Annotated in this window: 52 protein-coding genes (2 of these 52 only partly in view); 35 read left to right on the top strand and 17 right to left on the bottom strand. The window is 64.3% G+C overall.

The genetic code is table 11. From position 1 onward, the window contains the following. The 14 genes in view from BMI88_RS05240 to BMI88_RS05305 are tightly spaced (at most 53 nt apart) and all read left to right on the top strand, a layout consistent with a single transcriptional unit that may run on beyond the window. A protein-coding gene (locus tag BMI88_RS05240) for a hypothetical protein (protein WP_146673475.1) crosses the window boundary here: on the top strand, positions 1-27 show its end. It extends 279 nt beyond the left edge of the window; 27 of the gene's 306 nt are visible here — the last part of the coding sequence; the start codon falls outside the window, past its left edge; it ends in the stop codon at positions 25-27. A gap of 53 nt (positions 28-80) precedes the next feature. After that, positions 81-2114: an NADH-quinone oxidoreductase subunit NuoG gene (nuoG, locus tag BMI88_RS05245; RefSeq protein WP_078546620.1), complete on the top strand. Its 2034-nt coding sequence runs from the start codon at positions 81-83 to the stop codon at positions 2112-2114. A gap of 14 nt (positions 2115-2128) precedes the next feature. Next, the gene (locus BMI88_RS05250; RefSeq protein WP_210402014.1) at positions 2129-2539 is read left to right on the top strand and encodes a hypothetical protein; all 411 of its coding nucleotides are present in this window, start codon (positions 2129-2131) and stop codon (positions 2537-2539) included. Positions 2540-2554: 15 nt separating this feature from the next. Beyond that, a complete protein-coding gene (nuoH, locus tag BMI88_RS05255) occupies positions 2555-3592 on the top strand; it encodes an NADH-quinone oxidoreductase subunit NuoH (protein WP_078546622.1) in 1038 nt (345 codons plus the stop codon). Between the two features lie 3 nt (positions 3593-3595). Continuing rightward, a complete protein-coding gene (gene nuoI / locus BMI88_RS05260; RefSeq protein WP_075774482.1) occupies positions 3596-4087 on the top strand; it encodes an NADH-quinone oxidoreductase subunit NuoI in 492 nt (163 codons plus the stop codon). Next, positions 4084-4494 carry a carboxymuconolactone decarboxylase family protein gene (locus BMI88_RS05265; RefSeq protein WP_078546624.1) on the top strand — a complete coding sequence of 137 codons (411 nt, stop codon included), beginning with the start codon at positions 4084-4086 and terminating at the stop codon, positions 4492-4494. The genes nuoI and BMI88_RS05265 overlap by 4 nt, the downstream gene beginning before the upstream one ends. Beyond that, positions 4491-5099, top strand: a complete 609-nt coding sequence (locus tag BMI88_RS05270) for an NADH-quinone oxidoreductase subunit J (protein ID WP_078519419.1) — start codon at positions 4491-4493, stop codon at positions 5097-5099. The genes BMI88_RS05265 and BMI88_RS05270 overlap by 4 nt, the downstream gene beginning before the upstream one ends. Before the next feature lie 49 nt (positions 5100-5148). Further along, complete coding sequence (gene nuoK / locus BMI88_RS05275) at positions 5149-5454, top strand: NADH-quinone oxidoreductase subunit NuoK (RefSeq protein WP_075774485.1); 306 nt, start codon at positions 5149-5151, stop codon at positions 5452-5454. 6 nt (positions 5455-5460) lie between these two features. Next, positions 5461-7650 carry an NADH-quinone oxidoreductase subunit L gene (gene nuoL / locus BMI88_RS05280; protein ID WP_078546626.1) on the top strand — a complete coding sequence of 730 codons (2190 nt, stop codon included), beginning with the start codon at positions 5461-5463 and terminating at the stop codon, positions 7648-7650. After that, positions 7650-9188 (top strand): NADH-quinone oxidoreductase subunit M, encoded by a 1539-nt coding sequence (locus tag BMI88_RS05285; protein WP_078546628.1) that lies wholly within the window; start codon positions 7650-7652, stop codon positions 9186-9188. The genes nuoL and BMI88_RS05285 overlap by 1 nt, the downstream gene beginning before the upstream one ends. An 11-nt stretch (positions 9189-9199) precedes the next feature. Continuing rightward, on the top strand, positions 9200-10639 hold the full coding sequence (nuoN, locus tag BMI88_RS05290) for an NADH-quinone oxidoreductase subunit NuoN (protein ID WP_078546630.1): 1440 nt from the start codon (positions 9200-9202) through the stop codon (positions 10637-10639). Next, positions 10629-11381 carry a biotin--[acetyl-CoA-carboxylase] ligase gene (locus BMI88_RS05295; protein WP_281480145.1) on the top strand — a complete coding sequence of 251 codons (753 nt, stop codon included), beginning with the start codon at positions 10629-10631 and terminating at the stop codon, positions 11379-11381. The genes nuoN and BMI88_RS05295 overlap by 11 nt, the downstream gene beginning before the upstream one ends. A 16-nt stretch (positions 11382-11397) precedes the next feature. Next, a complete protein-coding gene (locus BMI88_RS05300; protein ID WP_078539517.1) occupies positions 11398-12174 on the top strand; it encodes a type III pantothenate kinase in 777 nt (258 codons plus the stop codon). 47 nt (positions 12175-12221) lie between these two features. Further along, a complete protein-coding gene (locus BMI88_RS05305) occupies positions 12222-13844 on the top strand; it encodes a ribonuclease J (protein WP_078547290.1) in 1623 nt (540 codons plus the stop codon). Between the two features lie 134 nt (positions 13845-13978). Here the strand turns inward: BMI88_RS05305 and BMI88_RS05310 are convergent, their stop codons facing one another. Continuing rightward, complete coding sequence (locus tag BMI88_RS05310) at positions 13979-15559, bottom strand: DEAD/DEAH box helicase (protein ID WP_078546634.1); 1581 nt, start codon at positions 15557-15559, stop codon at positions 13979-13981. 284 nt (positions 15560-15843) lie between these two features. Here BMI88_RS05310 and BMI88_RS05315 point away from each other — a divergent pair, with 284 nt between their 5' ends. Then, positions 15844-17724, top strand: coding sequence for a sodium:proton antiporter (locus tag BMI88_RS05315; RefSeq protein WP_078546636.1), 1881 nt, complete (start codon positions 15844-15846; stop codon positions 17722-17724). A gap of 3 nt (positions 17725-17727) precedes the next feature. Here BMI88_RS05315 and BMI88_RS05320 read toward each other — a convergent pair whose 3' ends face one another. From BMI88_RS05320 to BMI88_RS19470, 3 genes are all read right to left on the bottom strand, one after another. Next, positions 17728-18612 (bottom strand): M23 family metallopeptidase, encoded by an 885-nt coding sequence (locus BMI88_RS05320; protein ID WP_168173943.1) that lies wholly within the window; start codon positions 18610-18612, stop codon positions 17728-17730. A 95-nt stretch (positions 18613-18707) separates the two neighbouring features. Beyond that, positions 18708-21026 carry an ATP-dependent Clp protease ATP-binding subunit ClpA gene (gene clpA, locus BMI88_RS05325; protein WP_078546640.1) on the bottom strand — a complete coding sequence of 773 codons (2319 nt, stop codon included), beginning with the start codon at positions 21024-21026 and terminating at the stop codon, positions 18708-18710. 261 nt (positions 21027-21287) lie between these two features. Then, positions 21288-22673 carry an HPP family protein gene (locus tag BMI88_RS19470; protein ID WP_168173944.1) on the bottom strand — a complete coding sequence of 462 codons (1386 nt, stop codon included), beginning with the start codon at positions 22671-22673 and terminating at the stop codon, positions 21288-21290. A 207-nt stretch (positions 22674-22880) separates the two neighbouring features. On the opposite strand from BMI88_RS19470, the gene BMI88_RS05340 reads away from it, so the two are divergent. From BMI88_RS05340 to BMI88_RS05350, 3 genes are all read left to right on the top strand, one after another. After that, on the top strand, positions 22881-24677 hold the full coding sequence (locus tag BMI88_RS05340; protein WP_168173945.1) for a tetratricopeptide repeat-containing sulfotransferase family protein: 1797 nt from the start codon (positions 22881-22883) through the stop codon (positions 24675-24677). A 133-nt stretch (positions 24678-24810) separates the two neighbouring features. Continuing rightward, complete coding sequence (locus BMI88_RS05345) at positions 24811-26610, top strand: tetratricopeptide repeat-containing sulfotransferase family protein (protein WP_078546644.1); 1800 nt, start codon at positions 24811-24813, stop codon at positions 26608-26610. A 62-nt stretch (positions 26611-26672) separates the two neighbouring features. Further along, positions 26673-27305 (top strand): LysE family translocator, encoded by a 633-nt coding sequence (locus BMI88_RS05350; protein ID WP_078546646.1) that lies wholly within the window; start codon positions 26673-26675, stop codon positions 27303-27305. A gap of 3 nt (positions 27306-27308) precedes the next feature. Here BMI88_RS05350 and gloB read toward each other — a convergent pair whose 3' ends face one another. Beyond that, complete coding sequence (gene gloB / locus BMI88_RS05355) at positions 27309-28079, bottom strand: hydroxyacylglutathione hydrolase (protein ID WP_078546648.1); 771 nt, start codon at positions 28077-28079, stop codon at positions 27309-27311. A gap of 62 nt (positions 28080-28141) precedes the next feature. Here gloB and BMI88_RS05360 point away from each other — a divergent pair, with 62 nt between their 5' ends. The 7 genes from BMI88_RS05360 (at position 28142) to BMI88_RS05390 (ending at position 34600) form a co-directional block, all read left to right on the top strand. Further along, positions 28142-28900 carry a methyltransferase domain-containing protein gene (locus tag BMI88_RS05360; RefSeq protein ID WP_078519404.1) on the top strand — a complete coding sequence of 253 codons (759 nt, stop codon included), beginning with the start codon at positions 28142-28144 and terminating at the stop codon, positions 28898-28900. Positions 28901-29301: 401 nt separating this feature from the next. After that, positions 29302-29862, top strand: a complete 561-nt coding sequence (locus BMI88_RS05365; RefSeq protein WP_078546650.1) for a F0F1 ATP synthase subunit delta — start codon at positions 29302-29304, stop codon at positions 29860-29862. After that, positions 29863-31392: a F0F1 ATP synthase subunit alpha gene (atpA, locus tag BMI88_RS05370; protein ID WP_078539506.1), complete on the top strand. Its 1530-nt coding sequence runs from the start codon at positions 29863-29865 to the stop codon at positions 31390-31392. 21 nt (positions 31393-31413) lie between these two features. After that, positions 31414-32292, top strand: coding sequence for a F0F1 ATP synthase subunit gamma (locus BMI88_RS05375; protein ID WP_078546652.1), 879 nt, complete (start codon positions 31414-31416; stop codon positions 32290-32292). Positions 32293-32313: 21 nt separating this feature from the next. Next, a complete protein-coding gene (gene atpD, locus BMI88_RS05380; protein ID WP_078546654.1) occupies positions 32314-33732 on the top strand; it encodes a F0F1 ATP synthase subunit beta in 1419 nt (472 codons plus the stop codon). Between the two features lie 9 nt (positions 33733-33741). Next, entirely contained in the window at positions 33742-34143 is a 402-nt protein-coding gene (locus tag BMI88_RS05385; protein WP_078519400.1) for a F0F1 ATP synthase subunit epsilon, read from the top strand. 106 nt (positions 34144-34249) lie between these two features. Further along, positions 34250-34600 (top strand): H-type lectin domain-containing protein, encoded by a 351-nt coding sequence (locus tag BMI88_RS05390; RefSeq protein ID WP_078546656.1) that lies wholly within the window; start codon positions 34250-34252, stop codon positions 34598-34600. A gap of 96 nt (positions 34601-34696) precedes the next feature. On the opposite strand, the gene BMI88_RS05395 is transcribed toward BMI88_RS05390, so the two are convergent. Then, complete coding sequence (locus BMI88_RS05395) at positions 34697-36199, bottom strand: CoA-acylating methylmalonate-semialdehyde dehydrogenase (RefSeq protein ID WP_078546658.1); 1503 nt, start codon at positions 36197-36199, stop codon at positions 34697-34699. A gap of 115 nt (positions 36200-36314) precedes the next feature. Between BMI88_RS05395 and BMI88_RS05400 the strand changes: the two genes are divergently transcribed. From BMI88_RS05400 to coaD, 3 genes are all read left to right on the top strand, one after another. Next, positions 36315-37214: a LysR family transcriptional regulator gene (locus tag BMI88_RS05400; RefSeq protein WP_078519397.1), complete on the top strand. Its 900-nt coding sequence runs from the start codon at positions 36315-36317 to the stop codon at positions 37212-37214. Positions 37215-37304: 90 nt separating this feature from the next. Further along, positions 37305-37739 (top strand): CBS domain-containing protein, encoded by a 435-nt coding sequence (locus tag BMI88_RS05405; protein ID WP_078539502.1) that lies wholly within the window; start codon positions 37305-37307, stop codon positions 37737-37739. A gap of 90 nt (positions 37740-37829) precedes the next feature. Next, positions 37830-38327, top strand: coding sequence for a pantetheine-phosphate adenylyltransferase (coaD, locus tag BMI88_RS05410; RefSeq protein ID WP_078519395.1), 498 nt, complete (start codon positions 37830-37832; stop codon positions 38325-38327). Here coaD and BMI88_RS05415 read toward each other — a convergent pair whose 3' ends face one another. The 7 genes from BMI88_RS05415 to purB all read right to left on the bottom strand — a co-directional run bounded on the left by BMI88_RS05415 (position 38328) and on the right by purB (position 44566). Further along, positions 38328-39128, bottom strand: a complete 801-nt coding sequence (locus BMI88_RS05415) for a YfdX family protein (RefSeq protein WP_168173946.1) — start codon at positions 39126-39128, stop codon at positions 38328-38330. It lies immediately after the preceding gene. Positions 39129-39371: 243 nt separating this feature from the next. Then, on the bottom strand, positions 39372-40373 hold the full coding sequence (gene gap / locus BMI88_RS05420; protein WP_078546662.1) for a type I glyceraldehyde-3-phosphate dehydrogenase: 1002 nt from the start codon (positions 40371-40373) through the stop codon (positions 39372-39374). Positions 40374-40480: 107 nt separating this feature from the next. Next, positions 40481-40624, bottom strand: a complete 144-nt coding sequence (locus tag BMI88_RS05425) for a glyceraldehyde-3-phosphate dehydrogenase (protein WP_078546665.1) — start codon at positions 40622-40624, stop codon at positions 40481-40483. A gap of 31 nt (positions 40625-40655) precedes the next feature. Beyond that, a complete protein-coding gene (gap, locus tag BMI88_RS05430) occupies positions 40656-41657 on the bottom strand; it encodes a type I glyceraldehyde-3-phosphate dehydrogenase (RefSeq protein WP_078547294.1) in 1002 nt (333 codons plus the stop codon). 178 nt (positions 41658-41835) lie between these two features. Then, the gene (locus BMI88_RS05435; RefSeq protein ID WP_146673511.1) at positions 41836-42888 is read right to left on the bottom strand and encodes a FliG C-terminal domain-containing protein; all 1053 of its coding nucleotides are present in this window, start codon (positions 42886-42888) and stop codon (positions 41836-41838) included. A gap of 120 nt (positions 42889-43008) precedes the next feature. Then, positions 43009-43161, bottom strand: a complete 153-nt coding sequence (locus BMI88_RS19475; protein WP_146673477.1) for a chitin binding peritrophin-A domain-containing protein — start codon at positions 43159-43161, stop codon at positions 43009-43011. 100 nt (positions 43162-43261) lie between these two features. Continuing rightward, on the bottom strand, positions 43262-44566 hold the full coding sequence (gene purB, locus BMI88_RS05440; RefSeq protein WP_078546667.1) for an adenylosuccinate lyase: 1305 nt from the start codon (positions 44564-44566) through the stop codon (positions 43262-43264). Between the two features lie 71 nt (positions 44567-44637). Between purB and BMI88_RS05445 the strand changes: the two genes are divergently transcribed. Beyond that, on the top strand, positions 44638-45054 hold the full coding sequence (locus BMI88_RS05445; RefSeq protein WP_078546669.1) for a DUF6314 family protein: 417 nt from the start codon (positions 44638-44640) through the stop codon (positions 45052-45054). Positions 45055-45100: 46 nt separating this feature from the next. Further along, positions 45101-45916: a DUF3445 domain-containing protein gene (locus BMI88_RS05450; protein WP_078546671.1), complete on the top strand. Its 816-nt coding sequence runs from the start codon at positions 45101-45103 to the stop codon at positions 45914-45916. On the opposite strand, the gene BMI88_RS05455 is transcribed toward BMI88_RS05450, so the two are convergent. Continuing rightward, a complete protein-coding gene (locus tag BMI88_RS05455; RefSeq protein WP_075774515.1) occupies positions 45913-46227 on the bottom strand; it encodes a TM2 domain-containing protein in 315 nt (104 codons plus the stop codon). The two genes, BMI88_RS05450 and BMI88_RS05455, sit on opposite strands and share 4 nt — an antisense overlap. A gap of 399 nt (positions 46228-46626) precedes the next feature. On the opposite strand from BMI88_RS05455, the gene BMI88_RS05460 reads away from it, so the two are divergent. After that, positions 46627-47310, top strand: coding sequence for a sugar transferase (locus BMI88_RS05460; RefSeq protein ID WP_246831823.1), 684 nt, complete (start codon positions 46627-46629; stop codon positions 47308-47310). 77 nt (positions 47311-47387) lie between these two features. Here BMI88_RS05460 and BMI88_RS05465 read toward each other — a convergent pair whose 3' ends face one another. Further along, the gene (locus tag BMI88_RS05465; RefSeq protein ID WP_246831824.1) at positions 47388-48077 is read right to left on the bottom strand and encodes a metallophosphoesterase; all 690 of its coding nucleotides are present in this window, start codon (positions 48075-48077) and stop codon (positions 47388-47390) included. Between the two features lie 226 nt (positions 48078-48303). On the opposite strand from BMI88_RS05465, the gene BMI88_RS05470 reads away from it, so the two are divergent. Both BMI88_RS05470 and BMI88_RS05475 read left to right on the top strand, forming a co-directional pair. Continuing rightward, complete coding sequence (locus BMI88_RS05470) at positions 48304-49500, top strand: glycosyltransferase family 4 protein (RefSeq protein ID WP_078546675.1); 1197 nt, start codon at positions 48304-48306, stop codon at positions 49498-49500. A gap of 183 nt (positions 49501-49683) precedes the next feature. Further along, complete coding sequence (locus tag BMI88_RS05475; protein WP_078546678.1) at positions 49684-49953, top strand: hypothetical protein; 270 nt, start codon at positions 49684-49686, stop codon at positions 49951-49953. Between the two features lie 6 nt (positions 49954-49959). On the opposite strand, the gene xrtD is transcribed toward BMI88_RS05475, so the two are convergent. Further along, positions 49960-51540, bottom strand: coding sequence for a VPLPA-CTERM-specific exosortase XrtD (xrtD, locus tag BMI88_RS05480; RefSeq protein WP_078546680.1), 1581 nt, complete (start codon positions 51538-51540; stop codon positions 49960-49962). An 80-nt stretch (positions 51541-51620) separates the two neighbouring features. After that, entirely contained in the window at positions 51621-54137 is a 2517-nt protein-coding gene (locus BMI88_RS05485) for a tetratricopeptide repeat protein (RefSeq protein ID WP_168173947.1), read from the bottom strand. A gap of 249 nt (positions 54138-54386) precedes the next feature. Between BMI88_RS05485 and BMI88_RS05490 the strand changes: the two genes are divergently transcribed. Both BMI88_RS05490 and BMI88_RS05495 read left to right on the top strand, forming a co-directional pair. Next, positions 54387-55307: an AAA family ATPase gene (locus BMI88_RS05490; protein WP_078546684.1), complete on the top strand. Its 921-nt coding sequence runs from the start codon at positions 54387-54389 to the stop codon at positions 55305-55307. Then, on the top strand, positions 55307-56642 hold the 5' portion of the coding sequence (locus BMI88_RS05495) for a hypothetical protein (protein WP_078546686.1). It continues 173 nt past the right edge of the window; 1336 of the gene's 1509 nt are visible here — the first part of the coding sequence; it begins with the start codon at positions 55307-55309; its stop codon lies beyond the right edge, outside the window. The genes BMI88_RS05490 and BMI88_RS05495 overlap by 1 nt, the downstream gene beginning before the upstream one ends.

Raw genomic sequence — 56642 nt, forward strand, 5'->3', positions numbered from 1 at the left:
CCGATGGGCTGCGGATACGCGGCCTGACCTAAAACCCGCGCGGGGGCAACCTCGCGCCCGAAGAGACGAGACGGATAGCCATGGCTGACCTGAGAAAGATCATCATCGACGGGAACGAGGTCGAGGTCGATCCGAACCTCACGCTGATCCAGGCGTGCGAACAGGCGGGGATCGAGATCCCGCGCTTCTGCTACCACGAGCGTCTGTCGATCGCGGGCAACTGCCGGATGTGTCTGGTGGAAGTCGTGGGCGGCCCGCCGAAACCTGCCGCCTCCTGTGCGATGCAGGTGCGCGATATGCGTCCGGGGCCGGAAGGCGCGCCGCCGGTGATCAAGACGAACTCGCCGATGGTCAAGAAGGCCCGCGAGGGGGTGATGGAGTTCCTGCTCATCAACCACCCGCTCGACTGCCCGATCTGCGACCAGGGCGGCGAATGCGATTTGCAAGACCAGGCAATGGCTTACGGGGTGGACTTCAGCCGCTACCGCGAGCCCAAGCGCGCCGCGACCGAGCTGAACCTCGGCCCGCTGGTCGAGACCCATATGACGCGCTGCATCTCCTGCACCCGCTGCGTGCGCTTCACCACCGAAGTCGCGGGCATCACTCAGATGGGCCAGACCGGCCGGGGCGAGGATGCGGAAATCGCGAACTACCTGAACATGACGCTCGCCTCGAACATGCAGGGCAACATCATCGACCTGTGCCCGGTGGGCGCGCTGGTCTCCAAGCCCTACGCGTTCACCGCGCGTCCGTGGGAGCTGACGAAGACCGAGACCGTGGACGTGATGGACGCCGTGGGCTCGAACATCCGCGTCGACACCAAGGGGCGCGAAGTGATGCGCATCCTGCCGCGCAACAATGACGACGTGAACGAGGAGTGGATCTCCGACAAGACCCGCTTCGTCTGGGACGGTCTGCGCCGCCAGCGTCTCGACAAGCCTTACGTCCGCGTAGACGGCAAGCTGAAGCCTGCAAGCTGGGGCGAGGCGCTGAGCGCCGCCGCCGAGGCGATGAAGGGTAAGAAAGTCGCCGGTCTCGTGGGCGATCTGGTCTCGACCGAGGCAGCTTTCTCGCTCAAGCAACTGATCGAAGGTCTGGGCGGCACCGTCGAATGCCGCACCGATGGCGCGCGTCTGCCGATCGGTAACCGCTACGGCTATGTCGGCAACGCGACGATCGCCGATCTGGATAACGCCGAGATGGTGCAGATCATCGGCGCGAACCCGGCGGTGGAAGCGCCTGTTTTGAACGCGCGTATCCGCAAGGCCTGGGCCAAGGGCGCGACTGTCGGTCTCGTCGGCGAAGCCTGCGATCTGACCTATGACTACGTCCATGTCGGCACCGACCGCGCGGCGCTTGCCGAGCTGTCGGGCAAGACGATCTCGGACGCGACCAAGGCGAAGAACACCGTCGTCATCATCGGGCAGGGCGCTTTGAACGAAGCCGATGGCGAGGCGGTTTTGGCCCATGCGATGAAGCTGGCCGAGAACTCCAACGCCAAGTTCATGGTGCTGCACACCGCTGCGGCCCGTGTCGGCGCGATGGATGTGGGCGCTGTGACCGAGGGCGGACTGCTCGCGGCCATCGACGGCGCCGAAGTGATCTACAACATGGGCGCCGACGAGGTGGAGATCACCCCGCGCGCCGAGGGCGGTCCCTTCGTGATCTATCAGGGCAGCCACGGCGACCGCGGGGCCAACCGCGCCGACGTGATCCTGCCGGGCGCGGCCTACACGGAAGAAAACGGCCTCTTCGTGAACACCGAAGGGCGTCCGCAGCTTGCTTTCCGCGCGGCTTTCCCGCCGGGCGAGGCGAAAGAGAACTGGGCGATCCTGCGCGCGCTCTCGGCCGAGCTTGACGCCAAGCAACCTTGGGACACGCTGGCCGGTCTGCGCCGCGCGATGGTGGCAGAGGTGCCGCATCTCGCGCAGGTCGATGAGGTTGTGGAGAACGAAGTGCAGGCGATCGAGCCGCGCGACATGGGCAAGGCGACCTTCCGTCTGCCGATCCACGAATTCTACCTGACCAACCCGATCGCACGGGCCTCCGTCGTGATGGGCGAATGCGCCAGCCTCGCGAAAGCGCGGGCCGAAGCGCCGGTCGCCGCCGAGTGAGGTTGAGACGGATGATGCAGACCCTGCCCAATATCGCACCGCTCGCCCCCGGCCTTCTGGCCGGTCTGGCGGCGTGCACGCCGACTGGCGGGGCGCAGGGGGATAGCGCGGTCAAACCGGACTATCGGGGCACCGAGACACGGCTCCTCGACAGCGATCTGGTGGAGATCCGCGCGCGCGTCTCGGGCGAGGGCGCTGGCGAGAAAGCGGCGACCGATTATGCCCAATGCGCAGCCGCGCAATATGCGCTGGTGCGCGGCTATGGATTTGCGCGCCACGTGCGCACGAATGTGACTGAAGAGGGTGGCATCTGGCGGGCAGATGCGGTCTACACCATCTCGCCCGCCTTGCCGCAGGGACTCAAGACGATCGACGCGGAAGTGACCGTCGCCGATTGCATGGATCGCGGCATTCCGACCGTATGAAGAGAGTGGGACATCATGGCTGAATTCTTCGCGACACCTTTCGGGATCTTCCTGCTGATCGTGCTGCAGAGCTTGGCGGTTATCGCCTTCGTGATGCTTTCGATGATCTGGCTGGTCTATGGCGACCGTAAGATCTGGGCTGCCGTGCAGATGCGTCGCGGGCCGAACGTCGTCGGGCCCTGGGGCCTGATGCAGACCTTCGCGGATGCGCTGAAATATGTGGTCAAGGAAATCGTCGTGCCGGCGGGTGCTGACAAGTTCGTCTATTTCCTCGCCCCGATCCTGAGCTTCGTGCTGGCGATGCTGACCTTCGCGGTGATCCCGTTTGCCGACGGTTGGGTGCTGGCCGATATCAACGTCGCACTGCTGTTCGTCTTCGCGGCCTCCTCGCTCGAGGTGTACGGCGTAATCATGGGCGGCTGGGCTTCGAACTCGAAATACCCGTTCCTCGGCTCGCTCCGCTCGGCCGCACAGATGATCTCCTACGAGGTCTCGATTGGCCTGATCATCATCGGCGTCGTGATCTCGACGGGCTCGCTGAACCTGTCGACGATCGTGCGCGCGCAGGATACCGGCTGGGGCCTGCTGGGCTGGTACTGGCTGCCCCACCTGCCGATGGTGGCGCTGTTCTTCATCTCGGCGCTGGCCGAGACCAACCGCCCGCCCTTCGACCTTCCGGAAGCGGAATCCGAACTCGTTGCGGGCTTCATGGTGGAATACAGCTCGACCCCGTATCTGCTGTTCATGGCCGGCGAATATATCGCGATCTGGCTGATGTGCGCGCTGATGTCGATCCTGTTCTTCGGCGGCTGGCTGTCCCCGATCCCGGGGTTGCCTGACGGGGTACTGTGGATGTTCGCCAAGATGGTGTTCTTCTTCTTCATGTTCGCGATGGTGAAGGCGATCGTGCCGCGCTACCGCTACGACCAGCTCATGCGGATTGGCTGGAAAGTCTTCCTGCCGCTGTCGCTGGCGTGGGTGGTGATCATCGCCTTCCTCGCGAAATTCGAAATCTTCGGGCACTTCTGGGCCCGCTGGGCGATGGGGAGCTGATAGATGGCTTTCGACTATAACCGCGCTGCCAAGTATTTCCTGCTGGTGGACTTCATCAAAGGCTTCGGTCTGGGGATGCGCTATTTCTTCGCGCCGAAACCCACGCTGAATTACCCGCACGAGAAGGGCCCGCTGTCGCCGCGCTTCCGTGGCGAGCACGCCCTGCGCCGCTACCCCAACGGGGAAGAGCGCTGCATCGCGTGCAAACTGTGCGAGGCGATCTGCCCGGCGCAGGCGATCACGATCGACGCGGAACCCCGCGCCGACGGCTCGCGCCGCACGACGCGCTACGACATCGACATGACGAAATGCATCTATTGCGGCTTCTGTCAGGAAGCCTGCCCGGTGGATGCGATCGTCGAAGGTCCGAATTTCGAATTCTCGACCGAGACCCGCGAGGAGCTGTTCTACGACAAGCAGAAACTCCTTGAGAACGGGGCCCGCTGGGAAGCCGAGATTGCCCGCAACCTCGAACTGGATGCGCCTTACAGATGACCGACGATTTTTCGAAACTCTTTAGCAACATGATGGAGCAGTCGGCCGAGATGGCGCGGCTGTTAAATCCGGCGCTGGAAAGTTTCAATCCGGCTGCGATGGAGAAACTCTTCCCCACTATGTCGAAGGACATGATGGAGATGTGGTTCGGCAAGACCTTCAACCGCGAAGGGCTCGACAGCCGGACGCGGCTTCTGGTGACGATCGCCGCGCTCACGGTGCTGGGCGCGCAAGCGGACTCGCAGCTGCGCCTGACGATCCGCCACGCGCTCGAGGCCGGGGCCACGCAACGCGAGATCGCCGAGGTGATCTTTCAGATGAGCATGTTCGGCGGGGTGCCCGCCATGACCCGCGCGCTCGAGATCGCGCAATCGGTCTTCGACGAGAATTCGGGAGAGAACGAATGACGGTGTTTGCTTTCGCCTTCTACCTTTTCGCCATTACGGCGGTGGTCGCGGGCTTCATGGTGGTGATTTCCAAGAACCCGGTCCATTCGGTGCTCTGGCTGATCCTCACCTTCCTCTCGGCTGCGGGGCTTTTCGTGCTGCTGGGCTCGGAATTCGTCGCGATGCTGTTGATCATCGTCTATGTCGGCGCGGTCGCGGTGCTCTTCCTCTTCGTGGTGATGATGCTCGATGTCGACTTCGCCGCGCTGAAAGGGGAGCTGGCGCGCTACATGCCGCTGGGCCTCCTGATCGGGGTTGTGATGCTGGTGCAGCTGGGCATCGCCTTCGGCGCATGGCAGACCTCCGGCATGGCGGAAAGCCTGCGTGCCGATCCGGTGCCCGAGGGCATGACCAACGCGCAGGCGATCGGCCTGCTCGTCTATGACAAATACCTCTACCTCTTCCAGACGGCGGGCCTGATCCTGTTGGTCGCGATGATCGGGGCGATCCTTCTGACGCTGCGCCATCGTACCAACGTCAAGCGCCAGAACGTCATCGCGCAGATGCATCGCGATCCGTCCAAGACGATGGAAATGGTGGACGTCAAACCGGGGCAGGGGCTGTGAGCGAACAAAAGCAAGCGAAAAACGCGAGTTCGGAAACGAGGGTGAACGCATGATCGGATTGGAACATTACCTTGGCGTGGCTGCCGCGCTGTTCGTGATCGGCATTTTCGGGATCTTCGTGAACCGCAAGAACGTGATCGTCATCATGATGTCGATCGAACTCATGCTGTTGGCGGTGAATATCAACCTGGTGGCCTTCGCGGCCTATCTGGATGACCTCGTCGGACAGATCTTCACCCTCTTCGTGCTGACCGTTGCGGCAGCCGAGGCCGCGATCGGCCTTGCGATCCTCGTGGTCTTCTTCCGCAACCGCGGCTCGATCGAGGTCGAAGACGTCAACGTGATGAAGGGATAAGGGACGATGGAAACGATCATTCTCTTTGCGCCGCTGGTCGGTGCGATCCTTGGTGGCTTCGGCTGGCGGGTGATCGGCGAAAAGGGCGCGATGGTCCTGACCACGGGCCTTCTGTTCCTCGCCGCTCTGCTCAGCTGGATCGTCTTTCTCACGCTGGGCGATCAGACGCAGCACATTCACGTCCTGAACTGGATCACCTCGGGGGAGCTGGACGTCTCCTGGGCGATCCGGATGGACCGACTGACCGCGATCATGCTGATCGTGGTGACGACGGTCTCCTCGCTCGTGCATCTCTACTCGTGGGGCTACATGGCCCATGACGAGAATTTCGACGAAGGCAAGGGCGAGAACTACAAGGCGCGCTTCTTCGCCTACCTGTCCTTCTTCACCTTCACCATGTTGATGCTGGTGACCTCGGACAACCTGCTGCAGATGTTCTTCGGCTGGGAAGGCGTCGGTGTCGCCTCCTACCTGCTGATCGGTTTCTACTACAAGAAACCCTCGGCCAACGCGGCGGCGATGAAGGCCTTCATCGTCAACCGTGTCGGCGATTTCGGCTTCCTGCTGGGGATGTTCGGTCTGTTCTACATGACCGGCTCGCTGCAGCTGGACGACGTCTTCTCGGCGGCGCCGGCCTTGTCAGAGACCAATCTCGACTTCCTCTGGGGGTCCTGGAACGCGGTCGAGCTCTGCGCTTTCCTGCTCTTCGTGGGTGCGATGGGTAAATCGGCGCAGCTCTTCCTGCACACATGGTTGCCGGATGCGATGGAAGGCCCGACGCCTGTGTCGGCGCTGATCCACGCCGCGACCATGGTGACCGCGGGCGTGTTCCTCGTCTGCCGCATGTCGCCGGTCTACGAATACGCTCCGCATGCGCAGACCTTCATCGTCGTGATCGGCGCCTCGACCGCCTTCTTCGCCGCGACCGTCGGTCTGGTGCAGAACGACATCAAGCGCGTCATCGCCTATTCGACCTGTTCGCAGCTGGGCTACATGTTCGCCGCGGCCGGTGTCGGCGTCTACTCGGTGGCGATGTTCCACCTGCTGACCCACGCGTTCTTCAAAGCGCTGCTGTTCCTTTCGGCGGGTTCGGTCATCACCGCGATGCACCACGAGCAGGACATGCGGAACTATGGCGGCCTTCGCAAAAAGGTGCCGCTGACCTTCTGGGCGATGATCTTCGGTACGCTGGCGATCACCGGGGTCGGTATCCCCTTCACGCCGATCGGCTTCGCGGGCTTCCTGTCGAAAGACGCAATCATCGAGAGCGTCTGGGGCGGTTCCGGCGCGGGCTATGCCTTCTGGCTTCTGGTCATCGCGGCGGCCTTCACGTCCTTCTACTCGTGGCGCCTGATCTTCATGACCTTCTTCGGCAAGCCGCGCGGCGATCATCATGCGCATGATCACGCGAAGGAAAGCCCCTGGGTCATGACGGTGCCGCTGGTGGTCCTGTCCTTCGGCGCGATCTTCGCCGGGATGATCTGGTACAACGTCTTCTTCGGCGATCACGCGAAGCTGGTGAAGTTCTTCGGGCTTCCGGCCCATGCCGAGCAAACGGCGGATGCGGGTCACGCGACGAATGGCGAGGCTGCGCAGACCGGCGAGGGCACCCATGGCGCAACGCCGCCGGTGCCGGATGCGACCATGTCTGAAGATCAGGCCGAGGCCGAGCTGATGGACGAGGCCAAGACCTCGCCGGATGTCGGCGTCTCGACGGCGGTGATCAAGTATCCGGGCGTCGCACCTCAGGGCGCGATCTACATGGGTCAGGAAAACGAGGTCATCGACAAGGCGCACCACGCGCCGGCCTGGGTCAAGGTTTCGCCCTTCGTGGCGATGCTTGCAGGGCTTCTCGTGGCATGGCTGTTCTACATCAAGGACACCAGCCTGCCGAAGCGGTTCGCCGAGGCGCAGCCGGGCCTTTACCGCTTCCTGCTCAACAAGTGGTATTTCGACGAGCTGTACGAGCGCATCTTCGTGCGCCCGGCGCTCTGGTTCGGCTATCAATTCTGGAAGAAAGGGGACGAGGGCTCGATTGACCGAGTTATCGACGGCATGGCCGTCGGCATCGTCCCGACATTCACGAGGTTCCTTAACAGGATGCAATCGGGCTATCTGTTCCACTACGCCTTCGCCATGGTGATCGGGATTGTCGGTCTCATGCTCTGGGTCGTCCTCAACGGGGGGGCGAACTGATGCAACACCTGCTTTCCATCGTCATCTTCACGCCCGCCGTGGCGGCGCTGATCCTCGCGCTGGTTCTGCGCGGCGGCTCGCCCGAGGCGGACCGGAACGCGAAATGGGTGGCGCTGACCGCGACGTCGGTCACCTTCCTGATCTCGCTGTTCCTGCTGGCCGGGTTCGACCCGTCCAACACCGGCTTCCAGTTCATGGAGAAATACTCCTGGATCATGGGGTTCCAGTACCGCGTGGGCGTCGACGGCCTGTCGATCCTCTTCGTGATGCTGACCACCTTCATGATGCCGCTGGTGATCGTCGGTAGCTGGAACGTCACCGACCGCGTGAAGGAATACATGATCGCCTTCCTCGTCCTCGAGACGCTGATGGTGGGCACCTTCGTCACACTCGATCTGGTGCTGTTCTACCTGTTCTTCGAAGCGGGCCTGATCCCGATGTTCCTGATCATCGGTATCTGGGGGGGCAAGCAGCGCGTCTACGCCGCGTTCAAGTTCTTCCTCTACACCTTCTTCGGCTCGGTCTTCATGCTGGTGTCGATCATCTACATCTACTTCCACACCGGAACGACCGACATGCCGGGGCTGCTCGTCTACGAGTTCCCATACACACCGGTGCACATACTCGGGATAACGATCCCCGGCGGGGTGCAAACGCTGCTCTGGCTCGGCTTCTTCATCTCCTTCGCGATCAAGATGCCGCTCTGGCCGGTGCACACCTGGCTGCCTGCCGCGCACGTGCAGGCGCCGACGGCCGGTTCGGTCGTGCTGGCCGCGGTGCTGCTGAAGCTCGCCGATTACGGTTTCCTGCGCTTCTCGCTGCCGATGTTCCCGGTGGGCAACCTCGTGGTTGGCCCCTGGGCGATGTGGCTCGCGGTGATCGCGATCATCTGGACCTCGCTCGTGGCGCTGGTGCAGACCGATATCAAACGCGTCATCGCCTATAGCTCGGTCGCGCACATGGCCGTCGTGCTGCTCGGGATTTTCTCGGGCACGCAGCAGGGCATCGAGGGCGGTATCTTCATGGTTGTCGCGCACGGTTTCACCTCGGCGGCGCTGTTCCTCGCGGTGGGTGTGGTCTACGACCGGATGCATACGCGCGAGATCTCGGCCTATGGCGGCCTGGTGAAGCGCATGCCCGCCTATGCGACGATCTTCATGTTCTTCACGATGGCCAATGTCGGCCTTCCCGGCACCGCCAATTTCGTCGGCGAGTTCCTGATCCTCGTGGGCGTCTTCCAGGTGAATACGTGGGTTGCGCTCTTCGCCACGACGAGCGTGATCCTGTCGGCGGCCTATGCGCTCTGGCTCTATCGCCGGGTCGTCTTCGGCGATCTGATCAAGGAGAGCCTGCGTGCGATCACCGACCTGAGTACGCGCGAGAAATGGATCTTCGCGCCGCTGGTCGCGATGACGTTGCTGCTCGGTGTCTATCCCGATCTCGTGACCAACATCATCGGGCCGTCGGTGACGCAACTCGTCCAGAACTATCACGATGCCTTGCCGGACAACCTTCTGTCCGACCTGGTCGAACACTGAGGAGCTGAGGGATGACTTCTGCGGATTTCTCGATCGTCCTTCCGGAGTTTTTGCTCGCCATCTACGCGATGGTGGCGCTGCTCGCGGGTGTGTGGTTCGGCAAGGACAAACTTGCGCCGACCCTGCTGTGGATCACTTCCGGCGTCATGCTGGTGATCGCGGCCTGGATCGGTCTGGCCGAGGTAGGGTCGCATGAGGCCTTCGGTGGCCTCTTCATCGACGATGCGTTCTCGCGCTTCACCAAGGTGATGATCCTTGTGTCGGCTGCGCTGGTGCTCGCGATGGGCACCGATTACATGCAGCGCCGTGGGTTGCTGCGCTTCGAATACCCGATCCTCGCGACGCTGGCCGTCATCGGCATGATGATGATGGTCTCGGCGGGCAACCTGATGTCGCTCTATATGGGGCTCGAGCTGCAATCGCTCGCGCTCTACATCGTGGCTGCGCTGCGCCGCGAGAGCGAGAAGAGCTCGGAAGCCGGTCTGAAGTACTTCGTGCTCGGCGCGCTGTCCTCGGGCATCCTGCTCTACGGCGCCTCGCTGACCTATGGCTTCGCGGGTACCACGCAATTCGCGGGTATCATCGGGGTGGTTCAAGAAGGTCACCTGCCGATCGGCCTTCTGTTCGGCATGGTCTTCCTGATCGCCGGTCTCGCCTTCAAGGTCTCGGCGGTGCCGTTCCACATGTGGACGCCCGACGTCTATGAAGGCTCGCCCACGCCGGTCACCGCCTTCTTCGCCACCGCGCCGAAAGTGGCCGCGATGGCGCTGATCGCACGGCTCGTCTTCGACGCCTTCGGTCAGGTCCCGGCGGAGTGGGGCCAGATCCTCGCGCTGCTCGCGGGCCTGTCGATGGTCTGGGGTTCGGTCGCGGCAATCGGTCAGACGAACATCAAACGCCTGATGGCCTATTCCTCGATCACCCATATGGGCTTCGTCCTGCTGGGCCTCTCGGCGGGCACTGCCGAGGGTGTGCAGGCGATGCTGACCTATATGGCGATCTACGTAACGATGAATGTCGGCGTCTTCGCCTTCATGCTCTCGATGGAGCGGGACGGCCAGCCGGTGACTGATATCAAATCGCTGAACCAATATGCCCGTCAGGATCCGACCAAGGCGCTGGCGATGCTGGTGCTGCTGTTCTCGCTTGCAGGCGTGCCGCCGTTCCTGGGCTTCTTCGCCAAGTTCGCGGTGCTTCAGGCGGCGCTGCATGCGGGCTATATCTGGCTCGTGCTGCTGGGCGTGATCGCCTCGGTCGTGGCGGCCTTCTACTACCTGCGGATCGTGTTCTACATGTATTTCGGCAAGGAGACGGACCCGCTGGACAACCGGATGCCCGCGATCCAATGGGGGCTTCTGATGGTCTCCGCGCTGGCGATGCTGCTCGGTATCTTCAACCTCTTCGGCATCGAGGGCGCGGCCCAGGCTGCGGCGGCGGCTCTTGTCAACTGAGCGCGATGACTGGCCCGAGGGTGTGGCGCGACACGTCCTGCCCTCGGTCGATAGCACCATGGATGAAGCGGCCCGGCTAGCGCCGGGCCTCTCCGGTTCAGCGTGGATCTTCGCGCATGAGCAGACCGCCGCCCGCGGTCGGCGCGGCCGTGCCTGGCGCGCGCCCGCGGGCAATTTCTCGGCGACGCTTGTGATGCGGCCCGAGGGCGGGCTGGGGCAGGCGGCGCTCTATTCCTTCGTCGCGGCTCTGGCGCTCGAGGCGGCGCTCGCTCATGTCGGGGGGCCGCATGCGCGGCTCACGATCAAATGGCCCAATGACGTCCTGCTCAGCGGTGGAAAGATCGCGGGCATCCTGCTGGAAAGTCTGCGCGGCGGAGAGCAGATCGCGATAGGCATCGGGGTGAACCTCGCGCAAGCGCCCGATCGCAGCGAGGTCGAGCCCGAGGCGATGGCTCCGGTCAGCTTGATTGGCGAGACCGGGATGCAGATCGCTCCGGTCGACTTCCTGCCGATGCTGGCGCAGGCCTTCGATCACTACGATCGGCAGTTCCGCGATTACGGCTTCGACGCGATCCGCAATGCGTGGCTCGCCCGCGCGGCACGTCTGGGCGAAGAGATCACCGCCCGGGTCGGCAACGAGACCTATCGCGGCACCTTCGAGACCATCGACGAGACCGGCGCGCTGATCCTGACCACGCCAGAGGGCCGTCGCGCCATCTCGGCTGCGGATATCTTTTTCTGAGCGGAAAGGGGGAGCCATGCTTCTCTGCATCGACTGCGGTAACACCAATACGGTCTTTTCGGTCTGGGACGGGACGGATTTCGTCGCCACATGGCGGATGGAGACCAATCACCAGCGCACGGCGGACGAATATTTCCTCTGGCTGTCGGGCATGATGCGCGTGCAGGAGATCGCGGGCTCGATCACCGAGGTGATCATCTCCTCGACCGTGCCGCGCGTCGTCTTCAACCTGCGGGTCCTGTCGAACCGGTATTTCAACTGTCGCCCGCTGGTGGTGGGCAAGCCCGAATGCCGCCTGCCGGTCGAGCCGCGCGTCGATCCGGGCACGACGGTCGGGCCGGATCGCCTCGTGAACACGGTGGCGGGCTATGACCGGCATGGCGGCGATATCGTCGTCGTCGATTTCGGTACCGCGACCACCTTCGACGTGGTGGCCTCCGACGGGGCCTATATCGGCGGCGTGATCGCACCCGGCGTCAACCTGTCGCTCGAGGCGTTGCACGCTTCCGCCGCCGCCCTACCTCATGTCGACGTGACGATGCCCGAAAAGGCCATCGGCACGAATACCGTCGCCTGTATCCAATCGGGCGTTTTCTGGGGCTATATCGGCCTCGTCGAAGGCGTCGTGCGCCAAATCCGGCTCGAACGCGACCGGCCGATGAAAGTCATCGCGACCGGTGGTCTGGCCGAACTGTTCTCGCAGGGCTTTGACCTCTTTGACAGTGTGGATTACGACCTTACCATGCACGGCCTTCGCCTCCTCAACGACTATAACAAGGATCTTCCCGCGTGAGTGACAGACTGATCTACCTCCCCCTCGGCGGCGCCGGCGAAATCGGCATGAACGCCTATGTGTACGGCTACGGCCCAGAGGGGAAAGAGCGGCTGATCGTTGTCGATCTGGGCGTGACTTTCCCGGATATGGACGGCACGCCCGGCGTCGATCTGATCTTCGCCGATCTCGAATGGCTGGAAGCGAATGCCGACCGGATCGACGCGATCTTCATCACCCACGCCCATGAAGACCATATCGGCGCGCTGCCCCATGTCTGGAACAAGCTGCGCAAGCCGGTCTATGCGCGGGCCTTCACCGGCCGCATCGGTCAGCTGAAGCTGGAAGAGGCGGGGATCCCGCCCGAGACGATCCAGATCGTCGAGCCGCGCCCGAAGGTGATCGAAGCCGGTCCGTTCAAGGTGCAATTCGTGCCGATCTCGCACTCGATCCCCGAAAGCTCCGGCCTCATCATCGACACGCCCGCCGGGCGCGTTGTCCACACGGGCGATTTCAAGCTCGACGGCAACCCGATCGTGGGCGAGCCCTTCGAGCCCGAGATGTGGCATGCCATCGGCAAAGAGGGCGACGGTGTGAAGGTTCTGGTGAGCGATTCCACGAATGTCTTCTCGCCGCTGCCGGGCCGGTCGGAGGCCACGCTGGCCGAACCGATCTCGGAACTGATCCGCGCCCAGACCGGCATGGTCGTCGCGACCACCTTCGCCTCGAACGTCGCGCGCCTGAAGACGCTCGCCGAGGCAGGCAAGGCTGCGGGGCGCTCGGTCTGCCTGCTTGGCCGCGCGATGAAGCGCATGGTCTCGGTCGCGGAAGAAACCGGGGTGCTCAAGGGCATGCCCGGCACGATCTCGGCGGAAGAGGCGAGCGATGTGCCGCGTCAGAACCTGATGCTGATCGTGACCGGCTCTCAGGGCGAGCGCCGCGCGGCCTCGGCCCAGCTGAGCCGTGGCAAATATCTGGGTCTCGAGCTGAAAGAGGGCGACACATTCCTGTTCTCCTCGAAGACCATTCCGGGCAACGAGCGCGGCGTGATCCGCATCATGAATGCGTTCTCCGAGATGGGCGTCGACGTGGTGGACGATCACGGCGGGCTCTATCACGTCTCCGGCCACGCGAACCGCCCCGATCTGGAAGCCGTCCATGAACTGCTCGCGCCGAAGATGCTGATCCCGATGCATGGCGAGCACCGTCACCTGCGCGAGCACGCGAAGCTGGCCTCGGATAAGGGCATCGCGTCAGAAGTCGCGACGAACGGCACGATGATCGACCTGACCGGCAAGACGCCGAAAGTCGTCGAATATATCGAAGCGGGCCGCACTTACCTCGACGGTTCGGTGCAGATCGGCGCGATGGATGGCGTGGTGCGGGACCGGATGCGTATGGCGCTGAACGGGCTGTGCCTCGTGACCCTGATCCTCGACGAGGAAGACCAGCCGCTGGGCGAGCCCTGGGTCGAGCTGAACGGCCTGCCGAAACTGGGCCGCTCGGGCGCGCCGCTGGCCGAGACGATCGAAGACGAGATGACGCAATATCTCGAACGCGCTTCGATCAAAGTCCTCAAAAATGACGACAAGATCGACGAGGGCCTGCGTCGCATCGCGCGTCAGGTCTCGATGGAAGAGATCGGCAAGAAGCCCGAAGTGATCGTCGTCACCAGCCGCCTGACCGATTGAGCGTGGCTCCGCGCCCGCAAGGGCGCGGATCGCCCTAGGCGCAGGCGGGCAGGGGCGCGCGCCATCCTTCAAGACAAAGAAAAACCCCGCCGGAGGAGGCCTCCGACGGGGATATTTTTACCAATACGAAAGTGTCAGCTGTCCGCTTTGTCCTCGGCGGTCTCCTCAACCGCGCCGGGGCGGAAGGAGACGGTGAGGAAATCCGGAACGTGATCGCCCATGCCCACGACTTCGTTGTCGCGCTCGCGGCGGTTGCGTCCACCGCGCGACCTGCGGGCATTGCCGCCTTCGTCGGAAGACTGGCTGCGCGATTGCGGCTTCGGAGCGCTCGCGGCCTCGGGGGCCTCGCTGCGGGCCTCTTCGGGCTGAGCCTCGGCCGTCTTGGGGGCCTGCTCCTCCTGCTGCTCCTGCGGCGCGGCGCTTTGCGGCTGCTGCGTCTCTTCGCTGCGCTGGTCGCGTTTCGACCCACGCCCGCCACGATCCCGGCTGCGCCCGCCGCGCGAACGACCGCCCTTGGCGTCTTCGCGCTTGCGCGCCGGTTGCTTCGCACCTTCGGACAGCTCGAAATCTTCCGGCGGTTCGGCGCGCGGGATTTCCTGCTCGACGAGGCTTTCGATCTGACCGAGGAATTTCTCGTCCGACGGGACCGCGATCGAGATCGCCGTGCCCTTGCGGCCCGCGCGACCCGTGCGGCCGATCCGGTGGACGTAATCCTCGGCATGCATCGGCAGGTCGTAATTGAAGACGTGGCTCACCGAGGGCACGTCAAGACCGCGCGCGGCCACGTCGGAGGCGATCAGCAGCTTGAGCTTGCCATCGCGGAAATTCTCGAGCGTGCGCGTGCGCTGGCTCTGATCGAGGTCGCCATGGATCGGGGCGGCGTCGAAGCCGTATTTCTGCAGGCTCTTGGCGACGATATCGACATCGACCTTGCGGTTACAGAAGACGATCGCGTTGGTGCAGGCCTCGCCCTCGGCCGAGATCACCGCGCGCAGCAGTTCGCGCTTGGCCTTGGCCGTCTGGTCGCGGCGCGCCGGTTCGATCTGGATCAGCTTCTGGGTGATGTTCGCACCCGTGGTCGCCTGACGCGCAACTTCGACCCGCGTCGGCGCATGCAGGAAGGTGTTGGTGATCCGCTCGATCTCAGGGGCCATCGTGGCCGAGAAGAACAGCGTCTGGCGCGTGAACGGCGTCAGCTGGAAAATGCGCTCGATATCCGGGATGAAGCCCATGTCGAGCATCCGGTCGGCCTCGTCGACGACCATGACCTTCACGTCGGTCAGGATCAGCTTGCCACGCTCGAAATGGTCGAGCAGGCGGCCCGGCGTCGCGATCAGCACGTCGACGCCCTTGTCGATCAGCTTGTCCTGCTCGCCGAACGACACGCCGCCGATCAGCAGCGCGCGGGTCAGCTTGGTGTTCTTGGCGTAGAGGTCGAAGTTCTCGGCGACCTGGGCTGCCAGTTCGCGCGTCGGGCAGAGCACGAGCGAGCGCGGCATCCGGGCGCGGGCGCGGCCCCGGCGCAGCAGCGTCAGCATCGGCAGGGTGAAGCTGGCGGTTTTGCCGGTCCCGGTCTGCGCGATGCCGAGCACGTCCTTGCCTTCGAGCGCGGGCGGAATGGCGCCAGCCTGAATGGGCGTGGGCTCTTCGTAGCCAGCGTCGACAACGGCGGAAAGGACTTTCGGGTCCAGCTTCAGATCGGTGAATTTAGTCATGGGTTTCCTTGGTTTACCTTTGATCGCGTCCTGTCGCGACCCGCATCGGGCGGGGCCGCTGTCGGGCGCTTTAGGAACCGGGCGCCCAGGAGAAGCTCCGCCGGATTACGGAGCTTGACTGCGCCCTACCGGATTGCGACGCAAAGGTCAATCTTTTCAGGGGGTGACCCGGGGCTGCGCGCGGAACATAGCGCGGTCCTGCGCGATATTCGGCCTCTTGCAAAAGGGCACGGAACCTGACCTCCTGAACGGGGTTTGATCCGGAAGCGTGACGAGGGACAGGTATGGCAGTTGCGGAATCGGCGGGTCTCGGCCCGGTATTGGCCTTTGCGCTGGTGGGTGTGTGCGGTGTCGGGGCGCAATGGCTGGCCTGGCGCCTGCGCCTGCCCGCCATCGTGATCATGCTGGTAGCCGGGCTCATCGCCGGGCCCGCGACGGGCCTTTTGAACCCGAGTCGGGATTTTGGCGACTTGCTCAGTCCGTTGATCGCGCTCGCGGTGGCGGTGATCCTGTTCGAGGGAGGATTCTCTCTCGATTTCCACCGCTTGGGCGACGCGAAAACCGGGGTCCGGCGACTGGTCTTCATCGGCGCGCCTCTGGGCTGGTTCCTCTCGGTGCTCGCGCTCGTTTGGGGCGCGGGGCTCAGTTGGGAAAGCGCGGCTGTTTTCGGCGGCATCATGGTCGTTACCGGCCCCACGGTGATCGCGCCGCTTCTGCGCACGGCAAAACTCGCCCGCCGCCCCGCGCGCCTGCTGCAATGGGAAGCCATCGTGAACGACCCGATCGGCGCGCTCGCGGCGGTTCTGGCCTTCGAGGTGGTGTTCACGCTGCGATCCAACTTGCCGATGGGCGAGGCGGTGTGGCATCTCGCGCTAGGTATCGGCTTTGCGGCCGCGATCGGCGGCGCGATCGGCTGGGGCATCGCGCGCAGCTTCTCGCGCGGGTGGGTGCCGGAATTCATGAAGGTGCCGGTGCTCTTCGCGACGCTTCTGGCCACCTTCGCGGTGACGGACCATGTGCTGCATGAAAGCGGGCTGCTGGCGGTCACCGTAATGGGGCTGGTGATCGGCAATGCCGACCTGCCGTCCTACGAGGAACTGCGCCGCTTCAAGGAACATGCGACGGTGCTGCTGGTCTCGGGCGTGTTCATCCTGCTCGCCGCGAATATCGAGATCGACCAGCTGGCCGCGCTCGACTGGCACGCGCTCCTCTTCGTTATTCTCGTGGTGCTGGTGGCGCGGCCGCTGACGGTGCTGATCTCGCTGATCGGGACAGCACTGCCGCGCAACGAGCGGCTGCTGATCGCCTTCACGGGCCCGCGCGGGGTGGTGCTGGTCGCGGTGGCGGGCCTCTTCGGGCAGCGCCTGGCCGAGATCGGCGTCGCGGACGGGTTGCGGATCGGGCCGCTGGCCTTCGTGCTAGTGCTGGTGACGGTGATCGTGCACGGCTTCACGCTGGCGCCGCTGGCGCGGAAGCTGGGGCTGGCCAATGCCGACAAGCCGGGGCTGCTGATCGTGGGCGGCTCGCGCTTCACCACGGCGCTGGCCGAGACGCTGAACAAGGCCGAGGTGCCGGTGCTGATCACCGACCCGAACCACGCCCACCTGATCCGCCCGCGCGCCAATGGGCTCAAGACCTTCTACGGCGACATCCTCGGCGAGGCGGCGGAGGACAAGGTCGAGCTGATGGCCTATTCGACCCTGCTCGCCGCCACAGATAACGACGCCTACAACACGCTCGTCGCGACCGATCTCGCGCCCGAGCTGGGCCGCGACAAGGTCTGGCAGGTGCCGCGCCAGAAGGACGACCGCGAGCGTCACGCGCTGCCGACGCAACTGGGCGGGCGGCGCTTTGGCGAGGGGCGGACGCTGGAGAATTGGGAGAAGCTGCTGTCCGAGGGATGGCGTTTCCGCGTCACCCGGATCACCGAGGAATACACGCTGACCCAGTGGCGTGAGAAACGGCCCAAGGCGAAGCCCGTGATGGTCGTGGCGAAAAGCGGCGATCTGCGCTTCGTGATCGATCCGGCCGAAATGAAGGTCGAGCCGGGCGGGCGGTTGATTTCGCTCCTGCCGCCCGAGGCCTTCGAGGAAGAGACCACGCAGAAGGCCAAGGCCGGGGAGAAGCCCTCGGGTCAGCCGGGGCCTGCCGCGCGGATTCCGTGAGGGCTAGTCGATCCGGGCGGTGAGGGTTCGACGGGCGATCACCGCGCCGTCGCGGCTGAGCGTGATCTGGCCGTCGTAGCGCCCCTTCGGCCATCCGCCCGGCGGGGCTTTCTTGCCGACATAGCGGAAGAACCGGGCTTTTGACGCGTCGACCTCGCTGGTCGTCCTGATGCTGATCCCGTCCGGGCCGGTGATCTCGAACCCGATCGTGTCCCCAGTTCGCAGGCCGAAGCCGTAGCCCCACAAGATAAGCGCGGGTGCGGTGTCGCTGGGCGGGGGCAGGGGCGCGCCAGCTAGGATTGTCTCGAAGCGTGGCACGGTGGCGGTGAGCCCGGCGTCGAGCCAACCGCTCGGCCGATAGGTGATCGGGGCGGTCCAGAGCGTTTGCGTCGCATCGCTGGCGCAGGCGTCCTGCATGTCAGGGTCGAACGGGTCAACTACGGTGTCCTCGTGGCGCAGCGAGAGATGCAGATGCGGGAATTCCGCTTGGCCCGATTGTCCGACGAGGCCGAGCGGTTCGCCGGCTTTTACCCGGTCGCCCCGGTTCACGGAAATGGAGCCTTCGCGCAGGTGGCAATATTGGGTCTGCCAGCCGTGTCCGAGATCGATGGTGATCCCGTTTCCGCATTCCTTGCCGGAAACCGTTAGCCCGCTGGCATAAGCCCCGTCGGGTTCCCCGTCGCGGGTGGCGATCACCCGGCCCGGGGCGGCGGCGATCACCTGCACGCCCGCCTGCATCTGCGCTTCGGTCAGCAGCGCGAAATCGGTGCCCTTGTGGCCGTCATAGGTCAGCCCGCCGCAGCCCGCATCGCGCACACCGGAGCCGGGGTCGCGGTCGACGTAGTTCTGGATGAAGCAGTCCTGGCCAAGCGTGCACTCGACAGGCATCTCCAACTTCGGCGCGTCGGATAGAAAAGTCCCGGCCATGCAGGGCACGGCCGGGACGAGTAGGCTTATCAATACCGCGCGGAGCACGGTCTAGATCATTCGGCGGTCAGCAGGCGCGGCTTGGAGCCGGAGATCCGCTTCTTGCCCGGTTCCTCGACCTTGATGACGATCTTGTCGTCCTTGACCGAGACCTTGGCGACGCCGCCCTTGGTGAGCTTCCCGAAGAGCAGCTCTTCGGCGAGCGGCTTCTTGATATGCTCCTGAATGACCCGGCCAAGCGGACGCGCGCCCATCTTATCGTCGTAGCCCTTCTCGGCGAGCCAGTTCGCGGCGGCCGGGGTGAGCTCGATATGGACGTTGCGGTCGATCAGCTGCGCTTCGAGTTGCAGCACGAACTTGTCGACCACCTGCAAGATCACCTCGCGCGGCAGCGGCGCGAAGCTGACCACCGCGTCCAGACGGTTGCGGAACTCGGGCGTGAAGGTCCGCTCGATCGCGGCCGTATCCTCGCCCTCGCGCCGATCGCGCCCGAAGCCGATTGCGGTCTTCGCCTGCTCGGCGGCGCCCGCATTCGAGGTCATGATCAGGATCACATTGCGGAAGTCGACGGTCCGGCCGTTATGGTCGGTGAGCTTCCCGTGATCCATCACCTGCAGCAGGATGTTGTAGACATCCGGGTGGGCCTTTTCGATCTCGTCCAAGAGCAGCACGCAATGCGGGTGCTGGTCGACGCTGTCGGTCAGCATGCCGCCCTGATCGAAGCCGACATAGCCCGGAGGCGCACCGATCAGACGCGAGACCGCGTGCTTCTCCATGTATTCCGACATGTCGAAGCGCATCAGTTCCACGCCGAGCGTATCGGCGAGCTGCTTGGCGACCTCGGTCTTGCCGACGCCGGTCGGGCCCGCGAAGAGGTAGTTGCCGATCGGCTTCTCCGGCTCGCGCAGACCCGCACGGGCCAGCTTGATCGCGGAGGACAGCGTTTCGATCGCCTTGTCCTGACCGAACACGACGCGCTTGAGGGACTTCTCGAGATCCTTGAGCACCTCGGCATCGTCCTTCGAGACCGATTTCGGCGGGATCCGCGCGATCTTGGCGACGACCGCCTCGATCTCTTTCGGGCCGATGGTCTTGCGCCGCTTGCTTTCGGCCACGAGATGCTGGGCCGCGCCCGCCTCGTCGATCACGTCGATCGCCTTGTCAGGCAGCTTGCGGTCATGGACATAGCGCGCCGACAGTTCCACCGCCGTCTTGATGGCGTCATTGGTGTAGCGGATGTCGTGGTGCTTCTCGAAATAGGGCTTCAGACCCATCAGGATCTTGATGGAATCCGGCACCGACGGCTCGTTCACGTCGATCTTCTGGAACCGGCGGCTCAGCGCGCGGTCCTTCTCGAAGTGCTGGCGGAACTCCTTGTAGGTGGTGGAGCCCATGGTGCGCAGCTTGCCGCCCTGAAGCGCGGGCTTCAGGAGGTTGGACGCATCCATCGCGCCACCCGAGGTCGCGCCAGCACCGATCACGGTATGGATTTCGTCGATGAAGAGGATCGCGTCGGGATGCTCTTCGAGCTCCTTCACGACAGCCTTCAGACGCTCCTCGAAGTCGCCGCGATAACGGGTGCCCGCGAGCAGCGCGCCCATATCGAGCGAGTAGATCGTCGAATTGGCGAGGATCTCCGGGGTTTCGCCGCGCGTGATCTTCAGCGCGAGGCCTTCCGCGATCGCGGTCTTGCCCACGCCGGGATCGCCCACCAGAAGCGGGTTGTTCTTGCGACGGCGGCAAAGCACCTGAATGCAGCGCTCCACCTCGTGCTCGCGCCCGATCAGCGGGTCGACATCGCCCTTCTCGGATTTCGCGTTGAGGTTCACGCAGTATTTCTCGAGCGCGGAATCCTTGGCTTCGGCCTGGGTCGCCCCTTCGGCTTTGGCCTCTTCCTCGGCACCCGACACCGGGCGCGTTTCGCCGAACTCGGGGTCCTTCGCCACGCCATGCGCGATGAAGTTCACCGCGTCGTAGCGGGTCATGTCCTGCTCTTGCAGGAAATAGGCGGCGTTGCTTTCGCGTTCCGCGAAGATCGCGACGAGCACATTGGCCCCGGTCACTTCCGAGCGGCCCGAGCTTTGGACATGGATGGCCGCACGCTGGATCACGCGCTGGAAGGCCGCGGTCGGCACGGCTTCCGAACCTTCGATTTCGGTCACGAGGGTGGACAGCTCATCGTCGATGAACTCCACCAAGGTCTGGCGCAATTCGTCGGTATCGACGGCGCAGGCCTTCATCACCCGCGCGGCGTCCGGCTCGTCGATCAAGGCGAGGAGCAGGTGTTCTAGCGTCGCGAGTTCATGCTTTCGGGCATTGGCGAGCGCCAGCGCCCCGTGGATTGCCTGTTCGAGCGTATTGGAAAACGACGGCATTATCTGCTCCTTTCCTCGGAGGGCGGCGCGGGAGGATACCCAGCCTAGTGTTGCCCTATAAGATTAAAGTTCGGTGGAAATCGCCGCGCTTCAAGTCTTTTCATGCCCAAAATCCGACCGGACTCCGATTCGTGCGGAAAAAACGGTCATTTAACGGGCGCGACGGTGCAGGGATACCGATGAGGCGCGCAATATCTAGGGGGGTTGCGTGTGACCTCTCCTATATGGGGAGGGTTTTCGCGCGTTCAAGCGTATTGCCGGTTACTTGGGCGACTCGCCGCGGCTTTCAGCGGTGTCGTATTGCGTGTCCTCATAGACCGGCGGACGGCGCGCGGTGCTTTGGTGCAATTCCGCCGCCAGTTCGGCCTCTTCAGGGTCAGTGTTGCCCGCGCGCGCAGGCGTGTCGTCACCGCGTGCGGCGGGCGGCGATTTGGACGAGGGCTCCTCTGCGGAGGTGTCATCCTCTTCGTCGTCGTAGACTTCCTCGTCGAGCTCCGCCTCGCTATGGGCTGCGGGTGAATGTTCCAGCAGCAGCGCCATGATGTCGGTCCGGGTCAGGATCCCGACGAGCCGACCGCTTTCGGTCACGGGCACGACGCGCGCCTCGCGCCGGGCCAGCCGTTCGAGCAATTCGCCCACCGGCGTGTCGCCCTCGACGGTCTCGATATCGGTATGGAAGATCGCGCGGACCTCGGCCTCGGGCGGGGCTGCGCGGAACCGCAGCGGGCGGCGCAGGATGTCGAATTCCTTGAACAGCTCATCGAGCGCGTCGTGCTGATCGACCACGCCCAGATAATAGCCGGAATTGTCGACCACCGGCAGCGTGTGCACGTTGAGCGCGGTCATCTTGCGCACGATTTCCGACAGCGGCGCTTCGGGGCTGACGGTGACGGGGTTCTGCGTCATCAGATCGCGCACATGCGTATCGGCGAGAAGCGACTCGGCAGCGCGATGTTCGGCCACCGCCATCAGCCGCGCCAGATCGGCCGGGTCCATATTGGCCGACTGGTTGAACTCGACCAGCAGGTTCGACAGGTCGCGCTGGCTCAGCGAGCGGGCCGGGCCGCGGGCGCGTCCGACATGGGCCGGGTGATAGGCGAGCGGGCGCGTGGGGTAGGAAATTCCGAACAGCCGGTTCCAGAGCATCGCGAACCCGATCATCAGCACGGTCATCACCGCGATCGGGAAAATTGCGAAATCGAAGCCGAGCCGTCGTCCCGCCTCGTGTTCCAGCACCACCAGCAGCGCGATCCCGGCTGCGGGCGGATGCAGCGCGCGCGCCGCCATCATCGCCGCGATCGACCCGCCCACCGCGAGCCCGTCTGCATAGGGCGGCGGCGTCACCATCAGCACCGCGACCGGCACCACGGCAGAGATCATCATCCCCATCATCGCGGACCACGGCTGCGCCAGAGGCGAATTCGGCAAAACGAACAAGAGCACCGCCATCGAGGCGAAGCTGGAGACGAGGTAGATCCCCGCCTGACGCGAATGGGGCAGGGTGGCCACGATGAAGGTCACGACGAGGATCGCCACCCCCGCACCGACCGCGCCGCGCAGAATGTCGACCGCGGGTCTGCGCCCCATGGAGGGGCCGAAGCGGCGCAACTGGCGGCGGACATTCTTGGGCAGGTGTGAGATCGGCATCGGTTCGCTAGGGTCGGAAAAGGTGAAACAGGTATCGCGCCTGCCACGCGCGGATGCAAGCGCGGGGCGGCGAGGGCGCAGTGGCGCGGCGTCGCCGGTTCGGGTCTGGGTGACGACTGCAAGGGCGTCTGGCACCTTGCCATCATGCGCGGTGCCTCTATGGTGCGGCGCGACTTTACAGGCGGGACAGAAGACGGAGACAGCGCAATGGCCGGACCGATAGACAAGACGCTGCGCACGGCGAAGACCCATGCGAAAAGCGGGGCCTTTGCCGAGGCCGAGGCGCTCTATCGCGAGGTGCTGGCAAGGTTTCCCGGCAACAAGCGCGCGCAAGCCGGGCTGGCCGAGATCGCGCAGACCCGCGCCTCCACCCGTCCGATGAACCCGCCGCGCCCGGTGATCGACCAGCTCTTCGGGCTCAAGAAGTCGGGCCGTGACCGCGAGGCCGCCGAGGCCGCCGCCCGTGTCCTCAAGCAATTCCCGCGTGCGCCGGCAGCGATGGAAGTCCGTGCAGCGGCGCTCTCGGCGCTGGACGATCACGAGGGGGCGGCGGCGCTCTATCGCGAATTGGTGGGAATGTTCCCTGACGCGCCCGACGCGCATGGCAGCTACGGCAACGAACTGATGGCGCTGAACCGCGATGACGAGGCCGTGGCCGAGTTCGAGCGCGTGTTGGAATTACGGCCCGGCGATCCGGTTTCGCTTAACAACATCGGCAATGCGAAACGCCGGGCGGGTGACGACAAGACCGCGCGCAAACTTTATCAGGCCGCCCATGAGGCTGCGCCCGATTTCGCCGAGGCACAGCTGAATCTGGGGAATATGCTGGCGAAAGATGGAGAGCTGGAGGAGGCGGAATTCCACCTCAAGGCCTTCTTGCACAAAGTGCCCGATCACTATCTGACCCTGTCGTCGCTGGGCGATCTCTATCTCGCAAAAGGCGATAAGCAATCGGCGCGCGAGAGCTACGAGCGCGCTTTGCACTACCGGCCCGGCTTCCCGGATGCACTCGCCGGGCTCGCCCATATCCAGCGCGCCACAGCGGACGATCCGCTTTTCGATGCGCTCACGGCTTCGCTCGCGCAGCCGGGCCACAGCGCGAAGCAACGCGCGGGGCTCGAATTCGCGCTTGGCAAGCTGCGCGAGGAGTCGGGCGAGACCGAGGCCGCTTTCGGTCATTACACGCGCGGCAATGCGCTGCGCAAAGAGGCTCAGGGCTACACCATTGCGCGCGACGTCGAGCGTTTCGCTCAGATCAAACAGGCGTTTCCCGCCCCGCCCGCCGAAATTCCCGAAACCGCGCCTGATGGCCCCGAGCCGATCTTCATCGTCGGCCTGCCGCGCTCGGGCACGACCCTGACCGAGCAGATCATCTCGGCGCATCCGCAGGTCGCACCGGGCGGAGAGCTGACCGAGCTGAGCCAACAGTTCAACGAGTTCGACTGGACCGATCCCGATCTGCTGGCGCAGAAAGCGCCCGAGATCCGCGCCGAGTATCGCGAGAAACTGCGCAAGCTCGGGCAGGGCGCGCCCTTCGTGACCGACAAGATGCCGCTCAATTTCCGCTGGTTGGGCGAGATCCGGGCGCTTTTCCCGCAGGCGAAGATCGTCCACACCAACCGCGACCCGCGTGCGGTGATCTGGTCGATCTTCCGGCTCAATTTCAGCTCCGACGGCAATGATTACGCCTATGATCTGGATGATCTGGTTGCCTATCATGGCCTCTATCGCGACCTGATGGCGCATTGGCGCACGCTGTTCGGCGCGACGCTTTACGATCTCGATTACGAACAGCTGACCGCGACGCCGGAGCCGGTGATCCGCGACATGCTGGCCTATCTCGAACTGCCTTTCGACGAGGCGTGTCTTCGCCCGCAGGACAATACGCGCATCGCGCGCACCGCGTCGCGCGATCAGGTTACGAAACCGATCTACAAGGGCAGCTCGCAGGCGTGGGAGAAATTCGCGCCCCATCTGGAGGCAGCTTTCGCCAAGCTCGATTAAGCCTGGGCTTGTCCTCTGAAGACCCCGCCGATTCAGTCGGGCCTTGAGCCATGTCGCTGCGACCGGCCCTTAGCCGCGCTTGTCATCGTCCGGGTGCTCGCTATGGTCGGGACGATTTTGCGAAGGAGAGCCAATGGCTGGGTCCGTTGACAAGATTCTGCTTGCCGCGCGTGGTCATGCAAAGCGTGGGGAAATCGCGCAGGCCGAGGCGCTTTACCGCGAGGTGCTTGGGCGCTTTCCTGGCAACAAACGCGCGAGAGCGGGGCTTGAGGCACTGGGACAGGCCAGCAAGGCGAAACCCGCCGCGGGGCCGCCGCGCGCGCTGGTGCAGCAGTTGATGGGGCTGATGCAGACGGGGCGCAATCGCGAGCTAGTCGACCAGGCGAACCGCGCGCTGCGGATCCATCCTGACACCATACTGTTGCTCGAATTCCGCGCGGCGGGGCAGGGGGCGCTGGGCGATCATGCCGGGGCGGCCGAGACCTATCGCCGCCTGATCGCCTTGCGCCCGGATCATGCCGATACGCACGGCAATCTGGGCAATGAGCTGATGGAGCTGGGCCAGCACGAAGACGCAGTCGCTCAGTTCGAGCGCGTGTTGGCGCTGCGCCCACGCGATCCGGTCGCGCTCAACAATCTGGGCAATGCGCTGCTCGCGCTCGGGCGCGAGGCCGAGGCGCGCACAAGGTTCGAGGCCGCGCTCGAGGTCGCGCCGAATGATGTGCATATGCTCAATAATCTGGGCAATCTGCTGCTGAACGAGGGGGCTTTCACCGGGGCGCGGCTCCGGTTGGAAAAGGGGCTGTCGCTCGATCCGCGCCATGTGTTGCTGTTGAACAATCTTGGCATCGTGCTTCTCGCACAGGGCGACATCGCGGGGGCGCAGGCACGGTTCGAGGCGGCGCTGGCTGCTGACCCGAGTTATGCCGAGGCCTGGTGGAACCTCTCGCCCCTGCATCGCTTCGTGCCGGATGAGCCGCTGCTTTGGCAACTCGAGACACAGGTCGCGGCGGAAGGGCATTCGGAGCATGACCGGATGCTGCTCGAATTCGCGCTGGCCAAGGCGCAGCATGATGTGGGCAGGACCGAGCGGGCCTTCGCGCTCTGGCACTCGGCCAATGCGCGGCGCAAGGCCGAGCTGGGCTATGACATCGCGCAGGACCGCACGCTGTTTGCGCAACTGCGCGACCGGTTCGCCGAGCCCCATCCGCCGATCCCCGAGACCGAGGTCGACCGGGCTGCCCCGGTGCCGATCTTCCTGCTGGGCCTCCCGCGTTCGGGCACGACGCTGGTCGAGCAGATCGTCACCCAGCACAGTCAGGTCGCGCCCGGTGATGAAATAGCCACGCTCGATCGCGAGATGAGCGCGCTCGACTGGAGCGACCCGGAGGCCCTGACCCGGGAGGCGGGGCGCATCCGAGCCGCCTATTACGAGACGCTCGCCGGGCTGGCCGATGGCAAGCCCTTCGTGACCGACAAGATGCCGCTCAATTTCCGCTGGATCGGCGCGATCCGGGCGCTGTTTCCGCGCGCGCTGATCGTCCATGTCCATCGTGATCCGCGCGCGACGCTCTGGTCGATCTATCGCAACTTCTTTTCCAGCGCGGGGAATGGCTACGCGCATGATCTCGACGATCTCGTAGCCTATCACGGGCTCTATCGCGATCTGATGGCGCATTGGGCGACGCAGCCCGGCACGATCGTCGATTGCGACTACGAGGCGCTGACGGAAGACCCCGAGGCGCGCAGCCGCAGGTTGATCGAGGCTCTCGGGCTACCTTGGGAGGATGCCTGCCTGCGCCCTCAGGACAACGCCCGCACGGTTGCGACCACGTCGAACACGCAGGTGCGCAAGCCGATCTACAAGGGCAGCTCGCAGGACTGGGAGAAATACGCCCCGTATCTGGAGGCAACCTTCGCGAAGCTCGCCTGAGCGCGGGCTTGCGACGCGCAGGGGCCGCGTTAATCTGCACGGACCACTGAGAGAGCCCTCCGATGCCCGACCTGTCCCATATTCTCGCCTTCGGTGCCGTGGCCCTCGCCATGGTGCTGAGCCCCGGTCCCAACATGATCTATCTGGTGTCGCGCACGATCTGTCAGGGGCGAGGCGCGGGGATGATCTCACTGGGTGGGGTGGCGCTGGGTTTCGTCTTCTACATGCTTTGCGCGGCCTTCGGGATCACTGCGATCGTGCTCGCCGTGCCCTATGCCTATGACGCGCTGCGAATGGCCGGGGCGCTCTATCTGCTTTGGCTGGCATGGCAGGCCGTGCGACCGGGCGGGCGCTCGGCTTTCGAGACCCGCGAGTTGCCGATCGACGGGCCGCGCAAGCTGTTCGTGATGGGGTTTGTCACCAACCTGCTCAATCCGAAGATCGCGGTGATGTATCTGTCGCTGCTGCCGCAATTCATCGAGCCCGCGGCGGGATCGGTGCTGGCGCAGTCACTGGCGCTGGGCGCGGTGCAGATCGTTATCTCGGTGGGCGTGAACGCTGCAATCGTGATGGGCGCCGGCGCGATGGCCCGGTTCCTCGCAGCGCGCCCGCTCTGGATGCGGGTGCAACGCTGGGCGATGGGGACGGTGCTCGCCGCGCTGGCTCTGAGCGTGCTGCGCGACGCGCGACGGTGAGACCTAGAACCGGTCCTTGCGGGCGCGCGCTTCGGTGAAAACCTCGACCGGCGTCGCGCTTTCGGGCAGGCCGAGCGCCGCGCGCAGTTTCGGATCGTCGCCGCGCAGGAACGGGTTGGTCGCTTTCTCCAGACCCAGTTCGACAGGAACGGTGGGGCGGGCCTGAGCGCGAATGGCGCGGACATTCTCCATCCGGTCGATGAGGTTCGGGTTCTCCGGTTCGATCGAGAGCGCGAAGCGACCATTTGTCTCAGTATATTCATGCCCCGAACAGACCAGCGTCTCGTCGGGCAGCTCGCTAAACCGCGTCAACGTATCGTACATCTGCTGCGCCGAGCCCTCGAAGAGACGTCCGCAGCCCCAGCTCATCAGGCTGTCGCCGGAAAACAGCAGGCCGCCCTCGGGGAAGTAATAGGCGATATGGCCGACCGTATGCCCATCGGCGGGTAGAACCTCGACATGCTCCATCCCGATCGCGAGCTTTTCACCGGGCGAAACCTCCTGATCGAGCTTGGGAAGGCGATGCGCATCCGCCTTGGCCCCGACGATTTTGGCCCCCGTTGCCGCCGACAGCGCCTGAACGCCATCGATGTGATCGGCGTGATGATGCGTCAGCAGGATCAGATTCGCTTTCCAGCCCCGTTCGTTCAGCGCCTTCAGAACGGGCGGCGCTTCGGGAACGTCGATCACGGTGGTTGTGTCCGTCGCCGCCTCGTGCACGACATAGGCATAGTTGTCGGCGAGACAGGGAATGATGAGAAGCTCAACGGCCATGGTGTTTTCTACCGCTTTGATTATCTTGGCACATAGCTAAGCCGAAGGAAGCGAAAGGCGCAATGCATCTCGACGTACTCGACCTGCGGAATTTCTACTACCGGACCCAGCTAGGCCGTGCGGCGCAGCGGGCAATCCGGGATCGCGTTGTTTCGATGTGGCCCGCGACGGGGCCGCAGATGGCGGGGCAGACGGTGGCGGGCTACGGCTTCGCGGTGCCGCTGTTGCGCCCGTACCTCGAGCCTGCGCGCCGGGTGATCGGGTTGATGCCGGCCGAGCAGGGCGTAATGCCTTGGCCTGCGGGGATGCCCAATGTCTCGGTCCTGTGCGATGAGGCGCGCTGGCCGCTGGAGACGGGCCGGGTGGATCGGCTGATCGTGATGCACGGGCTCGAGACCTCCGACAATTCCGAAGCCCTGATGCAGGAATGCTGGCGGGTGCTGGGGCCGGGGGGCAGGGCGCTGTTCATCGTGCCCAACCGCGCCGGGCTCTGGGCGCCGCGCGAAACCACACCCTTCGGGTTCGGCAAGCCCTACACGCTGGGGCAGCTCGATCAGCTCGCACGCCGGTCCGGCTTCGTGCCCGAGCGCCATACCGGTGCGCTCTACATCCCGCCGAGCCATCGCCGCTTCTGGCTGCGCTCGGCCGCGATGTGGGAACGGCTGGGCACCAAGGCGGCGGGCGTGCTGGCGGCGGGCGTCGTGATGCTCGAAGTCTCCAAGCAGGTCCATGCGCGCCATGATTCCGGCCTCGGTGCGCGGGTCCGCAAACCGCTGTCGATTCTCGAAGGGGCGGTGAAACCGGCGACGGACCCGGCCTGACACGGAGTTAATGCCTCCCGCGGGAAAAACAGTCGAGACGCAACAATCACGTTCGCGTACCGCCCGTCGCGCAACTCTCATGTGTTCCGTCGCGGGAGGCGGATAATTATCGAACTGCCAACGCGTATTGAGGTGAATCACCCCCGCGCGGCGTTCCGTGACCAACCGGTCCAAATTCCTGTTAGCGCCCACAAAATCCTCCCCTCCCTGTCACCTTCCCGCGACGAAGGGCAGATTGGAGGCCTTCTGCTCACATTCTCGTGCTCAAGATGGTTGCGAGGGGGGGATTGCTCTGCTAGTGACCTCCCCGATAAGCGGCGCGGAGGGCATGTCTCAAGCGCGCCGGGGGAGCGCCCCAAGGCCTGTTCCGGGTCGGGGCAAAACGCATCGGAAGGGTGGACGTGTCCGAACCAGCTTCGATTTCCGCAAGCATCGCCGGCCGCTATGCGCTGGCCATTTTTGAACTCTCGCGCGAAGCAAATGCCCTCGCCGCGCTCGAAGCCGATGTCTCCGCGCTGTCGGAGGCGCTGGCTGGCTCTGACGAGCTGCGTGAGGTGATTGCATCGCCGGTCTACACGCGCGACCAGCAGGCAGCTGCAATCGGCGCTCTGGCAGCCAAGATGGGTCTGTCGGACCCGATGAAGAACGGCCTGCAGCTGATGGGCGCCAAGCGTCGTCTCTTCGTGCTGCCGCAGCTGCTCAAGGCGCTGTCGGATCTGATCGCGGACGAGAAGGGCGAAGTGACCGCAGATGTCACCTCGGCCAGCAAGCTCAGCGCCGCACAGGCCAAGAAGCTCGCCGAAGTGCTGAAAAACCAGACGGGCAAGACCGTCAAACTGAACACCGCCGTCGATGAAAGCCTCATCGGTGGCATGATCGTAAAGCTGGGCTCGCGCATGGTCGACACGTCGATCCGTTCGAAGCTCGCTTCTCTCAAGAACGCCATGAAAGAGGTCGGATAAATGGGCATCCAAGCAGCTGAGATTTCTGCGATCCTCAAGGAGCAGATCAAGAATTTCGGGCAGGACGCCCAAGTGGCCGAAGTCGGTCGCGTGCTGTCGGTTGGCGACGGTATCGCGCGCGTCTACGGGCTCGACAACGTCCAGGCCGGTGAGATGGTTGAATTCCCCGGTGGTATCCGCGGGATGGCACTGAACCTCGAGACCGACAACGTCGGTGTCGTGATCTTCGGTTCGGACCAAGACATTAAAGAAGGCGACACCGTCAAGCGCACGAACTCCATCGTGGACGTGCCGGTCGGTGAAGCGCTGCTCGGCCGCGTGGTCGACGGTCTCGGCAACGCGCTCGACGGCAAAGGCGCCATCGAAGCGAAAGAGCGTCGCGTCGCCGACGTGAAAGCTCCGGGCATCATCCCGCGTAAATCGGTTCACGAGCCGATGGCGACTGGCCTCAAGTCGGTTGACGCGATGATCCCGATCGGCCGTGGCCAGCGCGAGCTGATCATTGGCGACCGTCAGACCGGTAAGACCGCAATCGCGCTCGACACCATTCTGAACCAGAAGTCGTATAACGACGCTGATCCGTCCAACAAGCTGCACTGCTTCTACGTCGCGATCGGCCAGAAGCGCTCGACCGTGGCGCAGCTGGTGAAGAAGCTCGAAGAGACCGGTGCGATCGAATACACCACCGTGATCGCCGCGACCGCGTCGGACCCCGCGCCGATGCAGTACCTCGCGCCCTACACCGCGACCGCGATGGCGGAATACTTCCGCGACAACGGCATGCACGCGCTGATCATCTATGATGACCTCTCGAAGCAGGCTGTCGCTTATCGTCAGATGTCGCTGCTTCTGCGTCGCCCGCCGGGCCGCGAAGCCTACCCGGGCGACGTGTTCTACCTGCACTCCCGCCTGCTGGAGCGTTCGGCGAAGCTGAACGAAGACTTCGGCGCAGGTTCGCTGACCGCTCTGCCGGTCATCGAAACCCAGGGCGGCGACGTGTCGGCCTTCATCCCGACCAACGTGATCTCGATCACCGACGGTCAGATCTTCCTCGAGACGGAACTGTTCTACCAAGGTATCCGTCCCGCCGTGAACACCGGTCTGTCGGTGTCGCGCGTTGGTTCGTCGGCTCAGACGAACTCGATGAAGACCGTGGCAGGCCCGGTTAAGCTGGAACTGGCACAGTATCGCGAAATGGCGGCCTTCGCTCAGTTCGGCTCGGATCTCGACGCCGCAACTCAGAAGCTGCTGAACCGTGGTGCGCGCCTGACCGAGCTGATGAAGCAGCCGCAGTATTCGCCGCTCACCAACGCGGAAATCGTGGCCGTCATCTTCGCCGGCACCAACGGCTTCCTCGATAGCATCCCGGTTTCCGAGGTCGGCAAGTTCGAACAGGGTCTGCTGGATTACCTGCGCAACTCGCGCAAGGACATCCTCGACTGGCTCACGAACGAGGATCCGAAGATCAAGGGTGACGCGGCCGACAAGCTGAAAGCCGCTATCGACGAATTCGCCAAGACCTACGCGTGATTGGCCTGAAAGGACAGGGACATGCCCAGCCTTAAGGACCTTAAAAACCGGATCGGAAGCGTCAAGAACACGCGGAAGATCACGAAGGCGATGCAAATGGTCGCCGCCGCAAAGTTGCGCCGCGCTCAAGAAGCGGCCGAAGCTGCGCGCCCCTATGCCGAGCGGATGCACTCCGTGATGGCGGGGCTCGCAAGTTCGGTCCAGGGCCGGGACAACGCGCCGCGCCTGCTTTCGGGCACCGGTTCGGACAAGGTGCAGCTTTTGGTGGTCATGACCGCCGAACGCGGCCTGTGCGGTGGCTTCAACGCCAATATTGCGAAGCTCGCGCGCCAGACGGCTGACAAGCTGCTGGCCGAGGGCAAAGAGGTGAAGATCCTCACCGTCGGCAAGAAAGGCCGCGATGCGCTGCGCCGTGAATACGGTCAGTACTTCATCGGCCACGTCGATCTGAGCGACGTCAAACGCCTGAGCTATGACGACGCGCAGAAGATCGCCCGCGACCTGATCGGTCGCTTCGACAATGGCGAGTTCGACGTCGCGACGATCTTCTTCTCGATCTTCGAGAGCGTGATCGCGCAGCGCCCGACCGCGAAGCAGATCATCCCCGCTTCCTATGAACCGGAAGAGGGCGAAGAAACGCCGAGCGTCAATTACGACTACGAACCCAGCGAGACGCAAATCCTCGAGGATCTGCTGCCGCGCGGGGTCGCCACGCAGATCTTCACGGCTCTGCTGGAAAACGGTGCCTCGGAACAAGGTGCGCGGATGTCTGCGATGGACTCTGCGACGCGCAATGCGGGCGATATGATCGACAAGCTGACGATCGAATACAACCGCACGCGCCAGGCCGCGATCACCAAGGAACTCATCGAAATCATTTCGGGCGCCGAGGCGCTCTGACGGAACCGGAGAAAGACAGACATGGCAAGCAATGGTAAAGTGACCCAGGTCATCGGCGCCGTCGTCGACGTGCAGTTCGACGGCGAGCTGCCTGCGATCCTCAACGCGCTGGAAACCGAGAACAACGGCAAGCGCCTCGTTCTCGAAGTGGCTCAGCACCTCGGCGAAAACTCGGTGCGTACCATCGCAATGGACGCGACCGAAGGTCTCGTGCGCGGCGCCGGCGTGAAAGACACCGGCAAGCCGATCTCGGTGCCGGTCGGCAACGCCACCCTCGGCCGCATCCTGAACGTTATCGGCGAGCCCGTGGACGAGAAGGGCCCCGTGGAAGCGGAAGAAACCCGCGCCATCCACCAGCCCGCGCCGAACTTCGAGAGCCAGGCGACCGCCTCGGAAATCCTCGTGACCGGCATCAAGGTCATCGACCTGCTCGCACCCTACTCCAAGGGTGGTAAGATCGGCCTGTTCGGCGGCGCTGGCGTCGGCAAGACCGTTCTGATCATGGAGCTGATCAACAACATCGCGAAGGTGCACTCGGGCTACTCCGTGTTCGCCGGTGTGGGCGAGCGGACCCGTGAAGGGAACGACCTCTACCACGAGATGATCGAATCCAACGTCATCAAGCCCGACGATCTGTCGAGCTCGCAGGTGGCTCTGGTCTACGGCCAGATGAACGAGCCTCCGGGTGCGCGTGCGCGTGTCGCTTTGACCGGCCTGACCCTGGCAGAGCAGTTCCGCGACCAGTCGGGTACCGACGTTCTGTTCTTCGTCGACAACATCTTCCGCTTCACGCAGGCGGGTTCCGAGGTGTCCGCACTTCTGGGCCGTATCCCCTCGGCAGTGGGCTACCAGCCGACGCTGGCCACCGACATGGGCGCGATGCAGGAGCGCATCACCTCGACGAAAGCCGGCTCGATCACCTCGATCCAGGCCGTCTACGTGCCCGCGGATGACCTTACTGACCCGGCTCCGGCCACCACCTTCGCCCACCTTGACGCCACGACCGTTCTGTCGCGTGCGATCTCGGAACTCGGCATCTACCCGGCTGTGGACCCGCTGGACTCGTCCTCGCGTATCCTCGATCCGGGCATCGTCGGCGAAGAGCACTACAAGGTCGCCCGTCAGGTGCAGGAGATCCTCCAGCGCTACAAGGCTCTGCAGGACATCATCGCCATCCTCGGTATGGACGAACTGTCCGAAGAGGATAAGCTGACCGTGGCTCGTGCCCGTAAGATCCAGCGTTTCCTCTCGCAGCCCTTCGACGTTGCGAAAGTGTTCACCGGTTCGGACGGCGTTCAGGTTCCGCTCGAAGACACCATCGAGTCGTTCAAGGCGGTTGTTGCAGGCGAATACGATCACCTGCCCGAAGCAGCCTTCTACATGGTTGGCGGCATCGAGGACGTGAAAGCGAAAGCCGAGAAACTCGCCGCTGCGGCGTAAGGAGGCATTATGGCCGACACGATGCAATTCGATCTCGTTGCGCCCGAGCGCAAGCTGGCCTCGGAAGAGGCGGCGGTCGAGGTCATGGTGCCTGGTGCGGATGGTGACCTCACGGTCATGCCCGGCCACGCGCCGATGCTGACCACGCTGCGTCCCGGCAAGCTGACGATGGTGACGCGGTCGGAAACCCAGAGCTACGCGGTGACGGGTGGCTTCGCCGAGATCACCCCCGAGGGGATCACGGTTCTGGCCGAACGTTCGCTGCCCGCGGAAGAGTTCACCAAGGAAGTCCACGATCGCCTGATCGAGGAAGCCCGCCGCGTCCATGACGAGGCGCATCCTTCGGTGGCCGACATGACCGCGAAGCTTCTGGCTGACATGGAGGCCCTCGGCTCGCATATGCTGAGCTGAGACCTCTTGCGAAAAGATTTAGGAAGCCCCGGATTTTCCGGGGCTTTTTATTGTCCGCAGTTGCGGTAAGCTCTGCCTCAGGTTGAAAGAAAGAGGCCCTCTCGCGATGATCACGATCGAAAGCCACCGTCTGGGGATGCAACGCGGCTCACTCGTGCTGTTCTCCGACTATCAGGATGGCGGCGCGATGTGGACGGGCGAGGGCCCGCGCGAGTTGCGCAAGAAGGTTGCCTTCCCCGAGCCGTTCCGCGCGACCCCGATGGTGCAGGTCTCGCTGTCGATGTGGGACGTGGACGGCAAGCACAATTCGCGGATGGATATCTCCAGCGACGGCGTCACGCCCGAGGGCTTCGTGATCGTCTTCCGCACCTGGGGCGACAGCCGTGTGGCGCGGGTGCGTGCGGATTGGCTGGCACTGGGCGGCGTCTCGCATGAGGATGACTGGGACATCGACTGAAGCGCGCCGACCTTCCCATGAAAAACGCCCCGTCCATCGGCGGGGCGTTTTCTTATGCGTGGGGGAGGGCGGTTCGCGAACCGCCCCGCCTGACGATCAGTCGAGCGCCTTGAAGTTCAGCGCCGCGCCTTCGTCCTTGATGCCCGAGAACCAGCGCGCCGTGACGGTCTTGGTCTTGGTGTAGAAGCGGAAGGCGTCCGGGCCGTACTGGTTGAGGTCGCCGAAGGCCGACTTCTTCCAGCCGCCAAAGGTGTAGTAGCTCAGCGGAACCGGGATCGGGAAGTTGATGCCGACCATGCCGACATTGACGTTCGCCGCGAAGTCGCGTGCCACATCGCCATCGGCGGTGTAGATCGCGGTACCGTTGCCGTAGGGGCTGTCGATGACCAGATCGAGCGCCTCGTCATAGGACTTCGTGCGCACCATCGACAGGACCGGGCCAAAGATTTCCTCTTTGTAGATGTCCATGTCGGGGGTGACGTTGTCGAAGAGCGACGGGCCGACAAAGAAGCCTTCCTCATAGCCCTGCAGCGAGAAGTCGCGGCCGTCGACCACGAGGTTCGCGCCCTGATCGACACCCGAATTGATGAGCGACTTGATCCGCTCCTGCGCCTGCTTGGTGATGACGGGGCCGTAATCCACGTCGTCGCCGCCGGTATAGGGGCCGACTTTCAGCTTCTCGATCTTCGGCACGAGACGCTCGACCAGCGCATCCGCGGTGCCGTCGCCCACCGGAACCGCAACCGAGATCGCCATGCAGCGTTCGCCAGCGGCGCCGTAGCCCGCGCCGATCAGCGCGTCGGCGGCCTTGTCCATGTCCGCGTCGGGCATGATGATCATGTGGTTCTTCGCACCACCGAAGCATTGCGCGCGCTTGCCGTTGGTGGCCGCACGACCGTAGATGTATTGCGCGATCGGCGTCGAACCCACGAAGCCCACGCCCTGGATCGTTTCGTGATCGAGGATCGTGTCCACGGCTTCCTTGTCGCCGTTGACGACCTGCAGCACGCCGTCGGGAAGACCGGCTTCCTGCGCCAGTTCCGCAAGCATGATCGCGGTGGTCGGCACGCGCTCGGACGGCTTGAGGATCATCGCGTTACCGGCCGAGAGTGCCGGGCCCATTTTCCACAGCGGGATCATGGCAGGGAAGTTGAACGGCGTGATGCCGGCCACGACGCCCAGCGGCTGGCGCATCGAGTAGAGATCGATACCGGGGCCTGCGTCGCCCGTGTATTCGCCCTTGAGCATCGCCGGCGCGCCCATGCAGACCTCGATCACTTCGAGGCCACGCTGCACGTCGCCCTTCGCGTCGGGGATGGTCTTGCCGTGCTCTTTCGACAGAGCCTCGGCGAGCTTGTCCATGTCGCGCTCGATCAGCTGACCGAATTTCATCATCACGCGGGCGCGGCGCTGCGGGTTGACCTTCTGCCATTCCAGCTGCGCTTTCGCGGCGTCCGCGATTGCGGCATCCAGCTCGGCCGGGGTGGCCAGCGCGACCTTGGCGATCTGCTCGCCAGTGGCGGGGTTGAAGACTTCGCCGAAGCGGCCCGAAGTGCCCGCAACGCGCTTGCCGTTGATCCAGTGACCGATTTCTTCCATGAGACGCTCCTCCTACAGATAATCTTAGCTTGGGCGCACTCTAGCCTTGCGAAATTGAGCATAAAAGAGGAAGTAGTTCAAAAGCGTTTTGCATTTTTGCAAAGAGGGGCGCGATATGGACTGGGACGACCTGCGGATTTTCCTTGCCGTCGCACGGGCCGAGAGCCTGTCGGGCGCCGGGCGGCGGTTGAAGCTGGACGCGGCCACCGTGGGGCGGCGCATCGCGCGGCTCGAAGAGGGGGTGGGGGCGAAGCTTTTCGTGAAATCGCCGCAGGGCTATGCGCTCTCCGAGTCGGGCGACCGGCTCCTGCCGCATGCCGAAGCGGCGGAGCAGGTCTTCGCGGGCGCCGATGAGGAGCTCTCCGGCATCGCGGGCCAGTTGACGGGGCAGTTGCGGATCGGCGCGCCCGATGGCTGCGCGAATTACCTTCTGCCCCAGGTCTGCGCGAAGATCGCCGAGGACAATCCCGGGCTGGAGATCCAGGTCGTCGCCCTGCCGCGGGTCTTCAACCTCTCGAAACGCGAGGCGGATATGGCGATCGCGGTGTCGCGCCCGACCGCGGGGCGCCTGACCGTGCAGAAGCTGAGCGACTATCACCTCAGCCTCGCCGCGCATCGCGACTATCTCGCGAAGGCGCCGCCGATCACCTGCAAGGAGGATCTGCGCCATCACCGGATGATCGGTTACATCCCCGACATGATTTTCGACAAGGAGCTGGATTACTTCGCCGAGACCGAGGCCGAGGTGATGGGGCTGGCGTCGAATTCAGCGGCCGTGCAAACCCGGATGATCGAGGCGGGCGCGGGCGTTGGCATCGTCCATGACTTTGCGATCCCCTTTGCGCCGGGCGTTCAACGGGTGCTGGGCGACGAGATCCGGCTGAACCGCGCCTTTTGGTTGATCCGCCACGCCGATGACCGCCGATCCGAGCGCCTGACCCGCTTCGCCGAAGCGCTGGGGCAGGGGCTTCGCGACGAGGTTGCGCGGCTCGAACACGCTGCGGTTGAAATATAACTGGCGGCCCCGTGAACCGCAAAGCCGTTGACAAATCTATGAAAGCAGTGGGACGCTTGGGTTTAGACGACGTTTTTCAGGGAGACGCCGATGCAGGTTATGCAGATTCTCAAGAACAAGGGCGAGATGGAAGTTTTCACCGTCGCCCCCGACATGAAGCTGAGCGAGGTGATTGCCACGCTTTCTTCGAAACGCATCGGTGCGGTGATCGTCTCGCAAGACGGGGAAACCGTCGACGGGATCGTCTCGGAACGCGATGTTGTGCGTGAAATCGCGCGGCGCGGTGCGGATTGTCTGGTGATGACCGCCAGTGATGTCATGACCCGCGACGTCAAGCATTGCGCCCCGATGGACAGCACCGAAGAGGTGATGAGCCTGATGACCGAGGGCCGCTTCCGCCACATGCCCGTGCGCGAGAACGGCAAGATGGTCGGCGTGATCTCGATCGGGGACGTGGTCAAGGCGCGTCTGAACGAGCTCCATATGGAGAAAGAGTCGCTTCAGGGCATGATCATGGGCAACTGATGCCGCATTGCGGCACCTTCTCGCTTGCATTTAGCCACGCAATATAGTTGCGTGCGCTGAGCTTTTTGGCGGGCGACGAGGGAGAATGCCATGCGGATCGGTCTTTACCCCGGAACTTTCGATCCGGTCACGCTGGGCCACCTCGATATTATCGAGCGCGCGATGGCTCTGGTGGATCGGCTCGTGATCGGGGTCGCGATCAACCGGGACAAGGGGCCGCTTTTCTCGCTCGAGGAACGCGTCGCCATGCTTCAGGACGAATGCGCGAAGATCACCGACCGCCGCGGCGGCGAGATCGTGGTCCACCCCTTCGAAAACCTGCTGATCGACTGCGCCAAGGATGTCGGCGCGAGCGTGATCGTGCGCGGCCTGCGCGCGGTGGCCGATTTCGAATATGAATTCCAGATGGTCGGGATGAACCGCGCGCTCGACGCATCGGTCGAGACGGTGTTCCTGATGGCCGATGCACGGCGTCAGGCGATCGCCTCGAAGCTGGTGAAGGAGATCGCGCGGCTCGACGGGGATGTCTCGAAATTCGTCACCCCCGCCGTGCGCGATGCCTTGGTCAAGGCTTACGCCAACCGCTGATCAGCCGTTCGAGGCGGCGTTGCCCGACGTGCCGCTCTGCTGCGATTTCTGCTGCATCTGAGTGCTGCCGCTCGCATTTGCCGAGGATTTCGTGGCGTTGCCCGCCTGCTGCGGCAGGTTATCGAGACCCCATTGGTCGATCACAACGGAGTCCTCGACGCCTTTCAACGCAAGGTTCGCCTCGTAGTAATTGCCCGATTTGATGAGCTTGGAGGCGTCCTGCAGATGGGCGAGCGACGCTTTCGCGGGCACCATCGCCGCCGAAATCGACACGTCGATATCGTTGTCCTTCAGCGTTTTGGCCGCGGCTTTCGCGTTGCCCTGCGCCATCTGCTGATTGGCCTTGCCGACCGCTTTCTGGTTATCCGGCGTGACCGTGAAGCTTTCGCCAAGCGCGATGGAGCTGTCGAAGGGCAGGTAGGTCACGCCTTTCTTGCCCGCTTTCGAGGGCACGCCCCATTTGCTCTCGGCCTTCTCGGCGGACTGCATTTTCGCAGTGGCGTCCTTGGTCATCTTGGTCGCCATGTCGGTATTGCCATCGAAGATCGCCAGACGCGCCGCGCGCACTTCGCGCATCGCCGTGTAGGCGTCATTTACCGTAGTCAGCAAGTCCTTGTCGGTCGAACTTGCCGTGGTCTGCGAGACCGCGTCATTGCCTTGGCTCTGCGCGCTCTGCATCGCGGTGCCGCTCGAATTGCTGCTGGCGTTGGTCGTGGCGGCATTGGCCATCTCAAAGCTCGCGGGGCCCGCGATCAGCGCGGAGGAGAGGGCGAGGGCGAGGAATTTCTTGCTGCGTTCCATGGGATATTCCCTTTCGTGACGGGGTTCAGCTAAGGCGGAGGCGCCGGGCGGCGCGCTCCATGGCCCCAAAACGTCCCGGATTTCAAAGGGTTCTATCACCATGCATCAAGGCTCGCGGCGCGGGTGAGAGGGTGCGTGCATGCTCTGCGAGCCGTGTGTGAAGGGTGAACGAAAAAGGGCGGCCCAAGATGGACCGCCCCTTCGACTTTTTCGCGATGTCCCGAGGCAGAGCCCCGATCACGCTCAGATCAGCTTGCCCATCGCGACGGCGGTGTCCGCCATGCGGTTCGAGAAGCCCCATTCGTTGTCGTACCAGCTCAGGATACGGACCATGCGGCCTTCCATGACCTTGGTCTGGTCCATGTGGAAGATCGACGAATGCGGGTCGTGGTTGAAGTCGCTCGAGACGTTGGGCTTGTCGGTATAGCCGAGGATGCCTTTCATCGGGCCGTCAGCGGCGGCTTTGATCGCGGCATTGATCTCTTCGACGCTGGTGTCCTTGCCGGCCTCGAAGACCAGATCGACGACCGAGACATTCGGTGTCGGCACGCGGATCGCAACGCCGTCGAGCTTGCCATTGAGTTCCGGCAGCACCAGACCCACGGCTTTCGCAGCGCCGGTCGAGGTCGGGATCATCGACAGCGCGGCCGCACGGGCGCGGTAGAGATCCTTGTGCATCGTGTCCAGCGTCGGCTGATCGCCGGTATAGCTGTGGATCGTGGTCATGAAGCCCTTCTCGATCCCGATCGCGTCGTTCAGCGCCTTGGCGACGGGCGAGAGGCAGTTAGTAGTGCAGGACGCGTTCGAGACGACCAGATCGTCCTTGGTCAGCGCGCCATCGTTCACACCGAAGACGATCGTCTTGTCGGCGCCGCTGGCGGGGGCCGAGACCAGAACGCGCTTCGAGCCGTTCTCGAGGTGGAAGGCCGCCTTGTCGCGCGCGGTGAAGATGCCGGTGCATTCCAGCGCGACATCGACATCGCCCCAGGGCAGTTCTTTCGGGTCACGGATTGCGGTGACCTTGATCTTGCCGCGGCCGGCATCGATCCAGTCTTCGCCGGTCGTGACCTCATGGGGGAATTTGCCGTGCACGGAGTCGAATTGCAGCAGATGCGCGTTCGTCTCGACCGGGCCGAGATCGTTGATGGCGATCACTTCGATGTCGGTGCGCCCCGACTCGATGATCCCGCGCAGCACGTTGCGGCCGATGCGACCGAACCCGTTGATGGCAACTTTAACCGTCATATCCGTCTCCTCTGGCTGGCTGCCCGGCAGGGAGTTGCACGGGCAGGTCTTCCGTTAACGCTAACAAGCGCGTTCAGCGCCAAAGGTCAACGGGGTGCAGCCCGATGCTAGCGCCAGAAAGCGACATATTGAACGAGATCGGCAGTTTTTTTCGCCAGAAACAGCAGGATGCGGCCGTCATCGGCAAACACATCCGCCAAAATGAGCAAAATGAGGAGGGCCCCAAGCCAGAGCGCGATCCGATTGGTCATCTATCCCCTTCGCGCGCCCTTGTTTGGCGCGTCAGTGCACGAGTCGCCCCATCGCCCCGGCCACATCGGCCATGCGGCAGGAGAACCCCCATTCGTTATCGTACCAGGCCAGAACGCGGACAAGCTTGCCCACGACCTTGGTCTGGTCCGGCGCGAAGATAGAGGATTGCTGCGTATGGTTGAAGTCGATCGAGACCTTCGGCTCGGGGTCGTAGCCCAGCACCATACCCATGTAGCCGGCGGCGGCCTCGCGGACGATCTCGTTCACCTCGTCGCGGGTGACGGTCTTGCGCGCCTCGAAGGTCAGATCGACCGCGGAAACATTGGGGGTCGGGACGCGCAGCGCGGTGCCGTCGAGGCGGCCTTGCAATTCGGGCAGCACCTCGCCGAGGGCTTTCGCGGCGCCCGTGGAGGTCGGGATCATCGCCATTGCCGCGGCGCGGGCGCGGTAGAGATCCTTGTGGCGACGGTCGAGCGTGGGCTGATCGCCGGTATAGGAATGGATCGTCGTCATCACGCCCGATTCGATGCCGATCGTGTCGTTGAGCACCTTGGCGAGCGGCGCGAGGCAGTTCGTGGTGCAGGACCCGTTCGAGACGACGTGATGCGCGGGCGTCAGCTCGCGATGGTTCACGCCGTAGACCACGGTCTTGTCGACATCGGTCGCAGGGGCGGAGACCAGAACCCGCTTCGCGCCGCGGCCCAGATGGACGGCGGCCTTGTCGCGGGCGTTGAACTTGCCGGTGCATTCAAGGACGACATCGACGCCGTCCCAATCGAGTTCTTCCGGGTCATAGGTCGACATCACGTCGATCGGGCCGCGCCCGAGGTCGAGCGTGTTGCCCGCCACTTTCACCTGCCCGCCGAACCGGCCGTGGACGGAGTCGTATTTCAGGAGATGCGCATTGGTCTCGATCGGGCCGGTGGCGTTGATCTTGACGACCTGCACGTCATTGCGCGCGGCTTCCGCGATGTGCGCGAGCGTGCAGCGCCCGATGCGGCCGAAGCCATTGATCCCGATGGTGACGGTCATGATGATCTCTCCGAAGCGCGTGATTTCGGCGCTGGATACCATTGCATGCAATTCGGGAAAAGGTTTTGAAACAGTATGTTAGCGTAAACACGCGGTGTTTGCGATAACATTGCGGGGCAGGGTGCGGCTTTGGCGCGAAGAGTGGCGCCAAACGGGGCGCGGCGACAGAATCTTTCGCTCAATCGTCGTCCTCCGCGACGAGGAAGATCTCTCCCGCGGCTTCCATCTCGCGGATTGCGGCGACGACCGCGCTCATCGCCTCTTCGGCGTCTTTCTCTTTCACCTTTCCCAGATTCGCCATCTCGTCGCGCAAGCTTTGCGCCATGCGCTGGGACATGTTGGTGAGGATGAACTCCGCCGCGGGCTGCAACGGGCCGGTCGCCCCGGCAAGCGCGGCGGTCAGCTGCGCCTGGTCGACCACGCGCAGCACTTTCGGGATATCGCGTGTATCGATGCGGGCGGGGATATTGGCGAAGGTGAAGATCGCCTTCTTCACCTCGTCAGCGAAGGTCTTGTCCTCTTCCTCCAGCCCCTTGAGCACCGCGTCGCGGGTGGCCGAAGCCGAGTAGTTCAGGATCGCGCCCACCCGTTCCACCGGCCCTGAATCGAAGGCCTTGGGCGGGGCGGCATCCAGCTGCGCCGCGAGTGCCTGACCGATCCGCAGCACGGTTTCGGGCGCGACATTCCCGGTCAGCGAGACCGCATAGGCAATCCGCCGCGCTTTCTCACCCGGCAGCAGCCCAAGCAGTTCGGCAGATTTCGCGACCGACAACTTCGACAGCATCACCGCGCCCACTTCGACGCTTTCGCCTTCCAGCACCGGCAGAAGCACCTCGGCGGTGAGGCCCGCGATCCGCTGCCACGGATCGGCGCGCGAGGAGCCGGAGGCCAGCCTGCGCAACCGGTTCGAGGCCGAGGGCGAGAGCTGCCCGTCGAGCAGCGACAGCGCGCCTTCCAGCCCGCCGGGAAAAGCGATGCCGACAGCTTCCAATTCTTCGCAGAACTCTTCCACCACGCTAGCTATGGTAGCGCGGTCGACCAGACGCAGCTGTGCCACAGCCTCGGTCAGTTCGGTCTGATGATCGTCGCTCAGCTCCGTCAGCGGCAATTTCAGCCCTTCGGAGGCGAGCAGCCGCACGATGATCGCAGCTTTCTGGCGCCGCGTAAGCGGCCTTGGCCGGGCGGATTTGTCGCCAGCCGAGTCGGACCCGGCCATATGACCGAGCGCCATGGGCGCGATCGCATTCACCGCGAGAACCTCCGTGCTGGGCACCGGCCGCGCGGGCGGCCAATGCGGTTTCGCGGTCAGCTTTGCACGGAGGCCGTTAAGACGGGATTACCGTCTCAGCGGTTAGCTGGACTGCAGGACGCAGGCATTCGCGTCCTTGTCCCAGACCTGGCCCTGCGGGCAGGACATGGAAGCCTGATGGCCGCTAAAGCACTCGGCTGACGCGGCCAGAGGAGCGAGGATCAGCACGGCGGCTGCAAGGATGGTTCGGGTCATCTGCAATCTCCCTTTGCTAGATGCCCTAGGGTAAGCCCGAATCGCACGCGCCGCCTATAGTCGGCTGACATAGGCGGCGCGGAACGGGCTTGTTTCTCGATTATTCGCCGAAAACGCGGGCGAAAATCGTGTCGACATGCTTGGTATGGTAGCCCATGTCGAACTTCTCGTTGATGCCGTCGACGCCGAGAGCGGCCACGACATCCTTGTCGGCGAGCAGCTGTTCGCGGAAATCGACGCGCTCTTCCCAGACCTTGAGCGCGTTGCGCTGCACCATCGCATAGGCGTCTTCGCGCGACACGCCGGCTTGCGTCAGCGCCAGCAGAACGCGCTGGCTCATCACCAGACCGGGGAACTTGTTCATGTTCGCGAGCATGTTCTCGGGGTAGATGATCATCTTGTCGACGACGCCTGCCAGACGGTTCAGCGCGAAATCGAGCGTCACCGTCGCGTCGGGGCCGATGCCACGCTCGACCGAGCTGTGCGAGATGTCACGCTCGTGCCAGAGGGCCACGTTCTCCATAGCCGGGATCACGGTCATCCGTACGAGGCGGGCGAGCCCGGTGAGGTTCTCGGTCAGGACGGGGTTCTTCTTGTGCGGCATCGCCGACGAGCCTTTCTGGCCCATCGAGAAGAATTCGGCACCTTCGAGCACTTCGGTGCGCTGCATGTGGCGGATTTCGATCGCGACGTTCTCGATCGACGAGGCGATCACGCCGAGCGTCGCGAAGAACATCGCGTGACGGTCGCGCGGGATCACCTGCGTCGAGATCGGCTCCGGCTTGAGGCCGAGCATCTTGCAGACATGTTCTTCGACGCGCGGGTCGATATTGGCGAAGGTGCCGACGGCGCCCGAGATCGCGCCGGTCGCGACTTCTTCCTTGGCGGCCTGAAGGCGCGCCTTGTTGCGGTCCATCTCGGCGTAGAAGCGCGCGAAAGTCAGGCCCATCGTCGTGGGCTCGGCATGGATGCCGTGCGAGCGGCCCACGCGAACCGTGTCCTTATGCTCGTAGGCGCGCTTCTTCAGCGCCGCCAGAACCTTATCGAGATCGGTCAGCAGGATGTCGGCGGCGCGCACCAGCTGCACGTTGAGGCAGGTGTCGAGCACATCGGACGAGGTCATGCCCTGATGGACGAAACGGGCCTCTTCCGATCCAACATGTTCGGCCAGATGCGTCAGAAAGGCGATCACGTCATGCTTGGTGACGGCTTCGATCTCGTCGATGCGGTCGACGTCGAACTCGACATCCTTGGCCTTCCAGACGGCCTCGGCATTCTCTTTCGGGATCACGCCCAGCTCGGCCTGAGCGTCGCAGGCATGCGCCTCGATCTCGTACCAGATTTTGAACTTGGTTGCGGGTTCCCAGATGTCGACCATCTCTTTGCGGGCATAACGCGGGATCATCGGCGGCCTCTTGATTGCGTGTGGTTGCGCGCTTGTTAGACTGCACCTGCCTTTGGGGCAAGGGAGAGCCAATGCCGCAGCTGTCGGATTTCGAGGGGAACTGGGTGCTGACGCGCCAAATCCTGCATAGCGACGGCAATAAAGCCCGTTTTGACGGTCATGCCTGCTTCGCATCCGAAGGGGTCGGGCTGCATTATCGCGAGAGCGGCGAGCTGGTGATGCCGGGCGGTCAGAGCTTTCACGCCGAGCGCAGCTATTTCTGGCGGGCCGAGGGCGGGCAGATCGCCGTGGCCTTCGAGGATGGGCGCCCCTTTCACAGTTTCGATCCGCTGAGCCCGGCCGCGAGCCATTGGTGCGACCCCGACGATTACCGGGTGAGCTATGACTTCGACGCGTGGCCCCGCTGGCGGGCAATCTGGCGGGTGCAGGGACCGCGCAAGGATTACGAGATGATCTCGGACTATGTGCGCAGCGCGGGGCAGCCCTGACGCGGACGCTCTTGTCGCGGGCGGGAGCGCGCGGCAATCTGCGAGGATGAAAGACCTTGTCGCCACACCGATCCTGCAAAACCGCCTGAGCTTCGCGCCCTGGGCCGACCCGCGTACGCGGCGGCTGCCGGGTGTGATCCCGGTTTCATATGAGGATTGGCTGGAGGTCGACGACGCCTATGCCGCGCAGATGGGTTTGCGCGACCGGCTGATAGGGGAGGCGTGCGATCTGGTGCTGGGCCTGTCGGATCACGGACGACCTGCGGCGGAAGAGCTCTACGATCTGGTGCTGCCGATGCTTCCGGCGCTGGGATTTGCCTGCAGCGCGGAGACGGTCACGCGGCCCGATGGGGCGGTGGTCGCGCTGGATCGCACGGACCCGCTCGCCACGCTCGGGCGGCTGCTGCAATGCGATCTCTGCCTGATGGAAGCCGATGAGGCCGCGTTCGGTCATGCCGAGCATGTTCTGACCGGCGGCGTGCTGTGTTTTCCCTCGGGCTGGACGCTGCGCGAGAAATTCATGCGCCCGATGATGCGCATTCACGAACCGATTGAGATCTACACCGACGATCTCGGCAAACGGGTGCAGCGATTGCTCGATGGTGTGCGTGAGGGCAGGGGGCTGATGCGGGGGACTGCCTCGCGTTCGGCGGCACATCTGCATGATCCGCGCTCGGAATACGAATTCGCTCACGCGCCCGCCGACGCCCCTTATTTACGGGTGGAGCGGCAGTGCCTGTTCCGGCTGCCGCGCACGAACGCCGTGATCTTCTCGATCCACACCCAAGTGGTGCGGCCCGAAAGCCTGAGCCCGGATCAGGCGCAGGCCTTGGCCGAGCACCCGATCCGGCAGGCGGATTAAGCTTCCTGCATCAGCCGCCAGCGCGTCTCGGCCATATCCTGCGAGACCATGCCGGGGATCAGAAGCGCGTCGATCAGCCACCACAGCCCCGCGAGGCCAAGCGGGATGAAGCCGATCAGGATGGGCGACAGGAGCGTGCCGATCCCGGTCAGCGCCAGCATCACCACGCCGGAGAAGACGCGCCCCATATACATCCGGTGCACGCCAAGCATCGGCAGCATGAACCACAGCACATAGCCCAGAAGGGCGGACTTCTTCTCATTCGCGACGCGCTGCTCGATATAGAGGGCGCGGGCATCGTCTCGGGTCATGTTAATCTCCATAACATCTTCCCAGCCGATATGGGCAGTTGCGCCGCGGGATCAAGAGGGTCGCGGACAATCCGCCGTCTCGGCGGGTCTGCGCGGGCGTCCGGTTTCATAACCTTTTAACGAAAAGTGACCTTAGGGAAGTTTTGGCGCTAATCGCCTTATGCGCGAGTGCCGCGAGCCTGCGGATTTCCGCAGTTCGGAAAAAATGTGACATAAAAAACAACAAGATAAATAACAGTGATCAACGACTTGTGATTTTTTTTCGTGATCTCTTTATAGCCCCGAGCCGCAACAATTGTCGGCTTTCGTCACAATTATGGACGAATCAAAGATGAAAACCGGGTTAAAGAAAAGCGGGCTCGAAGGTTCGCACTCTGAGGTAGGGTAATAGGGGCGAAAATGTCGGATCTCTCGACCAATTTCGAGCTTGCAAGTGTAACGGGTGCCACCCAGGCGCGGTCGCGTATTCTGCGCTACGAGGGCATGGGCAAGCGTCTGTTCGACATTCTCGCCGTGCTCGCGATCCTTCCGGTTCTGCTGCCGCTGATCGCGCTTCTGGCGCTGGCGGTGCGCGCCGACGGTGGTCCTGCCTTCTATTCGCAGATCCGCGTCGGGCAGGGCGGCAAGCGCTTCCGCTGCTACAAGCTGCGCACCATGCATGTCGATGCCGAGGCGCAGCTCGTGCGTCTGTGCAACGAGAACCCCGCGCTCGCGCTGGAATGGTCGGTGAACCAGAAGCTCGACGACGATCCGCGCATCACCCGCATCGGCCGCTTCCTGCGACGCACCAGCCTCGACGAGCTGCCGCAGTTCTTCAACGTGCTGTTCGGGACGATGAGCCTCGTGGGGCCGCGCCCCTTCATGCTCGATCAGGAAGCCAGCTACAAAGGCGCGATGGGCCTGGCTTATTACAAGATGCGCCCCGGCATCACCGGGCTGTGGCAGGTCGCCGGGCGTTCGACCACCGCCTTCGTGGATCGCGTGCGCTTCGACGAACGCTATTATGCGCGGCTGTCGCTGCTGAACGATCTGTGGCTCTGCGTGATGACCGTCGCCGTGGTGCTGCGCCAGACGGGCAAGTAATTCCAACACCGGTTGCGAGAGAGAGACGGCTTGTAACCTGCCAACGGGCGCTCCCTTCGGGGGGCGCCCATCGTCTTTCAGCCTTCGACTTGCAGGAAGCGCAGCCCGCCCTTGTCGAGCCAGGCCGCGCTCAGGAGCCCGGTCTCATAGGCGCCGGTATCGACCGCGATGCGGCCCTGATCGGCGACCGGTTGTTCCACGACCCAATGACCGAAGGCGATCCAGACCCCGTCGCGCCGGGTCATCTGCCCGAACCGGGGATGGCCCCAGAGCAGCGCATCGCGGCTTTGGCGTTCCATCGGGTGATAGGGGTCGGCCCCGGCATGGGTCGCGGCGAAGCGACCCTCGCGCCACATCGCGGGGCGCGCATCGAGCCAAGCCAACAGGTCCGGCCCCAGCGCACGGGCGAGATCCATGCGCAGCGCGTCCAGCACCTCCGGATCCGTCTCGCGCGGATCGGGCGCCGCGATGCCGTAGCTCTGCAGCGTCTGCAATCCGCCCACGCGCAGCCAGCCGGCGGTGCGCGCATCGGGCGACAGCAGGAAGTCGAGCATCATCCGCTCGTGATTGCCCATCAGGCAGATCATCCGCGAGGGATTGGCAAGCTGCGCGGCATGAAGCGTCGCCAGCACCCGCGCCGAATTCGGGCCGCGGTCGATCATGTCGCCCAGCGTGATGATGCGGGCCTTTGCGCCTTCCGGTTCCTGCCCGATCCGCTCGAACATCTTGCCCAAGAGATCGGCGCGGCCGTGAAGGTCCCCGATCACGCAGATCGGCGCCTCCGGACGAGGCAGACCATTGGGTGCCGAGGAGGGAGCGGTCTCTGGTTTGAGACGGGAGAGTAGAGAGCGCAACATATGGGGAAATCCGGAGTTATGCGGGGTGGAAACCAACGCGTGGCTGCGACATAACCGTCGTAAGACGTGAGCGAAAGGGGCTCACATAAAAATGGGCGGCAAACCGCCCCCGTGGCAAGGGCGGGTCGTAAGGGGCATGGCGAGACGCATTCTGATCGTGGTGGAGAACCTGCCGGTGCCGCTGGATCGCAGGGTCTGGCTGGAGGCCACGACATTGCGCGCGGCGGGCTACGAGGTCTCGGTGATCTGTCCGATGGGGCGCGGCTGGGACGCGGCCTATGAAGAGATCGAGGGCATCCATATCTACCGCCACCCCGCACCGCCCGAAGCCCATTCCGGCGCGGTGGCTTATGCGCGCGAATATTGGCATGCGATCAAGGCGTGGTTCCGGTTGGCGAAACGGGTGAAGCGCGAGCGCGGCTTCGACGTGATCCAGGGCTGCAACCCGCCCGATCTGATCTGGCTTCTGGCCTGGCGCTATCGCCTTTCGGGTGTGCGCTACATGTTCGACCATCACGACGTCTGCCCGGAGCTGTTCGAGGCCAAGTTCGGCAAGAAGGGGCTCCTCTGGGGCGTGATGCGCATCTGGGAGCGGATCACCTTCGCCAGCGCCTCGGTGTCGATGGCCACGAACGAGAGCTTCCGCAAGATCGCGATCACCCGCGGCGGCATGGCACCCGAGGATGTCTTCGTCGTCCGCTCCGCCCCGCGCGTCGAGACCTTCCTGCCCGGGCCCGGCGATCCCGCCTATCGCAAGGGCGCGAAGACTGTGCTCGGCTATATCGGCGTGATCGGGCAGCAGGAGGGGATGGACCTGCTGGTTCAGGCGGTCGAGCATCTGGTGCGCAAGCTCGGCTACAGCGATCTGCATGTGGTGATCGTGGGCTTCGGGCCCGAACTGCCGACCGTGGAGGCCGACGTCGCGGCCCGGGGCCTGAGCGAGTATTTCACCTTCACCGGCCCGCTCTACGGCAAGGATATGCTGGCGGCGATGAACGTGATCGATATTGGCGTGGCACCCGATCCGAAAAACGCGATGAACGACATCTCCACGATGAACAAGGTCATGGAATACATGACGCTCGAGAAGCCCTTGGTGCAGTTCGAACTGACCGAAGGGCGGGCCTCTGCGGGCGAGGCCGCGCTTTATGCCCGCGCCAATGATCCGAAGGACTTCGCCGCCCGGATCGCGGCGCTGATCGAGGCGCCCGAACGCGCGCGTTCGATGGGGCGGCTGGGCCGGGCGCGGGTGCTCGATGCGCTGTCCTGGGATTTCTCGGCCCGACAGCTCCTTGCGGCCTATGATCGGATATTCTCCAAGATGGGGAAATAAAGCCTGCAGATCGAGCGGAATTGTTTCTTATAAATAGTTCTTTTCGCTCAATTTTCGCCAAGATTCCAGTTGCGCGCCGCCCCATTTGCGCCACAAACTCAAGGGGCGGACAGCGAGATGGTTCGCCCTATATCGTTAAGCATTCAGCTTGGAACTTGTATGGCGCATTGGAGGACATCGGCGGTGGCGTTTACCGCACTGGTTGTGACCGGTGTCGCCAGCTCTGCCTTCGCGGGTGATCTGCGCGAAGCCACGCCTCATGCGACCGCTGATCTGTCAGGCCGTGCGCTCTACGATCCGGTGGCCCATGCGCTTGCGATCGGGCTGACGCCCGCGATGGCCGATGCGCGCGTGGATCGTGCGATCAAAGCCGTGGAAACCTGTCCGCTTGTGTTCGATACGCGCAACGCGATCCCGGGCTGCTGGGGTGGGACCGTCGCGCTGGGCTCGTAAGCCCGCTCAATCCGGAATCGAGGCGCTCAGCCGGGGCAGGGATTGCCCGATGAACCGCGTGAGCCGCCGGTCGGCAGCGCGCACTTCCTCGTCGCGGCGGATCGGCGTGACATAGCGCACCAGCGCGCCGTCGGTCCGCCCGCGCGTGATCCCGTCCACGATCACCGACAGCTTCGCGCGCCAGTCGCTCGTCATCGCGCGGCCGCGCCCGTCGAACCAGTAGTAGACCAGTTGCCGGTTGAGCCCCTTGGTGATGATCGCGCGGTTGACCTCGAAGGGCGCGCGGTCGGGCAGGGCGATGCGATGCGGGCGGAAGGCGCTGACCTCCCAGCCGCCGACCGGCAGGCAAACCTCGGGAGAATGGATGCCGTCGCCTTGGCTCTGATCGGCATACCAGGCGACAAACAGGTTCACCGGCGCGTCCTGAGCGGGATCGGTATAAACCGCGTTGAGATAATCGCTCGCTGCTAGGACTTGCTCGGTCGCTGGCTCCAGCGGGCGGCGCGTGCCCTGCCAGCCATCGATCTGCGTCGGGAAGGACGACAGCGGCGCGCGCTCCGGCGGGAGCGTCGTCATCTGCGGCAGGCCCGACCAGAGCGCCAGCGCGACCCCCGTCAGGATGACCGCCAGCCCCAGATCGCGCGACGGTGCGAGGTTGCGCAAGCGGCGCGCTTCCGGCGCGAAACGGCGATAATCGAGGTCGAGCGCCTCGGAGAGCGGTTTCGGCTCGGCCACCAGCCGCTGCAGCCCGATCGCGGTGAGGCTTAGGATCGCAATCGCCGCCCCGAAGATCACCCAGCCCTCGAAGACATGCAGGAAGCCCTCGGCCTGTTCGATCCCGTAGGCGTCGACAAGGATCGCGACCATGCCGATGCGCAGAGAATTCAGAAGCACCGTCAGCGGCGCGGCCATCGCGAAAAGCACCGCCTTATGCCAGAACGGTCCGCGATAGAGGATGCCGAACAGGTAGGAGAAGCTGAGGATCGGGAAGAGATAACGCAGCCCCGAACAGGCATCGGCCACCTGCAGCTTGTAGACGCCGAGGTCGATCACATTGCCGCTCAGATGCACGGGGATGTCGGCGGCGCGCACCAGCATCACGCCCAGCTCCGACGAGACGAGCTGCAGGGCGATGGTGAGCTTCCAGTAGAGGATCTGCGGCAGCGGCAGCATGAAGATCAGATGCAGCACCGGCTTCCAATGGCGTTTGCCCGCCTGCCAGCCCATGCTCAAGAGCACCGCGCCCATCATCCAGACGATCAGCGCATAGGTCACGAGATCGGCGATCTGTGCGCGGCTGCCGAAAACGGCGAGGGCGAGCGCCACTGCGATCACCGCGACGCCTTGCCAGCGCTGCGGGCGGGCCTCCAGCGTGAGCGGTGCGTGATGCAATTCGCGCGCGAAAAGATAAAGTGAAATCAGCGGGATCAGCGGCCCGTGGCTGTATTCCGGCGTGGACCATGCGGCCCCGAGGCTCGCGAGCCCCAGCGCGAAGAACGGATAGGAAAGGACGGCCAGCGTCAGCAGGCCGAGCGTGCCCCATGGCAGGGCACGCACCTCGCGCAGAGGGGGGCTCGTGGTGATCATCTCGACTGCTCGCTCATAGGCCGTCTGACGCGGCGCTTAACATGAGCTTACCCTGCGAGAGCTTTGATCCAAAGACAAAATCAGCGCTGGGCCGGGGCCGGGCGCGGGGTGTTGCCCGACGAGCCCTCTCCGGTCAGCGCCGCAAGCTGCGCCTGCGCGCCTTGCATCGCGGGCGGCAAAGGCTCACCGGCCAGACGTAGCGCATTGCGCAGGGCGGCTTCGGCCAGATCGTTTTCTTCCAGCGCGATCAGCACGGCGGCGTAGTGATATTGCGCGAGTGCGTTCTCCGGCAATCCGGCGGCGGCAGCGGCGAGAAGGGGGCGCGCCGCCCCGTAATTGCCCAGCCGGTATTCCGCCCAGCCATAGGTGTCCTTGAAGGCGGGTTCGGGCCGCTCTCGGAAGCGTTTCGCGATCTGCGCCGCGCGCTCGAGGCTGGGCCGATCGTCGCGATGGGTGCTCAGCAGGCTCGCGAGGTTATTCGCTACGATCAGATCGCCGCTGTCGCGGGTGTAGAGATCGTCATAGGTCGCGATCGCCGCGTCGAACCGGCCCGATTTCTCCTCCGAGCGCGCCCGGTAGAGCAGCAGCAGCGGATCGGCCTGCGGTGCCTTTTCCAGCGCGGTCTGGATCACCGCAAGCGCAACGCCCTCGCGCCCTTGGGCCGCAAGCAGGCGATAGAGCTGGCGGGCCGGGCGCGGATCGGCCGGGTCTTCGTACATCAGAGTGCGCAGCCCGGTCTCGGCCCGATCGGTGTCGCCCTGAATCGCACAAAGGTTGGCCTCCAGCAGCCGCAGGCCGCGATTGTCGGGCTGCTGGGTCAGTTGCGCCTCAAGATAGGCGCGCGCCTCGCCGCCCCGTCCGGAGGCCAATTGCGCCTGCACCACGGCCGAGACCGCCGCCGCCGAGACCGCAGGGGCCGTGGTGACGCCGTCTTCGCCGGTCGCGGGCATCTGCACCAGGGTTTTCAGGGTCTCGATCGCGCTCTCGCTGCGGCCGCGCCCCATCAGGATCGCGGCGCGGATCGACTGCGCCAGCGCCTCCGTGCCCGGGGCCGACGATGTGTCGAGCCGGTCGGCAATGCGATGGGCGAGCATCCAGTCGCGATCGGCCAGCGCCAGATCGGCCTGCCGCTTGAGCAGCCCGGGGCTGTTGGGCGTGACCGCCACGGCCTCGGCCAGAACCGTCCGCGCGGCGCTGGCGCGGTCATGCGCGAAGAGGAAATCGACATAGCGGATCGCCTCGGGCGCGGCGCGCCCCGCCGCATCATAGGCCTGGCTGAAGCGGCCCATCGCCAGATCGGGCGCACCCTCGCGCAGGTCGGCCTCGCCCAGCAGGGTCAGGGTCTGCGGGTTTTCGGGGGCCTGCTGCAGCGCGCTGCGCAGATCGGTGATCGCCAGATCGAGGCGATCCTCCTCGAACCGCCACGCCGCGCGCTGCTGCAGGGCAGGGACGTTGGTCGGATCGGTCTTCAGGATGGCCGCGATCTCGGTTTTCGCCTTATCGCGCTGCCCGTCATGGTCGAGCATCCGGGCGTAAGCGCTGCGCAGCTGGCGCATTTCCTCGCTGTCCGGTTGGCTTTCGATCAGCGCCTGCATCCGCGTCAAAGCGGCCGCCCGGTCTCCGGCCTGAAAATCCAGATCGGCCCGCATCGCGGTAAAGATCGCCTCATTCGACTGGCCCTTCGACTGCGTGATGAGCGAGTCGAGTTCGGCCCGCGCGGCCTCGGCGCCTTTCGCGCGGGCCAGAAAGCGCACGAGTTCCAGATAGCCGCCCGTCTGCTGGTCTCGATCTGTCGCGAGCTTGCGTAGGAAGCGCGCCGCCCCCGCCGGATCGTCGCGCAGCACATACCACGCGATGAGCGCCGTGCGCGTTTTCGGGTCTTCGGGGAACAGCCCCTGCATCCCTTCGAGCTGCGCGCCGATCTCCGCGTTCGCGCCGCGCTTCGAGATCAGTTCCAGCTTGAGAACCTGCAGCCGGTATTGCGCAGGATCGCGGGTCAGCGCCGCATCGAGCGCGGCCAGCGTCGCGGCGTCGTCGCCTTGGGCGTTGCGCGCGTCGATCAGCACATGCCAGCCGGTCAGGATCTCGGGATGCGCCGCGGTCAGCGCCTTGGCCTGCGCCGCGATTTCGGACTGGCGGCCCGTGTCGCGCGACAGGCTGGCCTCTCGCAGGTCGAGCGCCAACTGCACCGCCTGCGCGCCGGGATCGTCGGGCGCGAGTTCCTGCACCGCGTCGACCTGCTTTTGCGCGCGCGGCAGGTTGCCCGTGCGCAGCGAAAGCTCCGCAAGGATGCGATGCACCTCGACCGTCTCGGGATACTGTTCGAGCAGACGCAGATATTGGCTGAAGGCTTCCTGCAGACGTCCCTGCGCCAGCAGCAGATCGGCATAGGCGCGCCGTGCGGCCTTATGGGTGCCGTCATATTCGAAGACGTTGCGCAGCTCGACCATCGCGCGGACGGGATCGCCCTCGGCCAGAAGGGTCTGGGCCGATTGGTAATGGGCTTCGGCCTTGTCTGCGTCACTCTTGCAGCCGCTCAATGCGAGTGCCGCGCAAAGCGCGAAAAAGCTCGCGCGCGCATACTGGTATCGGGGCATCTGTCTTGCCTGCTCTGCTACTGCGCTCTGACTGGCGCTTGGCAGTAAGGCTAGCTGCTCCGACGTCATCTATAAAGAGATTTGAACAGCGCCCCCCTGTCTAAATAGCCAGTTTTCCTAGGAATAGACGCGTTTTTGCGACAGTTTCGCCTCAGCCACTCGCGAATTGCTCACGAATTCTTGCGTAAGGTGGGGAGATGCAGCTTACTGGCGCAAACAAATCCCAGAGGCCAAAGGCCCGGTACAGGCATGAACGAAATCTACACCGAATTCTTCGGGTTGGCAGAGCGTCCCTTTTCGTTGCTGCCCGATCCCGATTTCCTGTTCTGGTCTCCAGAGCACAAGCACGCGGCGACGATGCTCGAATACGGGCTGTTCTCGCGCGCGCCGATCACGCTGATCACTGGCGAGGTGGGGGCGGGCAAGACGACGCTGCTGCGTCACCTGATGGCGACGATTTCCGAGGATGTGACCATCGCGCTCGTGTCGAACGCGCGCGGCTCGCGCGATGACGTGATCCGTTGGATCATGCTCTCGCTCGGCCAGCGGGTGGAGGCGGGCGAGGATTACGTCCTGATCTATGACCGCTTCCAGCAGCTTCTGATCCAGGAATATGCTGCCGGGCGGCGCGTGGTGGTGGTGATCGACGAAGCGCAGAACCTCGATACGGGCGTGCTCGAAGAGCTGCGCATGATCACCAATATAAACGCCGACAAGGACGAGCTGGTGCAGCTGATCCTGATGGGGCAGCCGGAACTGCGCGACCTGATCGCACGGCCAGAGCTGCGCCAGTTCGCGCAGCGTGTGTCTTCCGGCTTCCATCTCGGGCCGATGCCCGCCGATTGCGCGCAGCCCTATATCGCCCATCGCCTTCAGGTCGCGGGGGCGACGCGCGAGATCTTCACCCCCGAAGCCGCGCAGAAACTGCACGCCCATTGCGGTGGCCTTCCGCGGCTGATGAACCAGCTGGCCGATCTGGGGATGGTCTACGCCTATTCGGCGCGTGCGGAGATCGTCACCGGCGAGATCATCGACAGGGTGATCGAGGACAACGTCTTCTATCTGCCGGTCGAGACCCAGCGCGCCAAGCCGCGCGTGATCGCCCCCGCGCCAACCGCTGCAGCATCCGCTGAGGCCGCGCCCGCCTTCCTCCACAGGGGAGGGCGCTGATGCGGGAGCTCCGCTTCTACGCTGCTTTGTTCGCTCGGCGGATCCACTGGCTTTTGCTGGCGGTGTTGCTGGGCGCGCTTGTCGGTCTGGCGGCGGGGCGGATGATCACGCCGATCTACGAGGCCAAGGCGCTTCTTGTGGTCGAAGGGGACCGCATCCCGGACGGCCTCGCGGCCTCGACCGTGCGCACCGACACCAATGCCAAGCTGCAGGTGATCCGCAAGCGGGTTCTCTCGCGCGAAAGCCTGCTCGACATGGCGCGGCGTATGGCACTGTTTCCCGACCTGCGCACCGAGTCCGGCGCGCGCAATGCCGATGCGGTTTTCGAGGCGCTGCAGAACTCGGTCGAGATCGAGATCTCCGAGCAGAGCAAGTCGCGCTCCGCCCCGAAAGACGCGACCTTCATGACGGTGTCCTTCCGCGCCGGGGCCCCGGCGCGCGCCGCGCGGGTCGCGAACGAACTGGTGACGCGTATCCTCAAGGAAGACAGCGACATCCGCACCAAGGCCGCCCGCGATACGCTTGATTTCTTCTCGCGCGAGGTGGATCGGCTGGAAGGCGAACTGGCGAAATCCTCCAGCGCGATGTTGCAGTTCAGGCAGGAGAACGGCGACGCGCTGCCCGAGGAATTGCCGCTGCTGCGCGACCGTCTCGCCGCTGTGCAGGCGGGTGCGGAGAGCCGTCTTGCGCATGTGAACGAGACCGAGACGGAGATCGACCGGCTGGTGCGGCTGCGTGAAGCGGCGGGGCGTGTGGTAGACCGCGACGCGATCTATCCGCCCTCCGCGCGCGAACTGTCCCGGCTCGAGGCGCAGCGAGACGCGCTCAAACCGCTACTGCCCGCCGATGACGCCCGCCTCGCGGCGCTGGGCGCGCAGATTCAGGAATTGGCGCAGCAGGTGGCGCTGCCGCTGCCGAAAGCCAACTCCGCCTTCGAGGGCCGTCTGCGCGAATTGACCGATACGCTTTTCGTGGCGCAAGCCGCCGGGGATGCCGCCGATCTGAAAATCGCGCAACTCCGCGAGGCGATTGCGAAAGTGCCCGCCAACGCATCGGCGCTCGAGGCGCTGCGCCGCGATCACGACAATCTCGCCGATCAATACGACAGCGCCGTGAAAGCGCGCGCCGTGGCCGAGACGGGCGATACGATCGAGTCGCTGGCCAAGGGCGAGAAGCTGACCGTGATCGATCAGGCGGTCGCGCCGGGAGAGCCGGTAAAGCCCAATCGCAAGACGCTCGCGCTGGCAGGCGTCGGGGTGGGGCTGTTGCTTGGTCTCGTGGCGATTGCGCTGCGCGAATTGCTCAGCACCGGCATCCGTCGCCCCGAGGACCTGC

The sequence above is a fragment of the Thioclava sp. F36-6 genome (assembly GCF_002020305.1).
In the GTDB taxonomy this organism is placed as follows: domain Bacteria; phylum Pseudomonadota; class Alphaproteobacteria; order Rhodobacterales; family Rhodobacteraceae; genus Thioclava; species Thioclava sediminum.

Bases quoted from the DNA above. Each gene is read 5' to 3' on its own strand.
- nuoG (WP_078546620.1), top strand. From the start codon at position 81: ATGGCTGACCTGAGAAAGATCATCATCGACGGGAACGAGGTCGAGGTC.
- BMI88_RS05250 (WP_210402014.1), top strand. From the start codon at position 2,129: ATGCAGACCCTGCCCAATATCGCACCGCTCGCCCCCGGCCTTCTGGCC.
- nuoH (WP_078546622.1), top strand. From the start codon at position 2,555: ATGGCTGAATTCTTCGCGACACCTTTCGGGATCTTCCTGCTGATCGTG.
- nuoI (WP_075774482.1), top strand. From the start codon at position 3,596: ATGGCTTTCGACTATAACCGCGCTGCCAAGTATTTCCTGCTGGTGGAC.
- BMI88_RS05265 (WP_078546624.1), top strand. From the start codon at position 4,084: ATGACCGACGATTTTTCGAAACTCTTTAGCAACATGATGGAGCAGTCG.
- BMI88_RS05270 (WP_078519419.1), top strand. From the start codon at position 4,491: ATGACGGTGTTTGCTTTCGCCTTCTACCTTTTCGCCATTACGGCGGTG.
- nuoK (WP_075774485.1), top strand. From the start codon at position 5,149: ATGATCGGATTGGAACATTACCTTGGCGTGGCTGCCGCGCTGTTCGTG.
- nuoL (WP_078546626.1), top strand. From the start codon at position 5,461: ATGGAAACGATCATTCTCTTTGCGCCGCTGGTCGGTGCGATCCTTGGT.
- BMI88_RS05285 (WP_078546628.1), top strand. From the start codon at position 7,650: ATGCAACACCTGCTTTCCATCGTCATCTTCACGCCCGCCGTGGCGGCG.
- nuoN (WP_078546630.1), top strand. From the start codon at position 9,200: ATGACTTCTGCGGATTTCTCGATCGTCCTTCCGGAGTTTTTGCTCGCC.
- BMI88_RS05300 (WP_078539517.1), top strand. From the start codon at position 11,398: ATGCTTCTCTGCATCGACTGCGGTAACACCAATACGGTCTTTTCGGTC.
- BMI88_RS05305 (WP_078547290.1), top strand. From the start codon at position 12,222: ATGAACGCCTATGTGTACGGCTACGGCCCAGAGGGGAAAGAGCGGCTG.
- BMI88_RS05310 (WP_078546634.1), bottom strand. From the start codon at position 15,559: ATGACTAAATTCACCGATCTGAAGCTGGACCCGAAAGTCCTTTCCGCC.
- BMI88_RS05315 (WP_078546636.1), top strand. From the start codon at position 15,844: ATGGCAGTTGCGGAATCGGCGGGTCTCGGCCCGGTATTGGCCTTTGCG.
- BMI88_RS05320 (WP_168173943.1), bottom strand. From the start codon at position 18,612: ATGCCTGTCGAGTGCACGCTTGGCCAGGACTGCTTCATCCAGAACTAC.
- clpA (WP_078546640.1), bottom strand. From the start codon at position 21,026: ATGCCGTCGTTTTCCAATACGCTCGAACAGGCAATCCACGGGGCGCTG.
- BMI88_RS19470 (WP_168173944.1), bottom strand. From the start codon at position 22,673: ATGCCGATCTCACACCTGCCCAAGAATGTCCGCCGCCAGTTGCGCCGC.
- BMI88_RS05340 (WP_168173945.1), top strand. From the start codon at position 22,881: ATGGCCGGACCGATAGACAAGACGCTGCGCACGGCGAAGACCCATGCG.
- BMI88_RS05345 (WP_078546644.1), top strand. From the start codon at position 24,811: ATGGCTGGGTCCGTTGACAAGATTCTGCTTGCCGCGCGTGGTCATGCA.
- BMI88_RS05350 (WP_078546646.1), top strand. From the start codon at position 26,673: ATGCCCGACCTGTCCCATATTCTCGCCTTCGGTGCCGTGGCCCTCGCC.
- gloB (WP_078546648.1), bottom strand. From the start codon at position 28,079: ATGGCCGTTGAGCTTCTCATCATTCCCTGTCTCGCCGACAACTATGCC.
- BMI88_RS05360 (WP_078519404.1), top strand. From the start codon at position 28,142: ATGCATCTCGACGTACTCGACCTGCGGAATTTCTACTACCGGACCCAG.
- atpA (WP_078539506.1), top strand. From the start codon at position 29,863: ATGGGCATCCAAGCAGCTGAGATTTCTGCGATCCTCAAGGAGCAGATC.
- BMI88_RS05375 (WP_078546652.1), top strand. From the start codon at position 31,414: ATGCCCAGCCTTAAGGACCTTAAAAACCGGATCGGAAGCGTCAAGAAC.
- atpD (WP_078546654.1), top strand. From the start codon at position 32,314: ATGGCAAGCAATGGTAAAGTGACCCAGGTCATCGGCGCCGTCGTCGAC.
- BMI88_RS05385 (WP_078519400.1), top strand. From the start codon at position 33,742: ATGGCCGACACGATGCAATTCGATCTCGTTGCGCCCGAGCGCAAGCTG.
- BMI88_RS05390 (WP_078546656.1), top strand. From the start codon at position 34,250: ATGATCACGATCGAAAGCCACCGTCTGGGGATGCAACGCGGCTCACTC.
- BMI88_RS05395 (WP_078546658.1), bottom strand. From the start codon at position 36,199: ATGGAAGAAATCGGTCACTGGATCAACGGCAAGCGCGTTGCGGGCACT.
- BMI88_RS05400 (WP_078519397.1), top strand. From the start codon at position 36,315: ATGGACTGGGACGACCTGCGGATTTTCCTTGCCGTCGCACGGGCCGAG.
- BMI88_RS05405 (WP_078539502.1), top strand. From the start codon at position 37,305: ATGCAGGTTATGCAGATTCTCAAGAACAAGGGCGAGATGGAAGTTTTC.
- coaD (WP_078519395.1), top strand. From the start codon at position 37,830: ATGCGGATCGGTCTTTACCCCGGAACTTTCGATCCGGTCACGCTGGGC.
- BMI88_RS05415 (WP_168173946.1), bottom strand. From the start codon at position 39,128: ATGGAACGCAGCAAGAAATTCCTCGCCCTCGCCCTCTCCTCCGCGCTG.
- gap (WP_078546662.1), bottom strand. From the start codon at position 40,373: ATGACGGTTAAAGTTGCCATCAACGGGTTCGGTCGCATCGGCCGCAAC.
- BMI88_RS05425 (WP_078546665.1), bottom strand. From the start codon at position 40,624: ATGACCAATCGGATCGCGCTCTGGCTTGGGGCCCTCCTCATTTTGCTC.
- gap (WP_078547294.1), bottom strand. From the start codon at position 41,657: ATGACCGTCACCATCGGGATCAATGGCTTCGGCCGCATCGGGCGCTGC.
- BMI88_RS05435 (WP_146673511.1), bottom strand. From the start codon at position 42,888: ATGGCGCTCGGTCATATGGCCGGGTCCGACTCGGCTGGCGACAAATCC.
- BMI88_RS19475 (WP_146673477.1), bottom strand. From the start codon at position 43,161: ATGACCCGAACCATCCTTGCAGCCGCCGTGCTGATCCTCGCTCCTCTG.
- purB (WP_078546667.1), bottom strand. From the start codon at position 44,566: ATGATCCCGCGTTATGCCCGCAAAGAGATGGTCGACATCTGGGAACCC.
- BMI88_RS05445 (WP_078546669.1), top strand. From the start codon at position 44,638: ATGCCGCAGCTGTCGGATTTCGAGGGGAACTGGGTGCTGACGCGCCAA.
- BMI88_RS05450 (WP_078546671.1), top strand. From the start codon at position 45,101: ATGAAAGACCTTGTCGCCACACCGATCCTGCAAAACCGCCTGAGCTTC.
- BMI88_RS05455 (WP_075774515.1), bottom strand. From the start codon at position 46,227: ATGACCCGAGACGATGCCCGCGCCCTCTATATCGAGCAGCGCGTCGCG.
- BMI88_RS05460 (WP_246831823.1), top strand. From the start codon at position 46,627: ATGTCGGATCTCTCGACCAATTTCGAGCTTGCAAGTGTAACGGGTGCC.
- BMI88_RS05470 (WP_078546675.1), top strand. From the start codon at position 48,304: ATGGCGAGACGCATTCTGATCGTGGTGGAGAACCTGCCGGTGCCGCTG.
- xrtD (WP_078546680.1), bottom strand. From the start codon at position 51,540: ATGATCACCACGAGCCCCCCTCTGCGCGAGGTGCGTGCCCTGCCATGG.
- BMI88_RS05485 (WP_168173947.1), bottom strand. From the start codon at position 54,137: ATGCCCCGATACCAGTATGCGCGCGCGAGCTTTTTCGCGCTTTGCGCG.
- BMI88_RS05490 (WP_078546684.1), top strand. From the start codon at position 54,387: ATGAACGAAATCTACACCGAATTCTTCGGGTTGGCAGAGCGTCCCTTT.